General features: G+C 64.3%; 54 protein-coding genes and 3 pseudogenes (2 of these 57 cut by a window edge). 27 read left to right on the forward strand and 30 right to left on the reverse strand.

The genetic code is table 11. From position 1 onward, the window contains the following. From X265_RS00785 to dnaK, 6 genes are all read right to left on the reverse strand, one after another. Window positions 1-304, reverse strand: the 5' portion of a protein-coding gene (locus tag X265_RS00785) for a DUF1330 domain-containing protein (protein WP_128948834.1). Its footprint begins 8 nt before the window's first position; the window shows 304 of its 312 coding nt (coding positions 1-304); the start codon lies at window positions 302-304; its stop codon lies beyond the left edge, outside the window. Between the two features lie 24 nt (window positions 305-328). Further along, on the reverse strand, window positions 329-1,039 hold the full coding sequence (gene pyrF / locus X265_RS00790; protein WP_128963188.1) for an orotidine-5'-phosphate decarboxylase: 711 nt from the start codon (window positions 1,037-1,039) through the stop codon (window positions 329-331). Between the two features lie 6 nt (window positions 1,040-1,045). Further along, complete coding sequence (locus X265_RS00795) at window positions 1,046-1,624, reverse strand: NADPH-dependent FMN reductase (protein ID WP_128963189.1); 579 nt, start codon at window positions 1,622-1,624, stop codon at window positions 1,046-1,048. 165 nt (window positions 1,625-1,789) lie between these two features. Continuing rightward, entirely contained in the window at window positions 1,790-2,389 is a 600-nt protein-coding gene (locus X265_RS00800; RefSeq protein ID WP_128963190.1) for a class I SAM-dependent methyltransferase, read from the reverse strand. Window positions 2,390-2,477: 88 nt separating this feature from the next. Then, a complete protein-coding gene (gene dnaJ / locus X265_RS00805) occupies window positions 2,478-3,605 on the reverse strand; it encodes a molecular chaperone DnaJ (RefSeq protein WP_128963191.1) in 1,128 nt (375 codons plus the stop codon). 245 nt (window positions 3,606-3,850) lie between these two features. Further along, window positions 3,851-5,752 (reverse strand): molecular chaperone DnaK, encoded by a 1,902-nt coding sequence (dnaK, locus tag X265_RS00815; protein ID WP_128963192.1) that lies wholly within the window; start codon window positions 5,750-5,752, stop codon window positions 3,851-3,853. Between the two features lie 404 nt (window positions 5,753-6,156). On the opposite strand from dnaK, the gene X265_RS00820 reads away from it, so the two are divergent. Both X265_RS00820 and pncA read left to right on the forward strand, forming a co-directional pair. Then, window positions 6,157-7,098, forward strand: a complete 942-nt coding sequence (locus tag X265_RS00820) for a hypothetical protein (RefSeq protein WP_164938358.1) — start codon at window positions 6,157-6,159, stop codon at window positions 7,096-7,098. A 134-nt stretch (window positions 7,099-7,232) separates the two neighbouring features. Next, window positions 7,233-7,955 (forward strand): bifunctional nicotinamidase/pyrazinamidase, encoded by a 723-nt coding sequence (gene pncA, locus X265_RS00825; RefSeq protein WP_128963194.1) that lies wholly within the window; start codon window positions 7,233-7,235, stop codon window positions 7,953-7,955. Window positions 7,956-8,034: 79 nt separating this feature from the next. On the opposite strand, the gene grpE is transcribed toward pncA, so the two are convergent. Next, window positions 8,035-8,640, reverse strand: a complete 606-nt coding sequence (grpE, locus tag X265_RS00830; RefSeq protein ID WP_128963195.1) for a nucleotide exchange factor GrpE — start codon at window positions 8,638-8,640, stop codon at window positions 8,035-8,037. Window positions 8,641-8,738: 98 nt separating this feature from the next. Then, window positions 8,739-9,827, reverse strand: coding sequence for a heat-inducible transcriptional repressor HrcA (gene hrcA / locus X265_RS00835; protein ID WP_128963196.1), 1,089 nt, complete (start codon window positions 9,825-9,827; stop codon window positions 8,739-8,741). A gap of 171 nt (window positions 9,828-9,998) precedes the next feature. On the opposite strand from hrcA, the gene rph reads away from it, so the two are divergent. The 3 genes from rph to hemW are packed head-to-tail and all read left to right on the forward strand — an operon-like array spanning window position 9,999 to window position 12,503. Beyond that, a complete protein-coding gene (gene rph, locus X265_RS00840; RefSeq protein ID WP_128963197.1) occupies window positions 9,999-10,712 on the forward strand; it encodes a ribonuclease PH in 714 nt (237 codons plus the stop codon). 11 nt (window positions 10,713-10,723) lie between these two features. Beyond that, window positions 10,724-11,359: an RdgB/HAM1 family non-canonical purine NTP pyrophosphatase gene (rdgB, locus tag X265_RS00845; protein WP_128963198.1), complete on the forward strand. Its 636-nt coding sequence runs from the start codon at window positions 10,724-10,726 to the stop codon at window positions 11,357-11,359. Further along, complete coding sequence (hemW, locus tag X265_RS00850; RefSeq protein ID WP_128963199.1) at window positions 11,346-12,503, forward strand: radical SAM family heme chaperone HemW; 1,158 nt, start codon at window positions 11,346-11,348, stop codon at window positions 12,501-12,503. The genes rdgB and hemW overlap by 14 nt, the downstream gene beginning before the upstream one ends. 116 nt (window positions 12,504-12,619) lie before the next feature. On the opposite strand, the gene X265_RS00855 is transcribed toward hemW, so the two are convergent. Next, a complete protein-coding gene (locus X265_RS00855) occupies window positions 12,620-13,852 on the reverse strand; it encodes a penicillin-binding protein activator (RefSeq protein WP_188637429.1) in 1,233 nt (410 codons plus the stop codon). A 345-nt stretch (window positions 13,853-14,197) separates the two neighbouring features. Between X265_RS00855 and rsmI the strand changes: the two genes are divergently transcribed. From rsmI to X265_RS00890, 7 genes are all read left to right on the forward strand, one after another. After that, complete coding sequence (rsmI, locus tag X265_RS00860; protein WP_128963200.1) at window positions 14,198-15,148, forward strand: 16S rRNA (cytidine(1402)-2'-O)-methyltransferase; 951 nt, start codon at window positions 14,198-14,200, stop codon at window positions 15,146-15,148. Next, window positions 15,135-15,536, forward strand: coding sequence for a YraN family protein (locus X265_RS00865; RefSeq protein WP_128963201.1), 402 nt, complete (start codon window positions 15,135-15,137; stop codon window positions 15,534-15,536). Before rsmI ends, X265_RS00865 begins: the two co-directional genes overlap by 14 nt. Window positions 15,537-15,546: 10 nt before the next feature. Further along, window positions 15,547-16,491, forward strand: a complete 945-nt coding sequence (gene gshB / locus X265_RS00870; protein ID WP_128963202.1) for a glutathione synthase — start codon at window positions 15,547-15,549, stop codon at window positions 16,489-16,491. 317 nt (window positions 16,492-16,808) lie between these two features. Beyond that, window positions 16,809-17,624: a Flp pilus assembly protein CpaB gene (gene cpaB, locus X265_RS00875; RefSeq protein WP_128963203.1), complete on the forward strand. Its 816-nt coding sequence runs from the start codon at window positions 16,809-16,811 to the stop codon at window positions 17,622-17,624. A gap of 10 nt (window positions 17,625-17,634) precedes the next feature. Then, window positions 17,635-19,155, forward strand: a complete 1,521-nt coding sequence (locus X265_RS00880) for a type II and III secretion system protein family protein (RefSeq protein ID WP_128963204.1) — start codon at window positions 17,635-17,637, stop codon at window positions 19,153-19,155. A gap of 48 nt (window positions 19,156-19,203) precedes the next feature. After that, the gene (locus X265_RS00885; protein WP_128963205.1) at window positions 19,204-19,941 is read left to right on the forward strand and encodes a CpaD family pilus assembly protein; all 738 of its coding nucleotides are present in this window, start codon (window positions 19,204-19,206) and stop codon (window positions 19,939-19,941) included. Next, window positions 19,938-21,227, forward strand: coding sequence for a CpaE/TadZ family protein (locus X265_RS00890; protein WP_128963206.1), 1,290 nt, complete (start codon window positions 19,938-19,940; stop codon window positions 21,225-21,227). The genes X265_RS00885 and X265_RS00890 overlap by 4 nt, the downstream gene beginning before the upstream one ends. A gap of 21 nt (window positions 21,228-21,248) precedes the next feature. Here the strand turns inward: X265_RS00890 and X265_RS00895 are convergent, their stop codons facing one another. Then, window positions 21,249-22,025: a tetratricopeptide repeat protein gene (locus X265_RS00895; RefSeq protein WP_128963207.1), complete on the reverse strand. Its 777-nt coding sequence runs from the start codon at window positions 22,023-22,025 to the stop codon at window positions 21,249-21,251. Between the two features lie 82 nt (window positions 22,026-22,107). Then, on the reverse strand, window positions 22,108-22,353 hold the full coding sequence (locus tag X265_RS00900) for a PilZ domain-containing protein (RefSeq protein WP_011083489.1): 246 nt from the start codon (window positions 22,351-22,353) through the stop codon (window positions 22,108-22,110). 217 nt (window positions 22,354-22,570) lie between these two features. Between X265_RS00900 and X265_RS42195 the strand changes: the two are divergent. Next, a pseudogene (locus X265_RS42195) lies at window positions 22,571-22,666 on the forward strand (ATP-binding protein); the annotation flags it as partial. Window positions 22,667-22,750: 84 nt separating this feature from the next. Here X265_RS42195 and X265_RS00905 read toward each other — a convergent pair. Continuing rightward, entirely contained in the window at window positions 22,751-24,097 is a 1,347-nt protein-coding gene (locus tag X265_RS00905) for an IS5 family transposase (RefSeq protein WP_128963208.1), read from the reverse strand. 781 nt (window positions 24,098-24,878) lie between these two features. Between X265_RS00905 and istA the strand changes: the two are divergent. Both istA and istB read left to right on the forward strand, forming a co-directional pair. After that, window positions 24,879-26,369: pseudogene (gene istA / locus X265_RS00910) on the forward strand (IS21 family transposase); the annotation flags it as partial. Window positions 26,370-26,377: 8 nt separating this feature from the next. Continuing rightward, window positions 26,378-27,241, forward strand: coding sequence for an IS21-like element helper ATPase IstB (istB, locus tag X265_RS00915; protein WP_128963210.1), 864 nt, complete (start codon window positions 26,378-26,380; stop codon window positions 27,239-27,241). On the opposite strand, the gene X265_RS00920 is transcribed toward istB, so the two are convergent. Together X265_RS00920 and X265_RS00925 are read right to left on the reverse strand one after the other, a co-directional pair. After that, window positions 27,168-27,698, reverse strand: coding sequence for a recombinase family protein (locus X265_RS00920; protein WP_128963211.1), 531 nt, complete (start codon window positions 27,696-27,698; stop codon window positions 27,168-27,170). The genes istB and X265_RS00920 overlap by 74 nt on opposite strands. Window positions 27,699-27,707: 9 nt before the next feature. After that, on the reverse strand, window positions 27,708-27,902 hold the full coding sequence (locus tag X265_RS00925; RefSeq protein ID WP_128963212.1) for a hypothetical protein: 195 nt from the start codon (window positions 27,900-27,902) through the stop codon (window positions 27,708-27,710). 54 nt (window positions 27,903-27,956) lie between these two features. Here X265_RS00925 and X265_RS00930 point away from each other — a divergent pair. From X265_RS00930 to X265_RS00940, 3 genes and pseudogenes are all read left to right on the forward strand, one after another. Beyond that, window positions 27,957-29,411: pseudogene (locus X265_RS00930) on the forward strand (YifB family Mg chelatase-like AAA ATPase); the annotation flags it as partial. 109 nt (window positions 29,412-29,520) lie between these two features. Beyond that, entirely contained in the window at window positions 29,521-29,988 is a 468-nt protein-coding gene (locus X265_RS00935; protein ID WP_128963213.1) for a hypothetical protein, read from the forward strand. A 124-nt stretch (window positions 29,989-30,112) separates the two neighbouring features. Beyond that, complete coding sequence (locus tag X265_RS00940; protein WP_164938359.1) at window positions 30,113-32,338, forward strand: PAS domain-containing hybrid sensor histidine kinase/response regulator; 2,226 nt, start codon at window positions 30,113-30,115, stop codon at window positions 32,336-32,338. A gap of 20 nt (window positions 32,339-32,358) precedes the next feature. On the opposite strand, the gene X265_RS00945 is transcribed toward X265_RS00940, so the two are convergent. The 9 genes from X265_RS00945 to hisB all read right to left on the reverse strand — a co-directional run bounded on the left by X265_RS00945 (window position 32,359) and on the right by hisB (window position 39,735). After that, window positions 32,359-34,329, reverse strand: coding sequence for a hybrid sensor histidine kinase/response regulator (locus tag X265_RS00945; protein ID WP_128963215.1), 1,971 nt, complete (start codon window positions 34,327-34,329; stop codon window positions 32,359-32,361). Window positions 34,330-34,484: 155 nt separating this feature from the next. Continuing rightward, window positions 34,485-34,724 carry a hypothetical protein gene (locus X265_RS00950; protein ID WP_128963216.1) on the reverse strand — a complete coding sequence of 80 codons (240 nt, stop codon included), beginning with the start codon at window positions 34,722-34,724 and terminating at the stop codon, window positions 34,485-34,487. Between the two features lie 96 nt (window positions 34,725-34,820). Further along, a complete protein-coding gene (gene coaA, locus X265_RS00955) occupies window positions 34,821-35,777 on the reverse strand; it encodes a type I pantothenate kinase (RefSeq protein ID WP_128963217.1) in 957 nt (318 codons plus the stop codon). Window positions 35,778-35,812: 35 nt separating this feature from the next. After that, window positions 35,813-36,136 carry a phosphoribosyl-ATP diphosphatase gene (locus tag X265_RS00960; protein ID WP_128963218.1) on the reverse strand — a complete coding sequence of 108 codons (324 nt, stop codon included), beginning with the start codon at window positions 36,134-36,136 and terminating at the stop codon, window positions 35,813-35,815. Window positions 36,137-36,215: 79 nt separating this feature from the next. Then, window positions 36,216-36,989 carry an imidazole glycerol phosphate synthase subunit HisF gene (hisF, locus tag X265_RS00965; protein ID WP_128963219.1) on the reverse strand — a complete coding sequence of 258 codons (774 nt, stop codon included), beginning with the start codon at window positions 36,987-36,989 and terminating at the stop codon, window positions 36,216-36,218. A gap of 9 nt (window positions 36,990-36,998) precedes the next feature. Next, entirely contained in the window at window positions 36,999-37,736 is a 738-nt protein-coding gene (gene hisA / locus X265_RS00970) for a 1-(5-phosphoribosyl)-5-[(5-phosphoribosylamino)methylideneamino]imidazole-4-carboxamide isomerase (RefSeq protein ID WP_128963220.1), read from the reverse strand. A 160-nt stretch (window positions 37,737-37,896) separates the two neighbouring features. After that, window positions 37,897-38,547 carry an imidazole glycerol phosphate synthase subunit HisH gene (hisH, locus tag X265_RS00975; RefSeq protein WP_128963221.1) on the reverse strand — a complete coding sequence of 217 codons (651 nt, stop codon included), beginning with the start codon at window positions 38,545-38,547 and terminating at the stop codon, window positions 37,897-37,899. Continuing rightward, window positions 38,544-39,074 carry a DUF2628 domain-containing protein gene (locus X265_RS00980; protein WP_128963222.1) on the reverse strand — a complete coding sequence of 177 codons (531 nt, stop codon included), beginning with the start codon at window positions 39,072-39,074 and terminating at the stop codon, window positions 38,544-38,546. The genes hisH and X265_RS00980 overlap by 4 nt, the downstream gene beginning before the upstream one ends. Window positions 39,075-39,141: 67 nt before the next feature. Further along, complete coding sequence (hisB, locus tag X265_RS00985; protein WP_128963223.1) at window positions 39,142-39,735, reverse strand: imidazoleglycerol-phosphate dehydratase HisB; 594 nt, start codon at window positions 39,733-39,735, stop codon at window positions 39,142-39,144. Window positions 39,736-39,977: 242 nt separating this feature from the next. Here hisB and hslV point away from each other — a divergent pair, with 242 nt between their 5' ends. From hslV to X265_RS01005, 4 genes are read left to right on the forward strand one after another with little or no spacing between them, the layout of a single operon-like run. Then, window positions 39,978-40,538, forward strand: a complete 561-nt coding sequence (hslV, locus tag X265_RS00990; RefSeq protein WP_128969091.1) for an ATP-dependent protease subunit HslV — start codon at window positions 39,978-39,980, stop codon at window positions 40,536-40,538. A gap of 2 nt (window positions 40,539-40,540) precedes the next feature. After that, on the forward strand, window positions 40,541-41,149 hold the full coding sequence (locus tag X265_RS00995) for a DUF2585 domain-containing protein (protein ID WP_128963224.1): 609 nt from the start codon (window positions 40,541-40,543) through the stop codon (window positions 41,147-41,149). 52 nt (window positions 41,150-41,201) lie between these two features. Continuing rightward, window positions 41,202-42,506: an ATP-dependent protease ATPase subunit HslU gene (hslU, locus tag X265_RS01000; protein WP_128963225.1), complete on the forward strand. Its 1,305-nt coding sequence runs from the start codon at window positions 41,202-41,204 to the stop codon at window positions 42,504-42,506. Between the two features lie 28 nt (window positions 42,507-42,534). Further along, window positions 42,535-43,659 carry a hypothetical protein gene (locus tag X265_RS01005; protein WP_128963226.1) on the forward strand — a complete coding sequence of 375 codons (1,125 nt, stop codon included), beginning with the start codon at window positions 42,535-42,537 and terminating at the stop codon, window positions 43,657-43,659. 83 nt (window positions 43,660-43,742) lie between these two features. Here the strand turns inward: X265_RS01005 and X265_RS01010 are convergent, their stop codons facing one another. From X265_RS01010 to X265_RS01020, 3 genes are read right to left on the reverse strand one after another with little or no spacing between them, the layout of a single operon-like run. Further along, complete coding sequence (locus X265_RS01010) at window positions 43,743-44,333, reverse strand: Smr/MutS family protein (RefSeq protein WP_128963227.1); 591 nt, start codon at window positions 44,331-44,333, stop codon at window positions 43,743-43,745. Further along, window positions 44,330-45,829, reverse strand: coding sequence for a murein transglycosylase A (gene mltA / locus X265_RS01015; RefSeq protein WP_164938360.1), 1,500 nt, complete (start codon window positions 45,827-45,829; stop codon window positions 44,330-44,332). Before mltA ends, X265_RS01010 begins: the two co-directional genes overlap by 4 nt. After that, window positions 45,807-46,511: a Tim44/TimA family putative adaptor protein gene (locus tag X265_RS01020; RefSeq protein WP_128963228.1), complete on the reverse strand. Its 705-nt coding sequence runs from the start codon at window positions 46,509-46,511 to the stop codon at window positions 45,807-45,809. The genes mltA and X265_RS01020 overlap by 23 nt, the downstream gene beginning before the upstream one ends. 411 nt (window positions 46,512-46,922) lie before the next feature. Here X265_RS01020 and secB point away from each other — a divergent pair, with 411 nt between their 5' ends. After that, a complete protein-coding gene (gene secB, locus X265_RS01025; protein ID WP_128963229.1) occupies window positions 46,923-47,408 on the forward strand; it encodes a protein-export chaperone SecB in 486 nt (161 codons plus the stop codon). An 8-nt stretch (window positions 47,409-47,416) separates the two neighbouring features. Here the strand turns inward: secB and dnaQ are convergent, their stop codons facing one another. The 4 genes from dnaQ to X265_RS01045 are packed head-to-tail and all read right to left on the reverse strand — an operon-like array spanning window position 47,417 to window position 50,255. Beyond that, on the reverse strand, window positions 47,417-48,133 hold the full coding sequence (gene dnaQ, locus X265_RS01030) for a DNA polymerase III subunit epsilon (protein ID WP_128963230.1): 717 nt from the start codon (window positions 48,131-48,133) through the stop codon (window positions 47,417-47,419). A 41-nt stretch (window positions 48,134-48,174) separates the two neighbouring features. Further along, window positions 48,175-48,774, reverse strand: coding sequence for a dephospho-CoA kinase (gene coaE, locus X265_RS01035; protein WP_128963231.1), 600 nt, complete (start codon window positions 48,772-48,774; stop codon window positions 48,175-48,177). A 23-nt stretch (window positions 48,775-48,797) separates the two neighbouring features. Continuing rightward, window positions 48,798-49,406: a Maf family nucleotide pyrophosphatase gene (locus X265_RS01040; RefSeq protein WP_128963232.1), complete on the reverse strand. Its 609-nt coding sequence runs from the start codon at window positions 49,404-49,406 to the stop codon at window positions 48,798-48,800. A 9-nt stretch (window positions 49,407-49,415) separates the two neighbouring features. Then, window positions 49,416-50,255, reverse strand: a complete 840-nt coding sequence (locus X265_RS01045) for a pyruvate, water dikinase regulatory protein (protein WP_128963233.1) — start codon at window positions 50,253-50,255, stop codon at window positions 49,416-49,418. A gap of 459 nt (window positions 50,256-50,714) precedes the next feature. Between X265_RS01045 and hemJ the strand changes: the two genes are divergently transcribed. The 4 genes from hemJ to mnmG form a co-directional block, all read left to right on the forward strand. Next, window positions 50,715-51,149 carry a protoporphyrinogen oxidase HemJ gene (gene hemJ, locus X265_RS01055; RefSeq protein WP_128963235.1) on the forward strand — a complete coding sequence of 145 codons (435 nt, stop codon included), beginning with the start codon at window positions 50,715-50,717 and terminating at the stop codon, window positions 51,147-51,149. 254 nt (window positions 51,150-51,403) lie between these two features. Then, window positions 51,404-52,669 (forward strand): transcription termination factor Rho, encoded by a 1,266-nt coding sequence (rho, locus tag X265_RS01060; RefSeq protein WP_092289654.1) that lies wholly within the window; start codon window positions 51,404-51,406, stop codon window positions 52,667-52,669. 312 nt (window positions 52,670-52,981) lie between these two features. Next, the gene (mnmE, locus tag X265_RS01065; protein ID WP_128963236.1) at window positions 52,982-54,328 is read left to right on the forward strand and encodes a tRNA uridine-5-carboxymethylaminomethyl(34) synthesis GTPase MnmE; all 1,347 of its coding nucleotides are present in this window, start codon (window positions 52,982-52,984) and stop codon (window positions 54,326-54,328) included. 380 nt (window positions 54,329-54,708) lie between these two features. Then, a protein-coding gene (gene mnmG, locus X265_RS01070; RefSeq protein WP_128963237.1) for a tRNA uridine-5-carboxymethylaminomethyl(34) synthesis enzyme MnmG crosses the window boundary here: on the forward strand, window positions 54,709-56,141 show its 5' portion. Its footprint extends 448 nt past the window's final position; only the first 1,433 of its 1,881 coding nucleotides appear in the window; its start codon is at window positions 54,709-54,711; the stop codon falls past the right edge of the window.

A 56,141-nucleotide genomic window follows, 5' to 3' on the forward strand; every position in this document is an offset into this window, starting at 1 on the left:
CCTGCGGCTGCGGGCCGTCATAGCCCTCGATGATGATGAGGTCGGCGATCGAGTGCGGCTGCCGCACCTTGATGTTGGCCTGGTATTCCGGCGAATTGTAACAGGCGATCGCGGTCTGATAGTCAGGGAATTCGATCACGACGTTGCGGGTTCGGCTGGCGCCCTCGACAGTGGTGAACTTGCCGGCGCGGACCACGAAGCGGCCTCCCCATTTCTTGAAAATGGGACCGTTGGCGACGGCATAGGGCTTGTAGCCCTCGTCATTGCTCACGTCGACGCGCCCGATCCAGTAGCCTTTTGCCATTGTTCTTCTCCTTGGTTTTTGCCGTTAGCCGAGTGCTTGCACGATCTCGGCCTGGATGGCGTCAGCCGCGGCCTTGGGGTCCGCAGCTTCCACCACAGGACGCCCGACGACGAGATAATCCGCGCCAGCGCTGATCGCGCGAGCGGGTGTCATGATGCGCTTCTGATCTCCGGTTTCCGAGCCCGCCGGGCGAATGCCGGGCGTGACCAGAGCCATCTGGTGGCCGACGATCTTGCGCAAGGCTCCGGCTTCTTCGGGCGACGACACCAGCCCGTCCATGCCGAGCGCCCGGGCCTGTTGCGCGCGCGCTTCGACCAGTTCGGAAACGTCGAGCCGGAAGCCTGCCGCGCGCAGATCATCGTCATTGTAGGAGGTCAGCACCGTGACGGCGAGGAGCTTCAGCTTTGAAGAACCGCGACCTTCAACGGCGCCCTTCATGGTCTGCGGATAAGCGTGCACGGTCAGGAAGGTCGCACCGAGCTTTGTGATGCTCTCGACGCCCTGAGCCACGGTGTTGCCGATGTCGTGCAGCTTGAGATCGAGAAAGACCTTCTTGCCGCTGTCGGCAAGCTTTGCCACCAGCGGCAATCCACCGGCATAAGCGAGGCGATAGCCGATCTTGTAGAAGGTGACGCTATCGCCGAGCCTTGCGATCATCGCCTCCGCAGCATCGACGCTTGGCAGATCGAGCGCGACGATCAGACGATCCTTCGGGGCGATTTCGGCTGGCGTCATGTCACCTCACATCATGCGTTGGGAAATGTCGATCAATTGCCGCGCCAGCTCCTTCAGGGCCGCGATGTCGCCCTCGTTCTTCAACCTGTCCATATCGTCATAGGCCTGGTCGGCAAAGGCGAGCGTGAGCTGGCTGGCAATCACATTGGCGTGGCAGGAGGTCAGGATCAGCCGCAAGGCCTGGAGCGCGCGGGCGGCACCTAGCCGGCTCTGCGATGCGCCGGCGAGCGCAAAGGTGCGATTGCGGAACACCTCGCCGCGGGCCTCGTGCAGTTCGTGGACGCGGCTGACCCAGTCGATCGCGTTCTTGAGCAGCGGCGGCACCGAGGCGTTGTATTCGGGCGAGACGATCAGCACGCCATGATGCGCACCGATCATGCGCTTCAGATTGATCGCATTCTTGGGTACCCCCGACTTGGCCTGGAGATCGCCGTCATAGATCGGCAGCGGAAAATCGGCGAGCGAGATGCGGGTGACGTCAACGCCGGCCTGGGCGAATTCATACGCGGCGACCGCGGCCAGCTTCACATTGTGAGAGCCGCTGCGGGTCGAACCAGGAATGACCAGGATTTTCGGAGCTGACATCCGGGCGGCGAACTCCGTTCACCTCTCCCGCTTGCGGGGGAGGTCGACGCGCGAAGCGCGGCGGGAGGGGGCTTTCTCGACTGGGGGAATCCACCGTGGAAACACCCCCACCCCAACCCTCCCCCGCAAGCGGGAGAGGGAGCGCACCGCGTTCGTGGCGACAGATTAGTCCTTGCGATACACCCAGACGCGGGCCGGCGGAAGGTTCATCCAGATCCGTTCCGAGGCCTCTGTGGACACACCGGGCAGTGATTTCGGGATCGGCGGCACCACCGCATAGGTGAACTGGACGAAGGGCGCGCCGGGCGCGAGCGCCGTGAAGGCATCGCGGATCAGCCGCAGCCGCGTCAGCATCGGTTTCGTGACCAGCGGCAGGCCGGAGACGACGGCGCTCGCCGGCGCGCTCAGGACATTCCAGAGCGTGTCGCGCAGACGATAGGCATCGCCCTGCACCACCTTGGCCTGCGGATAGCGGTCGCGCAGCAGGGCGCAGAAGCCGGGATTGTATTCGACGAGGACGAGACGCTTCTGGTCGACGCCGCGCTCGACCAGGGCCGAGGTGATGGCCCCCGTGCCGGGCCCGAGCTCGACCACCGGCGCATCCGAATCGGGATCGACATAGTGAGCCATGGTCCGCGCCAGCAGCTTGCCGGACGGCATCACCGCGCCCATGTGCAGCGGCTTTTCGATCCACGACCTGAGAAAACGCACCTCGTCATCGAGACGGGGCTTCTTCAACGCACGCGCGGACGATGGCAAGGGCATGTCAGGACCGGACGGGACCGCGGGACCGCGGCGTGTCAGAAAATGGTCATAAAGACGTATAGGCCGAACACGATACGGTCAAGCCGAGTCAGTTCGCCCGATTACCGAAGAAATCCTTGACCTTGGCGAAGAAGCCCTCGGATTCCGGCTGGGTATTGCCGGAGGAGAGCTTTTCGAACTCGGCCAGCAATTCCTGCTGTTTCTTGGTGAGGTTCTGCGGGGTCTCGACCACGACCTGGACGTACATGTCGCCCATCTGCCGTGAGCGCAACACCGGCATACCCTTTGACGCAATGCGGAATCGGCGGGCGGACTGGGTTCCGGCGGGGACCTTCACCTTGGCCTTGGCCTTGTCGATGGTCGGCACCTCGAATTCGCCGCCGAGCGCGGCGGTCACCATCGAGATCGGCACGCGGCAATGCAGATCGGCGCCGTCGCGCTGGAAGAACTGGTGCTGGGCCAGCGACAGGAAGATGTAGAGGTCGCCGGGCGGGCCGCCACGAACGCCAGCCTCGCCTTCGCCGGCGAGCCGGATCCGGGTGCCGTCCTCGACGCCCTGGGGGATGTTGACCGACAGCGTCCGCTCGCGGGTGACGCGGCCCTGTCCCGAGCAGGACGGGCAGGCATCCTCGATCATCTGGCCACGGCCCTGGCAGCCGGGGCAGGTGCGCTCGAGGGTGAAGAAGCCCTGCGACTGGCGCACGCGGCCGGCGCCGCCGCAGGTCGAGCAGGTCTTCGGCTTGGTGCCGGCCTTGGCGCCGATGCCGGAGCAGGCCTCGCAGGTGACCGAGACCGGGATCTCGATCTGGGCGGTCTTGCCGCTGAAGGCCTCCTCGAGGGTGATTTCCATATTGTAGCGCAGATCGGCGCCGCGCTCGCGACCGCCGCGGCCGCGCTGCCCGGCCATGCCGAACAGGTCTTCGAAGATGTCGGAGAAGGACGAGGCAAAACCGGCGCCGAAGCCGGCACCGCCGCCCCCCTGCTCGAAAGCGGCGTGACCGTAACGGTCATAGGCGGCGCGCTTGTCCTTGTCCTTGAGGACCTCGTAGGCCTCGTTGATTTCCTTGAACTTGACCTCGCTGGTCGCATCGCCGGGATTGCGGTCGGGATGGAATTTCATCGCCAGCTTGCGGAATGACGACTTCAGCCTGCTCTCGTCGGCATCGCGTTCGACTTCGAGGGTCTCGTAGTAGCAGCGCTTTGTGGACGTGGACATGTCTGACTCAGGTCTATCCGATCGCGATTCAAGTCGGGGCGAAACACCGTCGCCATGCGACGATATAGGCAGCCTTCCGCATCTCCGCAGAGGGCTGCATGGCAGTGTTGAGCATAGCGGCTGGGAATTGATCGATCGTAACGGGCCGATCGCCCGCCCGCTCCGACACCAAAGCCTCCCCCCTCAGGGGGGAGGCCAGAGAAGCGTGTCGGGTCCAAGCCGTCCGCATCATACCCTCGCGGGCTTTAGGCGGACTTCTTGCTGTTCTTGTCGTCGTCGACCTCGGTGAATTCCGCGTCGACGACGTCATCCTTCGCAGCGTCCTTGGCCGCGTCGGATTCGGCCTGCTGCTTGTACATGGCCTCGCCGAGCTTCATCGAAGCCTGCGCCAGCGTATTGGTCTTGGCCTTGATCGCCTCGGCATCGGTGCCCTTCAGCGCTTCCTTGAGGTCGCTGACGGCATCCTCGATGGCGCGGCGTTCGGTCTCGGAGACCTTCGAACCGTGCTCAGCCAGCGCCTTCTCGGTCGAATGCACCAGCGCGTCGGCATGGTTCTTGGCATCGACCGCTTCGCGGCGCTGCTTGTCGGCCGCGGCATTGGCCTCGGCGTCCTTCACCATCTTGTCGATGTCGGCTTCCGACAGACCGCCGGAGGCCTGGATGCGGATCTGCTGCTCCTTACCGGTGGCCTTGTCCTTGGCCGAGACGTTGACGATGCCGTTGGCGTCGATGTCGAAGGTCACCTCGATCTGCGGCATGCCGCGGGGGGCCGGCGGAATGCCCATCAGGTCGAACTGGCCGAGCATCTTGTTGTCGGCCGCCATTTCACGCTCGCCCTGGAAGACGCGGATGGTGACGGCATTCTGATTGTCTTCAGCCGTCGAGAACACCTGGCTCTTCTTGGTCGGGATCGTGGTGTTGCGGTCGATGATGCGGGTGAACACGCCGCCCAGCGTCTCGATGCCCAGCGACAGCGGGGTCACGTCGAGCAGCAGCACGTCCTTGACGTCGCCCTGGAGCACGCCGGCCTGGATCGCAGCACCGATCGCCACGACTTCGTCCGGGTTGACGCCCTTGTGCGGCTCCTTGCCGAACAGCTGCTTCACGACTTCCTGGACCTTCGGCATGCGCGACATGCCGCCGACCAGCACGACTTCGCCGATCTCACCGGCGGTGACGCCGGCGTCCTTCAGCGCCTTGCGGCAGGGCTCGACGGTCTTCTGGATGAGGTCGTCGACCAGCGCCTCGAACTTGGCGCGGGTGAGCTTCATCGTCAGATGCTTCGGGCCGGTCTGGTCCGCGGTGATGAAGGGCAGGTTGATCTCGGTCTGCGTGGTCGACGACAGCTCGATCTTGGCCTTCTCTGCGGCTTCCTTCAGGCGCTGCAACGCGAGCTTGTCGTTGCGCAGGTTGATGCCCTGCTCCTTCTGGAATTCGTCGGCGAGGTAGCCAACGAGCCGCATGTCGAAATCTTCGCCGCCGAGGAAGGTGTCGCCGTTGGTCGACTTCACCTCGAACACGCCGTCGCCGATTTCGAGAATGGAGATATCGAAGGTGCCGCCGCCGAGGTCGTACACGGCGATGGTGCCGGCCTTGGTCTTGTCGAGGCCATAGGCGAGCGCGGCCGCGGTCGGCTCGTTGATGATGCGCAGAACTTCAAGGCCCGCGATCTTGCCGGCGTCCTTGGTCGCCTGGCGCTGGGCGTCGTTGAAGTAGGCGGGAACGGTGATGACGGCCTGGTCGACCTTCTGGCCGAGATGGGCTTCCGCGGTCTCCTTCATCTTCTGCAGGATGAAAGCGGAGACCTGCGAGGGCGAGTAGGTCTGGCCGTCGGCCTCGACCCAGGCGTCGCCGTTGGAAGCCTTCACGATCTTGTACGGAACGAGCTTCTTGTCCTTCTCGACCATCGGGTCGTCGTAGCGGCGGCCGATGAGGCGCTTCACTGCGAAGAAGGTGCGCTCGGGATTGGTGACGGCCTGGCGCTTGGCCGGCTGGCCGACGAGGCGCTCGCCGTCATCAGTCACGGCGACGATCGAAGGCGTCGTGCGCATGCCTTCGGAATTCTCGATGACTTTGGCGTTTTTGCCATCCATCACGGCGACGCACGAATTCGTGGTGCCGAGGTCGATCCCAATGACCTTTCCCATGGTCCTGATATCCTTCTTTTTGCGGCAGGTTGGTTGGGCCCAGAAGGCACCCAATCCGAAACCCCCTAAGATCAAACATTCGCGAGATTGCGATGGTTGAGGCTCATATAGGAGGGGGGGAGGGGCCCGCAAGGACCGAACGCAAGTTTGGACCGTGAAAACATTAGGATTTGGCAGATCATATCCGGGCTCGACCGAGCTTGCGGATGAGGAATTATTAACAGGTCGGTGGTCTGCCGGCGCTTCCGCCGGGGAGATGCCCCGCCCTGTTACCGGCACGCCAAACCCGCTAAAAGGCGGACCGGCCGAACGGCTGGAGGCTCGCCCTCGGGGCTGCTTTGCGCGAAAAAGCGGCCCGCCTGCCGACCATCGAACGGCCTCAATGTGAACCAATCAGAGTGCCCATGAAGCTGACCCGCCCCCTCGCCGCGCTCGCCCTCCTCGTCGCCTCCGCATGTCAGGCGCTCGCTGCCGACGCCGTCTATCCGCCTGGGCTGCGCCTCGGCATGGTGCCGCTGGTCGGGCTGAACACGGCAAAGACCTTTCCGGGCTTCGAGAGCGAGGACGGCAGCGTCAAGGTGCTGGTCACCGAGCTGCCGCCTGCGGCCTATGGCGAAGTCGTGGCCGCCTTCAACGCCAATCCGGCCGGCAGCAACGGTGTCAAGCCGGACAAGATCGAGACGCCGGCGGGCCTTGCCTATTTCACCACCGAGAGCGGCAAGTCCGGCGAGACCCCGGTGAAGCGCTATTCGATGATCGTGCCCGGCGCCGGCTTCTCCGGCTACGTCGCGGTGCAGGTCCCCGAAAAGGCGTCGAAGATCTACACCGACGAGGCGGTGAAGCAGATGTTTGCGACCGCCGTGACCCGCAGGGAGGTATCGGCGGAAGAACAGCTCGGACTGATGCCGTTCAAGATCACCGAGCTTGCCGGCTTCAAGGACATCCGTACGCTGGCGCCGGGAGCCAGCATCATCCTGGCCGACGGCAGTGAGAGCGCAGGCTATGAATCCAAGCCGTTCATGATCCTCGGCGTGATCGGCGCGACGCCGCAGGCCGCCGACGACCGCGCCCGTTTCGCCCAGGAGGCCGCGCTTCAGATTCCCGGTCTGCGCGAATCCCGCGTCACCATGTCCGAGCCGATCCGCATCAACGGCCAGCAGGGCTTTGAGACCCGGATCGATGGCGTCAGCGGCAAGGACAAGACGCCCGTCACGGTGGTGCAGTGGATTCGCTTCTCGAGTGGCGGCGCGTCGCTGCGCATCATCGCCAGCGCGCCGCGCGATCAGTGGTCTGACGCCTTCACCCGCTTCCGCGCCGTGCGCGACGGCATCCAGCCGAAGGGATAGGGCGACGGTGACGGGCCTGACAGCCCAACCGCTCACCAGCGCCGGCTGCATTTTCAGGCTTTCGTTCGTACACGAACGGAACTAGGCTTCCCGCATTGGATCAGCTTCAGATCATCCTTCAGGGGAGGCGGACGATGCTTAATCGACGACAGATCTTGGCCGCGCTGGGGACGACCGCGCTTGCGAGCTTCGCCCCCTCAACTCTTTTCGCAGCAGCCGCGATCAAGCCGGACGATAATTCCGCGCTGCTCGTGATCGACGTCCAAAACTGCTTCCTGCCCGGGGGCAGTCTCGCGGTGAAGGAAGGCGAGCAGGTCGTGCCCGTGATCAACAAGATCGCGAAGGGCTTTGCGAACGTGGTGATGACGCAGGACTGGCACACGCCCGGCCACGTCTCGTTCGCCTCTGTGCATTCCGGCAAGAAGCCGTTCGAGACCATCGACCTGCCCTACGGCAAGCAGGTGCTGTGGCCCGACCATTGCGTGCAGGGCACCGAGGGCGCCTCGCTGTCGAAGGACCTCTCGATTCCGCAGGCCGAGCTCATCATCCGCAAGGGCTTTCACAAGGACGTCGACAGCTATTCGGCCTTCCTCGAAGCCGACGGCAAGACAACCACTGGCCTTGCCGCATATCTGAAGTCACGCAAGATCAAGCGCGTCTTCGTCGCGGGTCTCGCCACCGACTTCTGCGTCGCCTGGACCGCGCTCGATGCACGCAAGGCGGGCTTCGAGGTCTATGTCGTGGAAGACGCCTGCCGCGGCATCGACAATCAGGGCTCGCTGGCCAAAGCCTGGGCCGATATGGCCAAGGCCGGCGTGAAGCGCATTCAGTCCGCCGACATCGCGGTCAGCGCGTAAAGCTCTCACGCAGTCATTCCGGGGCGCGTATCAGCGCGAGCCCGGAATGAGGAGAGAGTAGGAAGCGCGCTGACGCCGCTCAGTTCGCGTCGTTGCTGTTGGCCGCGGGCGCGGGCTTTGCGCCGCCCTTGGCGACGCCGACCAGCGCCGGGCGCAGCACGCGCTCGCCGATGGTGTAGCCGGCCTGCATGACCTGCACGACGGTGCCCGCTGGCACCGAGGCGTCAGGGACTTCGTACATCGCCTGCTGGAAGTTCGGATCGAATTTCTGGCCCTGCGGGTCGAACTTCTTCACGCCGTGCTTTTCCAGTGCGTTGAGCAGCGAGCGCTCGGTGAGCTCGACGCCCTCGATCAACCCCTTCAGGCCGGCATCGGCATTGGCGCGCGCTTCCGCCGGAACGGCATCGAGAGCGCGCTGCAGATTGTCGGCGATGTCGAGCACGTCGCGAGCAAAGCCCGTGATGCCGTAGAGGCGGGCGTCAGCCACTTCCTTGGTGGTGCGCTTGCGGAGGTTCTCCATCTCGGCCAGCGTCCGCAGCATGCGATCGCGCGCTTCACTGGCTTCCTTCTGCAACAGCTCGACCGAGCCCGGCTCGGGATCGTCGGGCATGATGTAGGGTTTCGACACTACGGGCTCGCCGGTCGGCGCGGTCGTGTCTTCGGGTTGCCGGTCTTGCTCGCTCATCGGCGGTAATCTCGAACTCGTTTCAAGGGATTTGCTGGCCCGGATATCGTGCTTCGGGCGCCGAAAATCAAGCGCCCGTGATCGCAGGCAAATACCGGTCAGCCCCCCAACAGGCGGCTGACGATGCGGGCGGCATAGTCCACGGTCGGGATCACACGGGCATAATTCAGCCGCGTCGGCCCGATCACGCCCAAAACGCCGACGATATGGCCGGCGGCATCCCGATAGGGCGAGATGATGGTGGAGGAGCCCGACAGCGAAAACAGCTTGTTCTCGCTGCCGATGAAGATGCGCACGCCCTCGGCGGTTTCGGCCCGTCCCAGCAGGTCGATCACGCCGCGCTTGGTCTCGAGATCGTCGAACAGCAGCCTGACACGTTCGAGATCCTCCAGCGCATGCAGGTCTTCCAGCAGGTTGGCGTGGCCGCGGACGATGAGCTGGCGGTCCTCGTTCTCGCCGCCAGACCAGCTGGCGATGCCCGCGGAAATCACCTTTTGCGCGAGCTGATCGAGCTCGGCGCGGGCCTCTGCGAGCGCGGTTTCCAACTCGAGGCGCGCCTCGGCCAAGGTGCGGCCGCGGATCCGCGCGTTGAGGAAATTGCCGGCTTCGGTGATGGCCGAGGAGGGAACTCCGGGCGGCAACGTGAGCACGCGGTTTTCGACCTGACCGTCCTCACCGACCAGAATCACCAGGGCCTTTTCGGGTTCCAGTCGGACGAATTCGATGTGCTTCAGCCGCGCATTGGATTTCGGCGTCAGCACCACGGCGGCCGCACGGGTGAGGCCGGAAAGCCGGGTCAGGGCCTGATCCAGCGCGGCTTCAACCGAGTGGGCTTCGCCGACGGACGTGAGCTGGCTCTGAATCGACTGGCGTTCGGCCTCGTTGAGATCGCCGACCTGCATCAGCGCATCGACGAAGAAGCGCAGGCCGAGTTCCGTCGGCAGCCGGCCGGCCGAGGTATGCGGGGCGTAGATCAGGCCGAGCTGTTCCAGATCGGCCATGACATTGCGGACCGAGGCCGGCGACAGCGGCATGGCGATCAGCCGCGAAATGTTGCGCGAGCCGACCGGCTCGCCGGTCGCAAGGTAACTTTCGACAATTTGACGAAAGATGTCGCGGGAACGCTCGTTGAGCTGGGCGAGGCCTGCGCGCGGCGCGATCAGATGGATCGGATCGTGATGGGCCACAGACGGTAACTCCTCTCAGATCCTCATAATTTGTCCATCCGGGGCGGTTCTGACAAGCGTTGCGTTTGCGGGGTGGATATCCGGGGGTGAAAAAGCCTTGCTGCCCACCCTCACCCCACCTACAAGCACCGCCAACAGCCCTATCCCTTGCGAGTTTTGGAGGATTTTCCCATGCGGCCAAGCCGCCGTGCGCCCGACGAATTGCGCCCCGTGACGCTGGAGCGCGGCGTGGTCAAATATGCGGAAGGCTCCTGCCTCGTGAAATTCGGTGACACCCACGTGCTGGTCACCGCCACGCTCGAAGAACGCCTGCCGCCTTGGCTGAAGGGCCAGGGCCGCGGCTGGGTCACCGCCGAATACGGCATGCTGCCGCGCGCGACCTCGGAACGCACCCGCCGCGAAGCGGCCGCGGGCAAGCAAAGCGGCCGCACCGTCGAGATCCAGCGCCTGATCGGCCGCTCGCTGCGCACCATCGTCGATCTCGAAGCGCTCGGCGAGCGCCAGATCACGGTCGATTGCGACGTGCTGCAGGCCGACGGCGGCACCCGCACCGCCTCGATCACCGGCGCCTGGGTCGCGCTCGCCGATTGCATCGCCTGGATGAAGGCGCGCAACATGATCAAGACCAATGTGATGCGCGACAACGTCGCCGCGATCTCCTGCGGCATCTACAACGGCACCCCGGTGCTGGATCTCGACTATGCCGAGGATTCGGAAGCCGAGACCGACGCCAATTTCGTCATGACCGGCGATGGCCGCATCGTCGAGGTGCAGGGCACCGCGGAACGCGAGCCGTTCACGCAGGACGAGTTCCTGGCGTTGATGGCGCTGGCACGCAAGGGCGTGTCGCGGCTGGTGGATTTGCAGAAACTCGCTGTCGCGTAGTCAATAGGCCCATGCACCGTCGAATCACCGGAAAGCTCGTCATCGCCACCCACAATCCCGGCAAGCTCGCCGAGATGCGGGAGCTGCTGGCGCCTCACGGCGTCGAGGCGGTGTCGGCCGGCGAGCTCGGCTTGGGCGAACCTGAAGAGACCGGCAACGATTTCCGCAGCAATGCCGCGATCAAGGCGATCGCCGCAGCACAGGCGACCCGCCTTCCGTCCTTCGCCGACGATTCCGGCATCGTGGTCGACGCGCTCGACGGCGCGCCCGGCATCTACAGCGCCCGCTGGGCCGGACCGTCGAAGGATTTCGCCGCGGCGATGGCGCAGATCGAACGCCTTTTGCAGGAGCGCGGCGCCACCACGCCTGACAAGCGCAAGGCCCATTTCGTCTCGGCACTCTGCGTCGCCTGGCCCGACGATCACCTCGAAGAGGTCGAGGCGCATGTCCACGGCACGCTGGTCTGGCCGCCTCGCGGCACCGCCGGTTTCGGCTACGACCCGATGTTCCTGCCCGACGGCCACGCGCGCACCTTCGGCGAGATGACTAGCATCGAGAAGCATGGCCTGCCGCCGCTTGGCCTTGGCCTGTCGCACCGCGCCCGCGCCTTCGTGAAACTGGCGGAGATCTGCCTTGAGCCGCGCTAATAAGGATGCGTTTGGCGTCTACGTGCATTGGCCGTTCTGCCTGTCGAAGTGTCCCTATTGCGACTTCAACAGCCATGTCCGCCACGCCGCGATCGACGAGGCGCGGTTTGCGAGCGCCTTCGCCCGCGAGATCGCAACCACGGCCGAGCGCGCGCCCGGCCGCGAAGTGACGTCGATCTTCCTCGGCGGCGGCACGCCGTCTCTGATGCAGCCGTCAACCGTCGGCGCCGTTCTCGATGCGATCGGCAGGCATTGGAGCGTCGCCAAGGACGTCGAAGTGACGCTGGAAGCGAACCCGACCAGCGTCGAAGCCACGCGCTTCGCAGGCTATCGCGCCGCCGGCGTCAATCGCGTTTCGCTCGGCGTGCAGGCGCTCGACGATGCCTCGCTGAAAGCTTTGGGCCGCATGCACAGCGCGCGGGAAGCGCTCGATGCCGTCGCCATCGCGCGCCGCTCGTTCGACCGTTACTCGTTCGACCTGATCTACGCCCGCCCCGACCAGACGCCTGACATGTGGGCCGATGAATTGCGCCTCGCCATCGGCGAAGCCGCCGAGCATCTGTCGCTCTATCAACTCACCATCGAGGAAGGCACGCCGTTCTTCGGCCTGCATCAGGCCGGCAAATTGAAGACGCCGGACGAATCGATCGCGCGCGCTCTCTACGACGTGACGCAGGAGACCTGCGACAAGCTCGGCCTGCCCGCCTACGAGATTTCCAACCACGCGCGGCGCGGTGCAGAGTGCCGGCACAATCTGGTGTACTGGCGCGGCGAGGAATATGCCGGCATCGGCCCCGGCGCGCATGGCCGCCTCGACATCGACGGCGTGCGCCATGCCACCGCGACCGAGAAGCGTCCCGAAGCCTGGCTGATGCGCGTCGAAAGCAGCGGCCACGGCGTCGTCACCGACGATCTCCTCAACAGCGAAGAACGCGCCGACGAATTCTTGCTGATGGGATTGCGCTTGGCCGAAGGGATCGACCCCGAGCGCTACAAGACACTCTCCGGCCGCCCGCTCGACCCCCGCCGTATCGCGCTGCTGCGCGAGGAAGGCGCGATCACCGTCGATGCGACGGGCCGCCTGCGCGTGACCAGCAGCGGATTCCCGGTGCTGGATGCGGTGGTCGCGGACCTCGCCGCTTAGCGAGATCTCGTAGGCTGGGCAAAGGCGCACTTGCGCCGTGCCCGCGATCTCTCTCGATCACGAAAAATGCGTGGGCACGCTTGGCTTTGCCCATCCTACGGCACCGTCGTCCTGGGCTACGCCCCAAAGCTCTTCGGCGAGCCTGCGACCGCCACACCGCCGCCGGTCGTCACCTTCATCACCGCAAGGCCCCGCTCATTGGTGCCGTCGGCGCGGAAGCGGAACAGGCCGTCGATGCCGGCGAAGCCGGAAGGATTGGTGAGCACGTCGGACGAGAAGCGCGTCGTGCCTTGCGTGCGCGCGAGCGCGGCGACGAGCGCGACGGCGTCATAGGCGAGCGTCGCGGTGCGGATCGGCTCGGCGCCGTATTTGGTGCGATAGCGGCCGGAGAAGGCGCGGAAGCCGGCCGGATCCGGCGCAGCGTAGAGGCCGCCTTGCAGCGCGGGGCTGGCATAGACACGTGGATTGTCCCACAGGCCGGTGCCGAGCATCTGGATGTTGCGCAGATTCGCGCCGGCCGCAGTCATCGCATCCGCGACCGCGACGACGGCATCGCCATCATCGGCGATGAACAGCGCATCCGCACTGCCGAGCTGCTGCGCAACGTTGCGCGCCGGCGTGGCGCGATCGGCGCCGTATTTCTCGAATGCGACGATGCGGCCGCCGCGGCGCGGCACCGCGGCCTTCACCGTGGCTTCGACCACGTTGCCATAGGCATTGTCGGGCACCAGCACGGCGACCGAGCGTTTCCCGATGCCGGCGGAATATTCGATGATGCGATTGACGTCGGACTCCGGCAGGAAGCTCAGCAGGTAAACGCCGCGGCCGGCGATGCTCGAATCGGTCGAAAACGCGATCACCGAGATGTTGCGCGTGCGCGCGACCTGCGCCACCGCCGGCACCGATTGGGCGAACAGCGGCCCCAGAATGATCTCGGCGCCTTCGTCGACCGCCTGCTGCGCGCCCGCTTGCGCGCCTTGCGGGCTGCCATTGTCGTCCTTGATCAGGAGCTGGATGTTCGGATTCTGGAACTCGGCCAGCGCCATCTCCGCGGCGTTGCGCATGGATTGCGCGGCGAGGCCGGCATTGCCGGCGGCCGAGAGCGGCAGGATCAGCGCGACCTTGACCCCGCCGGTGCCGGCCGTGGTGGCCTGCTGCGGCGGGCCGGCGGGCTGAGCCGGTGGCGCGGAACTTGAGAACGGACTGGAGAACTGGCTCAAACTCTGCTGCACGCCGGCGCAGGCCGAGAGCAGGGGCGCGCCGAGCAGCAGGCCGAGCGCGCTTCGCCGGGTCGCCCTTGATATCAGGGGCCCCTGAACGGGAGACTTTGGATGACGCGGGCCCTGCATGGCAGCTTCTCTTCTGACCGGCCGTTGCCAGCCCGTCACAACATTCGTCACGTTTGCCGCGACACAAGCCGCGGATTCAGACATATTGTCGGCAAATAGTTAACCAAAACAAAAGGATAATGACCGCTGAAGGCAGCGTTCCTCCCGTCCTGGCCAGCCATTCGCCGCCCCTTGCGCAGCATCAAGGCGGCGTTTCCGCCGCCAATATGGCGTGAGCGCTTCATTCCCTCTCGAATGCAATCCAGTTGGATCACATTCCCGTCTTTCCTCGCCCCTTGCCTCGGCACGATCTTTTTCGGAGGACCAGTTCCCAGCCCTCCAGATCGTACCTAAGTTGACCTTATTATGCGCGCAAAGCCGGCCCCGATAAATACGCCTGAAGCCCTAGACCCCGCCGCGCGCGGCTTCTCGATCGATGCCCATCGCATCACGGTACCAAAGGCCGTGCCCGGCCTTCATCTGGTCGCAACCCCGATCGGCAACCTCGGCGACATCACGCTGCGGGCGCTGCAGACTCTGGCCGGCGTCGACGTCATTGCCTGCGAGGACACGCGCATCACGCGCCGGCTGACCGAGCGCTACGCCATCGCGGCGCCGCTGAAGCAATACCACGAGCACAATGCGGAAGCCGCACGGCCAAAAATCCTGGAAGCGCTTGCGGCAGGCGGTTCGATCGCGCTGGTCTCGGATGCCGGGACACCGCTGATCTCCGACCCCGGCTTCAAGCTGGTGCGAGAGGTCTGTGCGGCCGGCCATGCGGTCCATGCGCTGCCCGGTCCGTCCTCGGTGCTGGCGGCGCTGTCTGTCGCGGCGCTGCCGACCGATCGCTTCTTCTTCGAGGGCTTTCTGCCGGCGAAGTCGGCGGCGCGGAGGTCACGCCTTGCGGAACTCGCGCGCATCGATGCCACGCTGGTGATGTTCGAATCGGGAAATCGGATGCAGGACACCTTGACCGATCTCGCCGAGATCATGGGTGATCGCGATGCCGCGGTCTGCCGCGAGCTGACAAAGCTGCATGAAGAAGTCAGGCGTGCGCCCCTCGCCGAACTGGCGCGACAAGCAGATGCGCCCGAGACGCGCGGCGAGTTCGTGTTGGTGATCGGGCCGCCCGCCGCGGATGCCGACGTGCTGACATCCAATGCGCTGGACGATCTCCTGCGCGAACAGCTTGCCGCGCACAGCGTCAAGGATGCCGTGGCGCATGCGGTTGCTCTCTCGGGGCGACCGCGCCGCGAGGTCTATGCCCGCGCGCTCGAGCTCGCCAAGGACCTGCGGGGCGGCGATGGCGAAGAGTGAGGTCCCGGCGGAACCGAAAATGGCCTCGCCCGCGCGTGTCGCCGCGTTCCGGACCGGCATTTCCGCCGAGAGCCGAGCCGCCGCCTACCTCATGGCGAAGGGCTACCGCATTCTCGCCAAACGCTACCGCACGCCGCATGGCGAGATCGATCTGGTGGCGCGGCGCCGCAACCTGATCGCCTTCGTCGAGGTCAAGGCGCGCGCCAGCCTCGACGAGGCCGCCTATGCCGTGACACCGCGCCAGCAGCAGCGCATCATCGACGCCGCGCAGGGCTGGCTTGCCGCGCATCCCGAGCATGCGGAATTCGAATTGCGATTCGACGCCATGCTGATTGCGCCACGCTCGCTTCCACGCCATGTGTTGGCGGCATTCGACGCCTCGACCTGAAAGGCAGACCATGAAACTGAACGTTGCCGTCCAGATGGACCCCATCGCCCGCATCAACATCAAGGGCGATTCGACCTTTGCGTTGCTCCTGGAGGCGCAGAAGCGCGGCCACGGCCTGTCTTATTACACGCCCGACAAGCTCTCGATGGTCGGCGAGGAGATCGTTGCGCCCGTGCAGCTGCTCACCGTGCGCGACGACGCCGGCGATCATTTCACCCTGGGCGAGCCCAAGCGCGAGGCGCTGAACGGCTTCGACGTGGTGCTGCTTCGCCAGGATCCGCCGTTCGACCTCGCCTACATCACCTCGACGCACCTGCTCGAACGCATCCATCCGAAGACGCTCGTGGTCAACGATCCGGCCTCGGTGCGCAATGCGCCGGAAAAGCTGTTCGTGATGAACTTTCCGCAGCTGATGCCGCCGACGCTGATCTCGCGCGACATGGATGAGATCAACGCGTTCCGCGACAAATACGGCGCCGTGGTGATGAAGCCGCTGCACGGTCATGGCGGCGCCGCGGTGTTCCGCGTGATGCCGCAGGACATGAATTTCGGCTCGCTGTTCGACATGTTCTCGGTCACCTTCAAGGAAGCCTGGGTGATCCAGCAATTCATCCCCGAGGTGAAGCACGGCGACAAGCGCATCATCCTGGTGAACGGCGAGTTCGCCGGCGCCGTGAATCGCGTGCCTGCCGCCGACGACCTCCGCTCCAACATGGTGCGCGGCGGCGCCGCGCAGGAGACCGAGCTGACACCACGCGAGCGCGAGATCTGCGCCACCGTTGGTCCTGCGCTGCGCGAGCGCGGCCTCTTGTTCGTCGGCATCGACGTCATCAACGGCAATCTCACCGAGATCAACGTGACCTCGCCCACCGGCATCCGCGCCATCGCACGGCTCGGCGGCCCCGACGTGGCCGCGAAGATCTGGGACGTCATCGAGCAGAAGCGAAAGAAGTAGGTACCCGCGTAACTCGGACGGAGCGCATTTCGCCAAGGGATCGATTCCCGGATTTCGCTGCGCTCCATCCGGGCTACGGGCATCGATACAAGTGCCCCCGGCCTTTCACTAACCACACGTTCACCATAGCGCCCTGCGTGAAACTACGGGGCCACTGGCCGAGCGAATAACGCGCCGTTCACCATCTGCCTAAAACGCGGGCCGTCACGCGACATCACACTCGGTCTCGCAACATCCCTTATACTTTTACTCCCTACTCATCGATGCGGGGGAACCCGCCACGTGCGGTCCGAGTGCCCCGCGTATGAGTAGAGCGTATGAACACCGCACGCATTGTCGTTCTCGTCATCGCACTGGGCGCCGGCGGCGTCGCTGCGTATCTGGCGAGCAGCTACGACAAACAGCTCGCGCCCGTTGCTCCGGTGGCCGAGAAGCTGCCGACGGTCGAGGTGCTCGTCGCCAAATCCGACATCCAGCTCGGCCAGGCCGTGAAGGCGGAGGATCTGCAATGGCAGACCTGGCCGCAAGCGACCGCCAGCAGCGCCTTCATCCGCCGCGACTCCAGGCCCGACGCGCAGACCCAGATCGCCGGCTCGATCGCGCGCGTGCCCTTGATGCAGGGCGAGCCGATCCGCGACCAGAAGCTGGTGAAGGCCGACGGGTCCGGCTTCATGGCCGCGATCCTGCCGTCAGGCATGCGGGCCGTATCCACCGAGATTTCAGCCGAGACCGGAGCCGGCGGCTTCATCCTGCCGAATGACCGCGTCGACATCGTGCTGACACGGCGCCTGAAGAATCCCGATACCAACGGCCCGACCGCCGGCAACGACCTGGTCGTCTCGGAGGTCGTCCTGACCAACGTCCGGGTGCTCGCGATCGACCAGGCGCCGAAGGAAAAGGATGGCCAGAACGCCGTGATCGGCAAGACCGTCACGCTCGAGCTCCGGCCCGACCAGGTCGCGACGCTCTCGGCCTCGCGTCAGGGCGGCACGCTGACGCTCGCGCTTCGCAGCATCGCCGACGCCAACGCAGCCGACAATTCGGCCGAGGACCTCGCGCTCAAGCAGCATCAGACCGGCGTGAACGTGATCCGCTACGGCGTATCGGCAAGACAACTGACGTCACAGAAGTGATGGGGACAGCATGAAGGACGGGGGATATCGGACGGGCCTGCGCATTCGGGGGAAGCGCGCCGGCTCGTTCTGGGCGGGGGTGATGCTGATGCTGGGGCTGATCGCAGCCCCCGATCTCGTTCGCGCCGCGGATGCGCCGGTCGGAGACCAGGCGCCGATGCAGGCGCCGGATCTCGGCGTGTCGACGGTCGCGACCATCGCACCCGCCAGGACACGCTTCCTGTCGCTCGGCGTCGGCAAGTCGGTCGTCATCGACCTGCCGCGCGAGGTCAAGGATGTGCTGGTGGCCGATCCCAAGATCGCGAACGCGGTGATCCGTTCGTCGCAGCGCGCCTATATCATCGGCGCCCAGGTCGGCCAGACCAACGTGGTGTTCTTCACCGCCGACGGCCAGCAGGTCGCCGCCTACGACATCGCCGTGAAGCGCGATCTCAACGGCATGCGCGCGGCGCTGCGGCAGTCGATGCCCGGCGTGCAGATCGAGGGCGTGGGCGACAGTGTCATGCTGACCGGATCGGTGTCGAGCCCGGTCGAGGCCCAGCAGGCGGGCGACGTCGCCGCAAAGCTGGTCGGCGGCGCGGACAAGGTCGTCAACAACATCGTCGTGCGCGGCCGCGACCAAGTGATGCTCAAGGTCGTCGTCGGTGAAGTCCGTCGCGACATCGTCAAGCAGCTCGGCGTCGATCTCAGTGCCAGCCTCAACGCCGGCACCGCGGTCGTGAATTTCAACAACTCCAATCCGTTCTCGGTCTCGGGCGGCCCGATCGTCAGCAACAACGGCCTCGGCGTCACCGGCCTCGCCAAGGGCGTCGCCACCGTCAACGCCACGATGCGCGCGATGGAAAGCGCGGGCGTGATGCGGACGCTGGCCGAGCCGAGCCTGACGGCGATCTCGGGTGAATCCGCGACGTTCGTCGCCGGCGGCGAATTCCCGATTCCCGGCGGCTACGCCTGCGATCCGGTCACGCACGTTTGTACCACCCAGGTCACCTACAAGAAGTTCGGCATTTCCCTGAACTTCACCCCGGTCGTGCTTAGCGAGGGCCGCATCAGCCTGCGCGTGATGACCGAGGTCTCGGAGCTGTCGAATACGAATTCGATCACCTTGACGCAGGCGGTGTCCGCGAACTCGAACAACTCGATCACGATCCCCTCGCTCCAGACCCGCCGCGCCGAGACCACGCTGGAAATCCCGTCGGGCGGCTCGATGGCGATGGCCGGCCTGATCCAGCAGCAGACCAAGCAGGCGATCAACGGCCTGCCCGGCCTCGACCAGGTGCCGATCCTCGGTGCGCTGTTCCGCAGCCAGGACTTCGTCAACAACGAGACCGAGCTGATGGTGATCGTGACGCCCTACGTAGTGCGCGCGGTCGCCCAGAAGGAATTGTCGCGGCCCGACGACGGCTTCGCGCCGTCCTCGGATGCGCAATCGGCGCTGCTCGGCCGCATGAACCGCCTCTATGGCATCGCAGCGCGCCGCATTGATCCGATCGACGGCGCCAGCGGGGATTTCGGCTTCATCATCGACTGACACGAACGTTTGGGGACCGGGCAGGACACGGGAAGAGGGGACCAGGCGATGACGAAGACATCCGCCGATCGACGCCGCAATTTGCGCATCGCGCTCGCGCTGACGGGGCTCTCCGTCATGCTGGGAGCCTGCAACACCACCGGTGACGTCGTCACCACCCAGACGGTGCCGACCGACTACCGCATGCGCCACCCGATCGCGGTGCAGGAAGGCAAGCGTTCGATCGTGATCTTCGTCGGCAAGGCGCGCGGCGGGCTCTCGGACGCACAGCACGCCGACGTGATGGGCATTGCCCGGGACTGGGTGCGGGAAGGCACCGGCTCCGTCGTCGTCGACGTGCCCATCGACACCGCGAATGCGCGCGCCGCGGCAGCGACCTATCACGAGATCCGCGCCGTGCTCGGCGGCGGCGGCGTGCCGTCGCGCGCCATCGTCCAGCATCCCTATCGCCCGGAAGATCCCGGCCTGCTGCCGACCATCCGCCTCAGCTATTCCAAGATCACCGCGGTCGCCGGCCCCTGCGGGCTGTGGCCCGAAGACGTGGGGCCGTCGATCCTCGACCCTGGCTACAACGAGAACCGGCCCTACTTCAATCTCGGCTGTGCCAGCCAGCGCAACCTTGCGGCCATGATCGACAACCCCGCCGATCTCGAGCAGCCGCGCGCCGAGACGCCGGCCTATACCGCACGGCGCGACATTGCCTTCGACCGCTACCGCAAGGGCATGACGACCACGACCACTTATTCCGAGGCTGACAAGGCCAAACTCAGCGAAATAGGCAGATGACTGAGATCCACGACGACGAAGCGGACGATCCGCAGCACCCCGAGGAACACATTGCGCCGGTTCCCCGCATCTCGGTGCAGGCCTTTTGCGAGACCGAGCAAACGCTCAAAGCGGTGACTGCGGCCGGCGAGGATCGCCGTCTCGCCAAGGCACATCTCACCGCGAAGAGCGGCGGCCTCGCCGCTGCAATCGAAGTCTATGAAACGATGCCGACGCCGAACGTCATCGTGATCGAATCCGACGGCACCCGGGATATTCTCGAAGGCCTCGACGATCTCGCCGGCGTCTGCGATCCCGGCACGCGCGTGGTGGTGATCGGCAATCCGAACGACACGGCGCCCTATCGCGAGCTGGTGCGCCGCGGCGTCAACGACTACGTGGTCGGGCCGGTCGAAACCATCGACGTGGTACGCTCGATCTGCAGCCTGTTCTCGGCGTCGGAAGCCATCATCACCGGCCGCATCATCGCGGTGGTCGGCGCCAAGGGCGGCGTCGGCGCGTCCACCGTCGCGCACAACGTCGCCTGGACCATTGCGCGCGACCTCGCGCTCGATTCCGTCGTGATCGATCTCGACCTCGCCTTCGGCACCGCCGGTCTCGACTACAACCAGGATCCGGCGCAGGGTATCGCCAATGCGGTGCTGTCGCCGGATCGGCCGGACACGGCCCTGATGGAGCGCCTGCTCGCCAAATGCAGCGAGCATCTCAGCCTGCTGGCCGCGCCCGCCACGCTCGATCGCGTCTATGATTTCGGTGCGGAAGCATTCGATGCGATCTTCGATACGCTGCGCATGACCACGCCCTGCATCGTGCTCGACGTGCCGCATCAATGGTCGGCCTGGACCAAGCGCGCGCTGGTCAATGCCGACGACATCGTCATCGTGGCCGAGCCGGACCTCGCCAATCTGCGCAACACCAAGAACATGCTGTCAGTGCTCAAGACGGCACGGCCGAACGACCGGCCGCCGCTCTACTGCATCAACCAGATCGGCATGCCCAAGCGGGCCGAGATCGACGTCAAGTCCTTCGCCAAGACGATGGAAGTCCAGCCGCTTGCAGTGATTCCGTTCGATTCGAAGCTGTTCTCGACCGCAGCCAATAACGGCCAGATGATCGCGGAGGTCTCCAAGAGCCATCGCACCACCGAGCTGTTCCAGACCATGGCCAATCGCCTCGCCGGCCGCGGCGAGGTGCGCAAGCCGAAGCGCTCGCTGCTGGGGCCGCTGCTTAAGAAGCTGAAGGCAAGAACCGGACGCGGATCGGCGCCGCATCGCAAGGCGTCATAGACGCACTTAAAAAAGAGCGGATTACTTGTCCGCCCGCTGCTGCTGCTTCTTGGCCAGCAGCTGGCGCAGCGCCGTGATCTTGGCTGCGGCCTGGTCCGGCGGCAGATCGGCCTTCACGAGGATTTCGGCCTCGCTCTCGCGGCCCTCCAATCCCAGCACCAGCGCGAGATTGGCGCGGATCCGCGCATTGTTCTGATTGCGCTGATAGGCGCGGCCGAGCACCTGTTCGGCCTTCGGCAGATTGTTTTGCAGCACATAGGACAGGCCCAGATTCGACAGCACGCTGGGCTCGTCCGGCACGATCTTCAGCGCGGCCGCATAATATTGCTGCGCTTCCTCGTTGCGACCGAGCTGATCGAGCACCGCACCCTGTGCCGACAGAATGCGCCAGTCGGGATCTTCGGGCGTATGGGCCCGGCTCAGCACGTCGAAAGCCTGCTGGAAATTGCCGTTGTCGGCGAGCGCGCGGCCGTAGCCGGCGAGCAGCGCCTTGTTGCTGGGATGGCCGAGCACGGCCTGCTCCATCACCGCGACGGCCTGGGCGCGCTGGCCGCTCTCGCGCAGCGCCTTGCCGTAATCGAGAGCGATTTTGGGATCGTTTGGCTTGGCGCGGTAGCGCTCGCGCAAGCCGTCGATTTCGCGCCCGCCGTCGGCCGTCGCCGCCGGTTCCGACTTGCCGCCGAGCGCGCCGGTGACGTCCTCCAGGCTCGTGGTCTGGCAGCCACCGAGGGCAAGCACCGCGAGCGCGGGGAGCAGGAATCTCGCCGGGGAAGAGGCAAGGAACGAACGCTTGGACATACTCTGATCACCGCCGGCGGACTGATCAGAGATGCTTTGCCGATTAACGCTAAAGTCCCGTTAAGAAACCGGCCGGTTCGGCTCAGTCGGTGAATTCCGCACCGAATTCGCAACCGATGCGCCAGCGCAGGCGGCACTGACGCGAATAGTCCGGCGCGAAGATGATGGTGAATTGCGGCGGCACCTCCAGGAATTCCGCCACGACCTTGACGCCCCCGTCCGAGATATCCGTGATGGTGCAGTCTCGCGGCAGCGAGCCCGCGCCGAAATGAATCTTGGCCAGCCGGCTGCACACCCGTCGTTCGCTTCTGCGGCGATTTGCAAGCATTTTGACTTCTTCACCCGTTAGATCACGGCCCATCCCGCAGCCTTAGGAGTAGCGGACATTCGTTGGAATGTGCTGAGCGTTGCCGCTCGCATTCGAGGCGTAATGTCCGGAGCGCGTTTACGATCGCTTAGGGCTCGCGGCGGCTGCGATTTCGTTCCCGTATTGTTCTTGCCAGACCCGCCGCTTCCTGCTACCCTTGATTGTGCAAGAGGGCAGCATGGTTCAGCGGGTTTCGACAGTCGCCTTTGAGGGGATCGAGGCCCGTGCGGTCGATGTGCAGGTGCAGGTCGCGCCCGGCCTGCCGGCCTTCGCAAATGCCAGTTGTCAATGACAACTCAATTCAGTCTGCCCCGCAGTTTTCGTATGAGTTCCTGCAGTTCCTCTATGTCGTCGTCCGTTAAGAAGCCGATTTGAGCGGTGAGCCGTCGCTGCTGGCGGCGATGAGGGTGGCCAGGAAGAGGCACCAGAGAGCTCTCAGCCATGCGAGGATGCGCCGGAAGTTATGGCCGACGGCGGAGAGGATGACGTTGGCCGCATCGCCGGCGCGGCCTTTGAGGTAGCAGCGGCCGAGGTGACCATCGGCCTTCAGGTGTCCGATGATGGGTTCGATGGCGGAGCGGCGGCGCAGCTCGCGCTTGATGACCCCGAAGACGCCGCGCTTCTGGCCGGAGATGAAGACACGGCGCGGGTTCTGCGCGTCATGGCCGCGGTATCCCTTGTCGACATAGGCCCGCTCGATCGCACAGCCGGTGAGTGTCTCGGTGCGGTCGATGACATCCCGCAAGGTGTGACCGTCGTACGGGTTATCCGGTAGCGCCCTGGCGTGCAGCACGAACAGGCCGCCGGGAGCCCGGCGGTTGTTGGTGACGATGGAGGCTTTGACCCCGAACTCGTAAGGGGCGGCTGCTTTGCCCTTGCCGATGCACTCGACCTCCGGAGCGTGGAAGGAATAAAGCTTCCAGCCGCGCTGGCGCTGCTGCTGCGAGCGGATCTGGGAGGCCCGGCTGAGCGGGAGGACGAAGGCGTTCTCGAGCACGGTCTGACCTTCGATCTTGCGGCGGATATCGCGGATGATCCGGCCCAGCCGGCTGCGCAGGATGCGCAACTGCCGCTGATGCCGCTTGAATTGCTTGGCATGGGCGTAGCGCCCCGCCATCATGGCCGCGGTCTTGGCAATGCGAAGATAGGACTGCCGCAGCCTGACCCCGTGCTTCCTCGCCAGACGGTTGAGCCCCTTGATCGCGGCGTGCAAGAGCTTGGCATCGGTCGGGAAGGTGATGGCCTTCGGCTGCACGGTGGTATCGACCGTGACCCGCTTGAGGTCCTGACTGCGCAACGCGCCGGCCTCGTGCGCCACCCGCAGGCTCTCGGCCAAGAGCAGCTCCAGCTTGTCGCCGAGCCGCTTGCGCCAGTGGCTCAGGTCCGAGCGCTCGTGCGGGAAGGCGTGCTGAAAGAACTCTTCGCCGGTGAAGTACTGGAAATACGGGTCGTGGACCCAGCGCTCGCACACCCCCTCATCGGACAGGCCGTAAATGTGCTTGAGCAGCAGCAGCCCGATCATGAAGCGGGTCGCGATCCCCGGCCGGCCGTTCTCGCTGTAGAGCGGCGCGATCTCGCCGTCGACCCAGTCCCAATCGACCTTGCCGGCGAGCTGAACCAGCTCGTGCTTCATGTTGATGATCTGGTCCAGTCTGGCCCGGAACAGATCGCCAGATCCCGTCGTCCTTTGCTTCTTCGGTCGCATCGCCACCTCCGATGCGACGACGGAATCATGACTGGCGATTCGACGGAATCCTGAAAATGAAATCGCAAGGTTCCGAGGCCCGAAGCATCAAATCCCTGCAATCCCAAAACAGCCCACAACGATAAATGCGATTCTACCTCAATCGCTTAGCCGCTCCTCACGGACGACTATGTCCTCCTCAATGATCCGCCGTGCCTCCTCGACGCGCGAAGGCTTGGGTTTGGGCTTGGACTGAGGCACTTCAGGGGGCCGGTTCATAGTCGGATGCTGCAACCCGTTCGGCACGGAGCCTTGATCCAAATCAACGGGTCCCCTTTCTTCTACCGGGCCCCTTACCTGATTGCCCGGGCCTTCCGGTTTCAAACTGCTCGGCTTAAAGGGGGCGGCCGCCGCCGAGCTTCCCGCAACGCTCCCAGCCCTGTGCGATCCGGCGTCGCGGAAGGGCGTCGTGCGGATTTGTAAATCGTTAGGTGATAGGGTCTGATCACGTACCGATGTTTTCTTCCGACTTAGGTTAGCAATGGCTCTCGACGGTCAAACGACGCTCACCGTGCACGGTCTGGACGGAGACAACAAAGCCGTCCGCGCCGACGTTTTTACCCGCAAGCTCCGGGCTCTCCTCGCGGGCCTCGGGGTGGCTGATAAGGTCGCCAACGGGAAGTCCCTCTGTCGTTCGGCCTGCAATATTGACCCCCTAAGCCGGGGGATCGGCGTCCAAAATTGACCCCCTACAGATTGGTCTGTTGCGTTGCCTGCTTTGGAACGAAGCAGGTGGTGGGGGATGCTGATCGTGGAGACGATTGCCCGGATCCGGCGCGAGCACTTCATCAAGGGCAAGACGATCAAGGAGATCGCCCGTGACCTGAAGGTATCGCGGAACACGGTTCGGAAGGTGCTGAGGTCGGGAGAGACCTCCTTCGAGTACGAGCGGCAGGTGCAGCCGCGGCCAAAGCTGGGACGATGGGCAGCAGAGCTTGATGGATTGCTGGCGGCGAACGCGGCTAAATCGGCTCGCGAACAGCTGACGTTGATCCGGATCTTCGAAGAGCTGCGCGGCCGCGGCTATGACGGCGGTTACGATGCGGTGCGGCGTTACGCCAGGCGGTGGAGCAAAGAACGCGGGCAATCGACCGCGGCCGCTTATGTCCCGCTGAGCTTTGCCCCAGGCGAAGCCTACCAGTTCGACTGGAGCCACGAGGTGGTCTTGCTGAGCGGCACCACGGTGATGGTGAAGGCCGCCCATGTCCGGCTCTGTCACAGCCGCATGCTGTTCGTGCGGGCCTATCCGCGGGAGACGCAGGAGATGGTGTTCGACGCCCACGACCGGGCGTTCGCCCTGTTCAAAGGCACCTGCACCCGCGGCATCTATGACAACATGAAGACCGCCGTGGAGACGATCTTCGTCGGTAAAGGGCGTCTCTACAATCGCCGCTTCCTGCAGATGTGCAGTCACTATCTGGTCGATCCGGTCGCCTGCACGCCAGCGTCGGGCTGGGAGAAGGGGCAGGTCGAGAACCAGGTCGGGCTGGTGCGAGAACGCTTCTTCACGCCGCGGCTGCGGTTCAAAAACCTCGACGAGTTAAACGCCTGGCTGCTCGACAAATGCATCGCCTACGCCAAGGCTCATCGCCATCCGGAGCTGGTCGATCAGACGATCTGGGACGTGTTCGAAGCCGAACGCCCCAATCTCGTTCCCTATGCCGGCCGCTTCGACGGCTTCCATGCGGTGACGGCATCGGTCTCGAAGACCTGCCTGGTGCGCTTCGACAACAACAAGTACTCGGTCGCAGCCAGCGCAGTCGGACGCCCCGTCGAGGTTCAAGCCTATGCCGATCGCATCGTGATCCGTCAGGATGGACGCATCGTTGCCGAGCACCCGCGATCCTTTGGCCGCGGCGATACCGTCTACGACCCCTGGCATTATGTGCCGGTGCTCGCCCGCAAACCCGGCGCCTTGCGTAATGGTGCTCCCTTCAAAGACTGGGTGCTGCCGGCCGCGATCGAGCGGATCCGGCGCAAGCTTGCCAGCACCGACGATGGCAATCGGCAGATGGTCGACATCCTCAACGCGGTGCTGACTGACGGTCTGCCCGCGGTGGAAGCGGCCTGTGCCGAAGCGCTCAGTCACAGCGTCCATTCCGCCGATGTCGTGCTCAATATCCTGGCCCGTCAACGCGAACCCGCCCCACCGGCCAACATCATGACGCCGGCCGCACTGACGCTCCGTCATGCACCGATCGCCGATTGTGCTCGCTACGACAACCTCCGGAGGACCATCTGATGGAACGAACCCAAATCTTCGACCTCATGGGCGAACTCAAGCTCTACGGCATGAAGGCTGCCTTCGACGAGATCATGGCGACTGCCGTCAAGCGCCAGCACGAACCTCAGCGCATTGTCGGCGACCTGCTCAACGCCGAGATCAACGAGAAGCAAGCCAGGTCGATCAAATACCAGCTCACCATTGCCAAGCTGCCGCTCGCCAAGGACATCGCCGACTTCCAGTTCGACGGCACGCCGATCAATCAGACTCTCGTCAATGATGTCGCTGGCGGCGGCTTCATCGCCCAACAACGCAACGTCGTGCTGGTTGGCGGCACTGGCACAGGCAAAACCCACCTGGCCATCGCCATCGCCAGAAGCTGCATCCGATCCGGTGCCCGCGGCCGCTTCTTCAACGTAGTCGACCTCGTCAATCGCCTCGAGACCGAGACCCGCAACGGACGGCAAGGACGGCTCGCCGAGCATCTGACCCGGATGGACTTCATCGTGCTGGATGAACTCGGCTATTTGCCCTTCGCGCAGTCCGGTGGCCAGCTTCTCTTCCACCTCGTCAGCCGGCTCTATGAGCGCGCCTCCGTCATCGTGACCACCAATCTCGCCTTCGGCGAATGGCCGAGCGTGTTCGGCGACGCCAAAATGACCACCGCGCTGCTCGACCGATTGACCCATCACTGCGACATCGTCGAGACCGGCAACGATAGCTGGCGGTTCAAGAGTCGAGACGACGATCACGCCACCCGCGCTCGTCTCGCCTCCGCTATCCCGGCCAGCTCCGACGAGACGAGCGCTACCAGCAAAACCCGCCGCACGAAGGGGTCAAAATTGGACGCCGATGAGGGGTCAAATTTGCAGGCCGATTGACATTCGCCCTGATCAGCTCCAGCACGACCAACAGGATAGCCTCGGGCTCCCGCTGGAGGCGCTCGGCCGAGTAAGCTTCACCGTTAGTGAGCGTCACAAGGTTGATGCCACTGCCGACCAACTGGAGGAACAGCCCTTGCGCCGTGAGGATGTCGGCGCGTGAGAGCCGATCCATGTTCTCAATCAGCAGGTAGCTCCCACGCTGGACGTATCCCGCATCGACGGCCTTTAGGAACCCACCGAGTGCCCCTGTGTGCGCGTTCTTTCCCCGGTAGGCAGAGACACCGAGGTCCGTCATGTTCAGCTCAGTGTCGAGCGTAAGCCCGTGCTCAAGTGCATACTTGGCGGCCTTCTCGGTCTGTCGCTGGAGGCTGGCGCCAGCGGCTTGTGATGGTGTCGAGAAGCGAACGTAGGAGTAGGCCTTGATCAGGGCCTCGGTGCGCACAGGGGCATCCATGGGCCTGCCTCAGCCTCTGGCCGCCGCAATCAGCGGCTCCAGCACGTCGGCAATGTCTACGCCGCTCCGGTAGGCCTGAGCGTCCACAGCCGCCTCCAGACGCTCCCCAAGGCCTCCCAAGGCCCGTGCTGTGCGTGCTATGCCCCAAGCGAGTTTGACGGTGGCCCGCAGCGCCCAGATGGTGGCCAAGTTCCCGAAATCCATTGCAGTCTCCGTGTGATGCTGTGCGCCGCCGCCCTATAGCGTTGGCATTCACACCCTGCAATGGCCATCGTCGGGCTTCCCGACAAGGCGGTGTCGGAGGCGCGTGAGCGGGTCCGTTCGGCGCTGATTGCTTCAGGACTGGCGCTGCCGGCGCGGCGGATCACCGTCAACCTGGCGCCCGCCGATGTCCCGAAGGAAGGCAGCCATTACGACCTGCCGATCGCGCTCGGACTGATGGCGGCGATCGGCGCGATCCCGCCGGATGCGCTGACCGGTTTCACCGTGCTCGGCGAGCTTGGTCTCGACGGATCGATCGCGCCCGTCGCGGGTGTGCTTCCTGCTGCGATCGGCGCCAATGTGCGCGAGGAGGGCTTGATCTGTCCTGCCGCCTGCGGCTCTGAAGCGGCGTGGGCGAGCCCTGATATCCAGATCATCGCGGCGCATTCGCTGATTCAGATCGCCAATCATTTCAAGGGCACGCAGGTGCTGTCGCGGCCCGTGCCGAAGGTGCATGAAGCCGCGAGCTCGCCGCTCGACCTGCGCGACATCAAGGGCCAGGAGAGCGCCAAGCGCGCGCTGGAGATCGCGGCCGCCGGCGGCCATCATCTCTTGATGATCGGCGCACCGGGCGCCGGCAAATCGATGCTGGCAGCCCCCCTTCCGTCCATCCTGCCGCCGCTGTCGCCGAGCGAATTGCTCGAGGTCTCGATGATCGCCTCCGTGGCCGGCGAGATCGAGGGTGGCGCGCTGACGTCGCGGCGGCCGTTCCGCTCGCCGCATCATTCCGCCAGCATGGCTGCGCTCACCGGCGGCGGCGCGCGCGCCAAGCCCGGCGAGATCTCGCTGGCGCATCAGGGCGTGCTGTTCCTCGACGAGTTGCCCGAGTTCGATCCGCGCGTGCTGGATTCGCTGCGCCAGCCGCTGGAGAACGGCGAGGTCTCGGTTTCCCGCGCCAATCACCGCGTCACCTACCCTGCGCGCTTCATGCTGATCGCGGCGATGAATCCCTGCCGTTGCGGCAACGCGTTCGAGCCCGGCTATGCCTGCAAGCGCGGCCGCGTCGACCGCTGCACCGGCGACTACCAGGCACGCATCTCCGGACCGCTGATGGACCGCATCGATCTGCGCATCGAGGTCCCCGCCGTCACCGCAGCCGATCTGATCCTGCCGCCGCCCGCGGAAGGCTCCGCCGAGGTTGCTGCACGCGTCGCGGCCGCGCGCGATATCCAGCTCGCGCGCTACAGAGATGCCGGCATGCCGCAGGTCCGCACCAATGCCGAAGCGCCGGCCGCGGTGCTCGAGGACGTCGCCAAGCCTGATACGCAAGGACAAAAGCTGCTGCGCGATGCCGCCGAGACCATGCGGTTGTCCGCGCGTGGTTATCATCGCGTGCTGCGGGTGGCACGCACGCTCGCCGATCTCGACCGCGCCGAGAAGATCGGCCGGCTGCGTCTGGCCGAGGCGCTGTCCTACCGCGCACTCGCAGAGGATGTACGGCAGATGGCGTGATCATCCCGCGCGTCAACCCGGCGGTAACGAGTTTCCTTTACGCTCTGCAAACCATAAGGCCTGCGAGTTTTGGGAACAGTTCCCGAGGGGCCTTGGCGAGTGGCGTGTCATGTTGCGTTTCAAGATCCTGGCCTCAGTGCTCCCCCTGTTGGCGGCCGCAGTGTTCGCCCGGGGCGAGATCGGATCGGTCTCGCATCCCTGTGTCGCCATCGGCGACACCTCGGTCGAACTCACCTCCCTGTTCTGGACGGCCCCCATTCAGATCGCCTTCACCGACGATCCCGCGCAGGCGACGGTCCGGGTGCAGATCACGGACGACGCGGACGCTGCCGACTTTGCCGTGGTCGACGACGGCGCCAGCGACGAGCCGAGCGCCTGCCAGGACAATCCCTCCACGCATCTGGTCGCGATTTCCAGCCAGGGCGGCCGTGACCGTCCGACGGTCTATCTCACCGGCGAAGGCCCGGCCGATTACCGCATCTATGTCCGCTCGAAGACATTTTCGCAGAAGGAAGCCGCGGCCCTGATCGTCGGCGCCCATGGCGGCCACCGCCATCTCCAGGCGGCCTCGCTTTAAGGCATTAACGCCTCGTCAACCCTGTTTCGAGGCCGGGCCAAAGCCTCAAGCTGTTCGCAAGGTCGGCAAGACATCGTCGCGCATGGCGGCGGCAGGTTTCGGGTAAGAGTCGGGGTCGGTGGCGATGGGTCGGACGTTCCGGATCAAGGTGCGCATGCGCCGCTTCAGGCGATTGCACCCCAGAATTGCCTTCGCGATCCGCTCCTTCATGATCTTCTCGGCGACGTTCGGCGGCGCCTATGGCTTCGTCACCGGCAGCCGCTCGGAAAATTCCGGCTACGATCCCAACACATTCGCGATCGGCGCGAGCTTTCTGTTCGCGCTCGCCTGCCTCGGCCTTGCGACGTTGAGCATGCGGCTGCGCTTCGTCAACAAGCGGATGCGCAAGCTCGCGGCCCACAACGAGGCGCTGATCGACCGCAATTGGGAGCTGAAGGAAGCCGAAGAGCGCGCCCGCAGCTTGTTCGAGCAGCAGGGCGATCTCATCGTGCTGCGCGACCATCAGGGCCGCATCACCTTCGCCAACGATGCCTATTGCGGTCTGGCCGGACAGACGCGCGGCGCGCTGATCGGCACACGCTTTGATTTTGACGTGCTGGAGCAGGGCGACAGCGCGCGCGAGAGCAATGGCACGCGCATTCACGACCAGAGGATCTCGACGCCTTCAGGCCCGCGCTGGATCGCCTGGCGCGAAGGCCTTGTGCGGCTCGATGCCGGCCAGCCCGCCGAACTGCAAAGCGTCGGTCGCGACGTCACCGACCGCACCGAGACCGAACGCGCGCTGTCGGATGCCCGCGACCAGGCCGACGCGGCCAATCGGGCCAAGTCGCGCTTTCTCGCCATGGCCTCCCACGAGATCCGCACACCGCTCAACGGCATCATCGGCATGGGCGGGCTTCTGCTCGACACCAATCTGACGCCGGAGCAGACGACTTACGCCAGAGCGGTGAAAACATCAGGCGAAGCGCTGATGGCGCTGATCGAGGAGCTGCTCGACTATTCCAAGATCGAGGCCGGCAAGCTCGATCTCGACCAGCGCCCCTTCGCCCTCTCGACCCTGATCGAAGAGGTGACCGAACTGCTGGCGCCGCGCGCCCAGGCCAAGAAGCTCGAGATCGCCGCTTACGTCGACGAGCGATTGCCGCTGGAGGTCACCGGTGACGCCGCGCGGCTGCGCCAGGTGCTGCTGAACCTCGCCGGCAACGCCATCAAGTTCACCGCATCGGGCGGCGTGGCGCTGATCGTCGAGCCCGGCATCTGGCCGAACGAAATCAGCTTTCTTGTGCGCGACACTGGCATCGGGATCGCGCCCGAAGCACAGTCGCGCATCTTCCGTGAATTCGAGCAGGCCGACGACCGCGTGGCCCGCACCTATGGCGGCACCGGCCTTGGCCTCGCCATCAGCGAACGCATCGTCAAGCGCATGGGCGGCCGTATCACGCTGGAGAGCGAGCCCGGCAAAGGTTCGACCTTCGAGGTCGCAATTCCGCTCGCGGCCTCGCAAGGCAGCGCCGGGCAGACGACCTTCCCGAGTCCTGATCTCACCGGCAAGTCGATCCTGTTGGTGGCCGACGGCATCGAAGCGTCCCTGATCGCGCGCCGGCTGGAGCGCTGGGGCGGCCAGACCTGCCTGGTCGCCGATGCGACCGTCGCCGAAGCGCTGCTGCCTGAGCGCGCCTGGCATGCTGTGCTGCTCGATCGTGCGTTCGGTCCCGATATCAGCGATCGCCTCGGCGAAGTCGCCCGCGCCCATGCGACGCAACGGCTGGTGCTGCTGACGCCGAGCTCGCGTCATGAAAAGCTCTCGACCGCCTTCACCGGCTTCCTGGTGAAGCCGCTCCGCGCAGCCTCCCTGGCCGCGCGCCTTACGCTGGCGCCGGAAGTCCCCTCGCCCGATCTCGCTCCGGACCCTGTCGAACCGACGCCGGTCAGAACGCGCGCGAGCGGCCTCTCGATCCTGGTCGCCGAAGACAATGAGATCAACGCGCTCTTGATGCGGTCTCTGCTGACGAAGCTCGGTCACCGCGTCGTCATCGCGGTTCATGGCGAGGCCGCGCTGGAATCCTGGCTCGCGGCCGCATCGGCCGGCACGCCCTATGATCTGGTCCTGATGGACATCCAGATGCCGCAGCTCGACGGCATCGAGGCGACCAAACGCGTCCGCGCCCACGAGGCCGCGAGCGGCCTCCCCGGCACGCCCATTCTGGCACTCACCGCGAACACGCTGGTGGAGGATCGCTACGCCTGTTTCGAGGCAGGCATGAACGGATTTTTGATCAAGCCGCTCGATCGCGAGAAGCTGGAGGAAGCCCTGGCTGGGCTGGCGCCCTCGCGGCAGCTTGCCGTTTGACCAGCAACGAAATCCGCCGCTTATTCGGGTGCGGGGCGGTCCAGGATATCTCGCACACGCAGGGCCAGTTTCGCCTGCGAGACCGGCTTTTCGAGAACCTCCACACCTTCATCCAGCCGCCCCTGATGAACGACGGCGTTCCTTGAATATCCGGTCATGTAGAGGATCTTCAGTCCCGGCCGGATTTGCTGCGCCCTTCGCCCAAGCTCACGCCCGTTGATTCCGGGCATGACGACATCGGTCAGGAGCAAATCCACCTTCGGCTCTTCCTGCAGCAGGATGGTCAGCGCTCCCTGGGCGCTGGGCGCGGACAGGATGCGGTAATTCAGGTCCCGCAGAACCTCGCAGACATAGGTCCTAAGGTCGGCATCATCCTCGACAACGAGGATCGTCTCCACCTTCTCGCCTTCGGGCAACACTTCGTCCGGCTCCGCGGCGGGTGCCAGGCCAGCACCGAGGTGGCGCGGGAAGTACAGCTTGATGCTCGTGCCGTGACCGACCTCGCTGTAGATCTTCACGTGCCCGCCGGATTGCTTGACGAAGCCATAGACCTGGCTGAGGCCGAGCCCGGTCCCTTGGCCCGGCTCCTTGGTCGTGAAGAAGGGTTCGAAGGCGTGATCGAGCACTTCGGCCGTCATTCCGCTGCCGGTGTCGGTTACGCAGATGACGACGTACTGGCCCGGCGGCAGCTCCGGATTGGCGCGACTGTAATCATCGTCCGCTGAGACGTTGACGGCTTCGACCGTCAGCTTGCCGCCATCGGGCATGGCGTCGCGGGCGTTGATCGCGAGATTGATGATGGCTGATTCCAGATGATTGGTGTCAGCTTCGATCTGCCACAAACCCGCGCTGCCAACGGTTTGGACCTCGACACGCTCGCCGAGCGTTCGCTGCAGGAAGTCCTGCACGCCGTTCAGGAAGTTGTTGACGTTGATCGGCCTCGGATCGAGCGCCTGCCGACGCGAAAAGGCGAGCAGGCGGCTGGTGAGCGCTGCAGCTCTTTGGGCGCCGCGCTTGGCATGGCCAAGAGCGCGCTGCAGGTTGGCGCTGCCGGCCAGTTGGCGGGCATTGCGCTCCGCGGTCTCGATATTGCCGAGCACGATCATGAGCAGGTTATTGAAGTCGTGAGCGATGCCGCCGCTGAGCTGTCCGATGGCCTCGAGCTTCTGTGACGCGAGCAATTGCTCCTGCACCAGCTTGAGCTCGTCCTGCGCGCGCTTGCGCTCGGTCAGATCGCGCGTGACCTTGGCAAAGCCGATGATGTCGCCAGCCTCGTCGACGATGCGGTCGATGATCACCGACGCCCAAAACCGTGTCCCGTCCTTTCGCACGCGCCAACCTTCGGCTTCGAAGCGGCCGTGCTCGCGGGCCTCGGCCAGGGCGCGTTCCGGAACCCCGATCGCGAGGTCTTCCGGCGTATAGAACTGGCTGAAATGGCGCCCGATGATCTCGTTCGGAGCATAGCCCTTGATGCGCTGGGCACCGGGATTCCAGGTTGCGACGTTGCCCTCCGGGTCGAGCTGGAAAATGGCATAGTCGATCACCGCCTCGATCAAGCGGCGGTAGCGGCGTTCGCTTTCGAGCAGCTCGACATGGGCCTGCTGTCGTTCGGTGATGTCCCGGGTCACCTTGGCAAAGCCGATCAGCTCGCCGTGCTCGTCCCTGATGGCATCGAGTACGACGAGGGCCCAGAACCGGCTGCCGTCCTTGCGGACGCGCCATCCTTCGGAGTTGAAGCGCCCGGTCTCGCGCGCGGTCGCCAGCGCCCGTTGGGGCAGACCCGCAGCCCGGTCTTCCGGGGTATAGAAGGCCGAGAATGGCTTGCCGATGATTTCACTCGCGGCATACCCCTTGAGGCGTTCGGCGCCTGAGTTCCAGCTCCGTACGAAGCCGTTGGTGTCGAGCATGAAGATCGCATAGTCGACGATGGCATTGACCAGCAGCTCGAGACGGCGCGCATCTCCGAGTTGGTCGAGCGTCGTCTGGCTCATGAAATCCTCGGGCTGCGCGCGGATGGAGTGCGCTCAACGGCCTCCAGGGACCGAAAGTTCCTGCCGAGGTTACGATTGTACCTCTCCTGGCCTCAAGGAGAGAACGATTGCTCTCAGCCGGGATGTTGCGAGCGACAGCGCAGCGAGGGGTGCCGTCAAGCGGCGTAAGCGGAAAAGCGCGGCGCGGAGAGCTTGTCAGGCGGCCCCTGAGTTCCCCTAAAAACGGTGTCGGTCTGCGCGGCGCGCTTGCAATGCGGACACACGAAGAGATGCGCGATGATCGGAACCGGCTCGTCCGCAAGCAATTCCGAACGGTACCACCTCATCTCGATATGGCAGTCTGGGCAGATCGGTGCTTCCAGCTGTTCCGCAGCGCTTTTGAGACGATCAACCATTGGCCCCTCGCGTTTTCGAAGGCCATAACGCAATACCCTCAACCGGTCTGCAACAAATGACACCCAACCTGAAAATTCAGCTAAGGCTCACCAAACTCAGAGCCGCCTGAGCGCCACGCTCTCCACCGCGTGATCGGCGCCCTTCTTCAGGATCAGCGTCGCGCGCGGCCGCGTCGGCAAAATGTTGTCCTCGAGGTTGGCGAGGTTGGTGCGCTCCCAGATCGCGGTGGCGGTGGCGATGGCTTCCTCGTCCGACAGCAGGGCGTAACGGTTGAAGTAGGATTTTGGATTGGTGAACGCGGTGTCCCGCAGCGCCAGGAAGCGCTTGATGTACCAGCGCCGCAGCGCCTCCTCGTCGGCGTCGATATAGACCGAGAAGTCGAAGAAGTCGGAGACCACGGGCACTGCCTTGCCGTCGCGCGGCAGCTTGCCGGTCTGCAGGACGTTGACGCCCTCGACGATCAGGATGTCGGGCTGGTCGATCTCGGCCCACTCGTTCGGCACGATATCGTAGGTCAGATGCGAATAGACCGGCGAGCGCACATGGCGGCGGCCCGACTTGATGTCGGACAGAAAATTGAGCAGCAGCGGCAGGTCGTAGCTCTCCGGAAAGCCCTTCTTCTGCAAAATGCCCTGCTGCTCGAGCAGGGCCTTCGGGTAGAGGAACCCGTCGGTGGTGATCAGGTCGACCTTCGGACGCGGCGACCAGCGCGCGAGCAGCGCCTGCAGCACGCGGGCGGTGGTGGATTTTCCGACCGCGACCGAACCGGCGACGCCGATGATGTAGGGCACCTTGCGGTCGCGGATGTTGAGGAACTGGCGCTCGGCGTAGTACAGGCGCTGCATCGCATCGACATAGATCGAGAGCAGGCGCGACAGCGGCAGATAAATGTCCTCGACTTCCTTGAGATCGAGGCGGTCGTGCAGCGAGCGCAGGCGGTCGAACTCACCGGGCTCCAACGTCATCGGCGTGTCGTCGCGCAGACGCGCCCACTCTTCGCGCGAATAGACGCGGTATGGATTATACTGCTGCTCGGGTGCGCGGATATCCATGACCGACCTTTCCGTTGCGATCTGTTCGCCCTTGCCTACGTGCCTTTGCGCGAGGCCTTCTCTTCCAATCCCGACATATTGGTCCGCTTGTCCAGCGCCAGCTCGACCTCCTCCAGCTTTACGCCGCGCGCCTTGAGCAGCACAAGGAAATGGTAGAGCAGGTCGGCGCTTTCAGCGATCAGATGCGCGCGATCGTTTTCGACTGCTGCGATTACGGTTTCGACTGCTTCTTCACCGAACTTCTTGGCGCAATGCTCGGCGCCCTTGTCGAGAAGCTTGCGGGTATAGGAGGCCTCGCCACCGGAGGCCGCGCGGGCATCGATGGTGTCGGCGAGATCGTGGATGGTGAAACGCGGCATAGGAATGACTCGACAAACACTCAGAGGCCAGGAGGCACAGTCCCACCGGCCTGTGTAGCATTTTTATGGACAGGAGTCGTCAGGCATCCAGGCGCATGGGCAGGCCGCGCCGGGCCATGTGCTCCTTGGCCTCACGGATGGTGAATTCCCCGAAATGGAAGATCGAAGCCGCCAGCACGGCGGTGGCATGGCCGTCGCGGATGCCGTCGACGAGATGGTCGAGATTGCCGACGCCGCCCGAGGCGATCACGGGCACCGGAACGGTGTCGGCGATCGCGCGGGTTAGCGGAATGTCAAAACCCTGCCGCGTGCCGTCGCGGTCCATCGAGGTGAGCAGGATCTCGCCCGCGCCGAGCGAGACCACTTCCTGGGCATATTCGATCGCGTCGATCCCGGTCGAGTTGCGACCGCCATGGGTGAAGATCTCCCAGCGGTCGCCGCCGGGGCGCTTGACCCGCTTGGCGTCGATCGCGACCACGACGCACTGCTCGCCGAACTTCTCGGCGGCTTCCTTGACGAACTCGCGCCGCGACACCGCCGCGCTGTTGATCGAGACTTTGTCGGCGCCGGCGCGCAACAGCGTCTTGATGTCGTCGACTTCACGCACGCCGCCACCGACAGTCACGGGCATGAAGCAGGCTTCCGCCGTGCGCCGGACCACGTCCAGCATGATGCCGCGGTTCTCATGGGTCGCGGTGATGTCGAGGAAGGTCAGCTCGTCGGCGCCGGCGGCGTCATAGGCGATCGCGGCCTCGACGGGATCGCCAGCATCCCTGAGGTCGACGAAGTTGACGCCCTTGACGACGCGGCCGTCCTTGACGTCGAGGCAGGGGATCACGCGCACCTTGAACATTTTTCTCTCCTAGGCGGTGCGTGCGTTGCGGATCAAGGTGAGGGCGGCAGCGGGATCGAGCCGGCCGTCATAGAGCGCGCGGCCGGCGATCGCGCCGGCGAGCTTTTTCGCGCGTGGCGTCAGCATGGCTTTCACATCCTCGATCGAAGCGAGACCGCCGGAGGCGATCACGGGGATCGAAATGGCGTCGGCGAGCGCAATGGTCGCATCCAGGTTGAGGCCCTTAAGCAGGCCATCGCGGGCGATGTCGGTGAAGATGATGGCGGCGACGCCGGCATCTTCGAACCGCTGTGCGATCTCCAGCACCGTGACCTGCGAGGTCTCGGCCCAGCCTTCGACCGCGACCTTGCCGTCGCGCGCGTCGAGCCCAACAGCCACACGGCCGGGAAATTTCTTCGCGGCAGCCTTCACCAACTCCGGATCGCGCACCGCGGCGGTGCCGATGATGACGCGGGTGATGCCCTTGTCGAGCCAGGCCTCGACGGTCTTGAGATCGCGAATACCGCCGCCGAGCTGCACCGGGATCTTGATCGTCTTCAACATCCCTTCGACTGCCTGCGCATTCACTGGCTTGCCGGCAAACGCACCGTCGAGGTCGACGACGTGGAGATACTCAAAGCCTTGCTCGGCAAAGCTCTGCGCCTGGGCAGCGGGATCAAGATTGAACACGGTCGCGCGCGCCATGTCGCCTTGCTCGAGGCGCACGCACTGGCCGTTCTTGAGATCGATGGCAGGAAAGAGAATCATGTCAGACCTTCTGCCGTCCCGCGCTTGGAGACGGAACTATCACGTATGCACTCCGTCATTGCGAGAAGCGAAGCGACGAAGCAATCCAGGCTGCCACCGCGGAAAGATTCTGGATTGCTTCGCTGCGCTCGCAATGACGAGCTGGAAATCGAAACGACCTTCACGGTTTCCATCGCAAAAAGTTCGAGATCAGGGCGAGGCCGAAGCGCTGGCTCTTCTCGGGGTGAAACTGAGTGCCGATGGCGGTGTCCTTCGCGACGATCGCGGTGACCGGCCCGCCGTAATCGGCGCGCGCGAGCACGTCCGCTTCATTGGCGGCGTTGAGGTGGTAGGAGTGCACGAAATAAGCGTGCTGGCCCTTGGGACCCAGCGGCAGCTTGTTCAGGACCGGATGCTCCTGCAGCAGATCGAGTGTGTTCCAGCCCATGTGCGGGATCTTGAGGCTCTCGTCGCGCGGCGTGATCTTCTCGACATCGCCGCCGATCCAGTTCAGGCCTTCGGTGATGACGTGCTCCTTGCCGCGGCTCGCCATCAGCTGCATGCCGACGCAGATGCCGAAGAACGGCCGCGCCTTGACGCGCACGGCTTCGGTGATCGCCTCGACCATGCCGTTGACCGCATCGAGCCCGCGCCGGCAATCGGCGAAGGCGCCGACGCCAGGCAGCACCAGACGATCGGCCTCATAGGCCTGGTCGGGATCGCTGGTGACGAACACCTTTTGCCGATTCTCCAGGCTGCGCGCGGCGCGCTCGAACGCCTTGGCGGCGGAATGCAGATTCCCGGAACCGTAATCGATGATGGCGACGCTCATCTTGACCCTCCCGGTTCTGGAAACAATCCAATGATGCCGCCGGCCGGAATCGGCGGCGGGCTCGAAAATGGCTGGCCCGGTACACCCCGGGTCGGCGGCGGCCCGCCGCGATCGACGGCCCATTGATCGTTGACGATGCCGCGCTGTTTTTCGCTCCATCGCTCGAAGAAACGGCGCTCGGCGGTGTCGTGGTCGTCGGCGACGACGATGTCGAGCTGCCGCCATTTGCCCCGCGACAGTGTCCAGCGGCGCAGGGTCGAGGCCTCAAAACCCATCAGGAGCGCGACGATGATATTGGCGAGGACAATCGAGCGGCGACCGACGCCGAGGCTGGACAGCCCGGCATCGAACGCGGCGAGAAAGACGATCCAGCCGATCAGCGCCAGCCAGAGCCTGTTCCAGAGCAGCCAGAGCGGGCCGAAGACCATCGCCCAGAAATGGAAGCCGTCGCGCACGAACACGAACTTGTCGGTCGCGCGCAGATCGGCCCCGCCTGGGGTGGGAGCATGAACTGTGTAGACAGGCATTGTCGATGCCCCGTGCTCGAGAATTCAAGTCAAGGCCGCCGGCGGCGTTCGTTGACCGGCGGAGATGTCAGCCGCCGAGCGAGCCCTTGGTGGAGGGGATTTCACCCGCCGCCTTGGGGTCGATCGCAACGGCGGTGCGCAGCGCCCGCGCCAGGCCCTTGAAGCAGGACTCGGCGATATGGTGGCTGTTATCGCCATATAGGGTCTCGACGTGGAGAGTCACGCCGGCATTGATGGCGAAGGCCTGGAACCACTCGCGCACCAGCTCGGTGTCGAACTCACCGATCTTGTCGCGGGGGAAGTCGGCCTTGAACACCAGGAACGGGCGGCCTGAGATGTCGATGACCACGCGCGTCAGCGTCTCGTCCATGGGCATGTGCACGCCGGCATAGCGGGTGATGCCCGCCATGTTGCCGAGCGCCTGCTTGACCGCCTGGCCGAGCGCGATGCCGGTGTCTTCGGTGGTATGGTGATAGTCAATGTGCAGATCGCCCACCGCCTTGACCGTGAGGTCGATGCGGGAATGGCGGGCGAGGAGATCGAGCATATGGTCGAAAAAGCCGATGCCGGTCGCGATATTGGCCACGCCCGTGCCATCGAGGTTCACGGAGACCTCGATGTCGGTTTCCTTGGTCTTGCGCTTGATCGTCGCGGTGCGCATGGAAAATCGGTTTCCACTTTAGTTTTGAGCATGATCTTGTCGGAAAACCGGTACCCACTTTTCCGGATCATGCTCTTTGAGCCGAAAACGCCAGTCTCTTAACAGCCAAATGACGCCTTCGCTACTGCGGGAACGCTGGCCGGGCCTCTACTTCTGCCTATGGTGAGCGAAATTCGGCCCGGAACGGCCCGTTGTGCCCTTAGCTCCGACCGCCTAAATCAGGCGGGACAACGAGGGTCATGATGCAAGATTCCCAGAACAGCTCGCCGGTTTGGCACGGCACCACGATTCTAACGGTCCGCAAGGGCGGCAGGGTGGTGGTCGGCGGCGACGGCCAGGTCTCGATCGGCCAGACCGTGATCAAGTCCAACGCCAAGAAGGTCCGCAGGCTCGGCAAGGGCGACGTGATCGGCGGCTTTGCCGGCGCCACCGCCGACGCCTTCACGCTGTTCGAGCGGCTGGAGAGCAAGCTCGAGCAATATCCGGGGCAACTGACCCGGGCCGCCGTGGAGCTCGCCAAGGACTGGCGCACCGACCGCTATCTCCGCCGGCTGGAGGCCATGATGATCGTTGCCGACAAGGACGTCTCGCTGGTTCTCACAGGCACCGGCGACGTGCTCGAGCCCGAGGCCGGCGTCATGGCGATCGGCTCCGGCGGCAATTACGCCCTGGCCGCGGCCCGGGCCCTGCTCGACACCGACAAGGACGCCGAGACCATCGTCCGCCGCTCGCTCGACATCGCCGCGGACATCTGCGTCTACACCAACCGCAACGTCACCGTCGAAGCACTGACGGCCGGCTAGGGATGGCCGTGGCCCAAAGCGCCAGCCCGACCCGGCCCGCGATCCCGCCGCCCGTGTGGGTCGGCATCGCGCTGCTCTTGCTGGCGCTGCAGGCCTCGATCCTGTTCGCGATGGGGCGGGTGCCGATCTGCACCTGCGGTTACGTCAAGCTGTGGCATGGCGTGGTGAACAGCTCGGAGAATTCCCAGCACATCGCCGACTGGTACAGCTTTTCGCACGTGCTGCACGGCTTCCTGTTCTATGGGCTGACCTGGCTCTTGTTCTCGCGGCGTCTTGGCTGGCCGGCACGGCTGATCATCGCCATGCTGATCGAGGGCGCCTGGGAGATCGTCGAGAACTCGCCATTGATCATCGAACGCTATCGCGCCGGCACGATCTCGCTGGATTATTACGGTGACAGCATCGTCAACTCGGTCTCAGACACAATGTTCATGGTGCTGGGGTTCCTCACCGCCCGCGTGTTGCCTGTCGCGGCGACCGTCGCACTCGGGCTCGCCTTCGAGATCATGCTGGCGCTGCACATCCGGGACAATCTGACGCTCAACATCCTGATGCTGATTCATCCGATCGAGGCCGTGAAGCAATGGCAATCCGGTCCGCCGATCATCTGACGGCCAAAAAAGCGGCTTGCCGCCGCCGGCTTCCAATCCTAGCTAAGGTCCCATGACAGACTTTTCCCCCCGCGAAATCGTTTCCGAACTCGACCGTTTCATCGTCGGCCAGGGCGACGCCAAGCGCGCCGTCTCGATCGCACTGCGCAACCGCTGGCGCCGGCAGCAGCTCTCCGGCTCCCTGCGCGAAGAGGTTCTGCCGAAGAACATCCTGATGATCGGCCCGACCGGCGTCGGCAAAACCGAGATCGCGCGCCGGCTCGCCAAGCTGGCAAACGCGCCGTTCCTGAAGGTCGAGGCGACAAAATTTACCGAGGTCGGCTATGTCGGCCGCGACGTCGAGCAGATCGTGCGCGATCTCGTCGAGGTGGCGATCGCCCAGGTGCGCGAGCGCAAGCGCAAGGACGTGCAGGCCCGCGCCCAGCTCGCCGCCGAGGAGCGCGTGCTCGATGCGCTCGTCGGTGCCAATGCCTCTTCGGCGACACGCGAATCCTTCCGCAAGAAGCTGCGCGCCGGCGAGCTCAACGACAAGGAAATCGAGATCGAGACGCAGTACTCCGGCGGCGGCATGCCGATGTTCGAGATCCCGGGCATGCCGGGCGCGCAGATGGGCGCGATCTCGATCGGCGACATCTTCGGCAAGCTGGGCGGCCGCAGCAAGACGCGGCGGCTGACGGTGGAAGGCTCGCACGAGATCCTCGTCAACGAGGAATCCGACAAGCTGCTGGATACCGACCAGCTGACGCTGGAGGCGATCAGCGCGGTCGAGAACAACGGCATCGTGTTTCTCGACGAGATCGACAAGATCTGCGCCCGCGACGGCCGCGTCGGCGGCGACGTCTCGCGCGAGGGCGTGCAGCGCGATCTCCTGCCGCTGATCGAGGGCACCACGGTCTCGACCAAGCACGGCGCGGTCAAGACCGACCACATCCTGTTCATTGCGTCAGGCGCCTTCCACGTCGCAAAGCCGTCCGACCTCTTGCCGGAATTGCAGGGCCGGCTGCCGATCCGCGTCGAGCTGCAGGCCCTGACCCGTGACGACATGCGGCGCATCCTGACCGAGCCCGAGGCCTCGCTGATCAAGCAATATGTCGCGTTGATGCAGACCGAGGGCGTCACCCTCGACATCACCGACAGCGCCATCGACGCGCTGGCCGACGTCGCGGTCGCCGTCAATTCCACCGTCGAGAACATCGGCGCGCGGCGGCTGCAGACCGTGATGGAGCGGGTGCTGGACGAAATCTCCTTCACCGCCCCGGACCGCAGCGGGGAAACCGTGAAGGTCGATGCCGATTTCGTCCAGAAGCACGTCGGCGACCTCGCCAAGAACGCCGATCTGAGCCGCTTCATTTTGTAATTCTGGCCTGCCGCGCTATGGATGCGGCGTGACCGCGCGCATCCTGCAAAACCCCTGGCGACTCCTGCTCGCGATCAACGCGGCGGTGATCGCCGGCGTGCTCGTGCACAAGATCCAGCTGCCGCCTTACGTCCCCTATATCCATCTCCTCGTCGACTACCATTTCGGCTTCATCAAACGCGCGCTGATCGGGGCGATCGTTGCGCTGTTCACGGACAAGGTGCCGGTGTGGCTGGTGTTCGCGCTCGGCGGGGCGACATGGCTCGTCACGCTCGGGCTCTACGCAAGACTGTTTCAGAAGACGTTCGGATTCACGGCGAAGACGCTGCCGCTGTTCGTCTTCATCGCGGGCTCGCCGTTCTTCTTCAAGAACTTCATGCACACGCTCGGCCATTTCGACATCTATGGCTGCGCGCTTGCGATCATCCTGCTGTTGATGCCCGCGGGATCGATGCTGTTCGTCGCGACGGCGGCGCTGTTCTCGATCGTGCTCGTCCTGATCCACCACATCCATCTCCTGATGTATGTGCCGACAATCATCACCATCGTCGTGACCAGGCACTATCTTGTTTACGGCCTCACTCGCGGCAATGTCGCGTTCGGCGTCATCGCATTCGTGCTGGTGTCCGCGCTGTTCTTCGCCGCGCAATTCCTGGGAACGATGCCAATCCCGGAAGCGGATTTCGTCGCCTATCTGAAGACCCGGATGGCCGATCCCTCGCGTAACGATCTGCTGCAATTCGCCTATATCTGGTATCAACCGCTGGCAAAGGAAATTACCGACACCTGGGCCTGGCTGCCGCACAACAGCCTCGGCATTCCCGTGTTCGCCCTGCTGATCTGGCTGCATACGCCGCTATGGCGCTATTTTGCGAAGCTGATCGCGGCCCTCGCGAGCGAGACCCACCGCAGGCTCGTCATCGCCGCGCTGGTCGGCGTCAACCTCGCCTATCTCGTGATGTTTGCGATGGTGTTCGACTATTCGCGCTGGATCTCGAACTGGGCGGTCTGCATGGTCCTGATCCTGCATGCGGTGAAGATGCTGCCGGCGAAGCAGGAGACAGCGCCGATTCCGGAAGAGGATCGGAAGACGAATGTCTTCGGCCTGATCGTCACGCTGATCCCGCGGGTCGGAATCGTCCGGCCGTTTTAGGGATCATAAGTAGCCACACAGGCAGTGCGCCCCCTCTCCCGCAAGCGGGAGAGGCAAGAGGAGCCTGAGGCTCGCTTGATCCCCTAATATCTCGCCCGCCGGATCCGCACGTACAGCGCGCCTTCGCCGCCATGGCCGATGCCTGCTTCCTCGAATCCGACCACAAAGGCGCGAAACTCCGGCAGGCTCAGCCATTCCGGTACCTGGCGGCGAAGCACGCCGCTTTCGCCGCCGCTGCGGCCCTTGCCGGTGATGACGAGCACAAAGGTCAGGCCGTCGTGATGGGCGCGGTGCAGGAAGCCGGTGAGGGCGCGGTGCGCGCGCATCTGGGTCATGCCGTGCAGATCAAGCCGCGCCTCGATCTCGCTGCGGCCTCGCGACAGTTTTGTCCGCTCGCGCTTGCCGAGCGGGGCGAGCGGCGGCATCGCCGGTTTGGACGGACGCGGGGCTGGAGCCGCAGCCAATGGCCGCTGCGATGGCGCAGGCTTGGCAGCAGCCATTGCGGGCGCAGGCTCGGCGCGCGGCGTGGCATGAACCTTCGTCGCACGGTGCTTTCGCAGCGGCTTGACTTGTTTTGCGACGAGGTCCCACAGCTCGCGATCTTCCTCGCTTAAGCCACGGCGGCGCGGCGGGGGACGCGAATCCAGCACGGGCGGACGGGACGATCGCATCATTGCTGGCGGGAACGGGTTTTCATGTGCCTGCGTGGTTCGCGCACAGGCTCTATCACAGGACGCGGCGCCGGCAACGGCACCGGGCCGGCAATGGCCACGGTCTCGGCCTTGGGGTCCTTGGCCGGATCGCCCTGCGGAAACAGTTTTGCGATCTTTTCCGACGGTCGCGGATCCGGCACCGGCAGCCGCGCCGCGCGCAAATTCGGATCGAGGCTCTTCGGCACCAGCATCACGAAATGCATGGGATGGCGCAGCCGCCCCGAGAGGCGGCCGGCCTCCGCACCCGCGCCAAAATAGAGATCGGCGCGCGCGGGACCGATGATGGCCGAGCCGGTGTCCTGCGCGATCATCAGCCGATGGAACGGCGTCTTGGCTCGGTCGGACTCGATCGGCAGCTCGCCCTCGATGAAGAAGGGCGTGCCGTAGACGTGGAGCGACTTGTCGACCGCGATCGAGCGGCCGGCCGTCAGCGGGATGCCTTGCGCACCGACCGCCTCGTCCTTGTCGGACAGATTGACCTCGTGGAAGAAGATATAGGACCGGTTCTGGCGCCGCAGCTCCTTGGCACCGTCGGGGTTTTGCGCCATCCACTCCCTGATCTTCTGCATCGACATCTCTTCCTTCGGAATGATGCCGCGCTCGATCAGGACGCGCCCGACGGCGGTGTAGGGATAGCCGTTATAGGAATCGTAGTTGAGCCGGATCGTCGTCCCGTCGTCGAACTTGATCCGCGCCGAGCCCTGGATCTGCGCGAACAGGAGATCGGTCGGGTCCTTCAGCCAGGCGATCTCGAGGCCGCGGCCGGCGATCTTGCCGTCCTCGATCTCGCCGCGATCGTAATAGGGCACCAGCTTGCGGCGGCCGATCTTGCGATAGACCGGGCCCTTGTTGGGCAGGCTGACCGAGGCCTGATTGAAGCCGCGCACGAACAGGTTCGAGGGGCGGCGGTAGACCGGCACGTTGTAGACCTCGGTCTGGGTGCGCGATCCCTCCAGCACCGGCTCGTAATAGCCGGTGACGAAGCCGTCGGGCTCGCCAAGGCGCGAAATGCGCAGCGGCGAAAAGTTTTCTTCGAAGAAGGCCTTTGCCTTGGAATCGTCGGTCACGTCGAGCGTCTTGGCGACGCGGCAAGGCTCGCTCAACGAGCCGCCCAGTGCCTTCGGCTCGGGCGCACCCGTCTGCGCGTTGATCGGTCGGCAGCTGGCGCGAAAGGTCTTGTAGGCCGCGAGATGATCGTCGTCGCTCCAGCCTTTCACGTCGGCCCAGGTCAACGGCAGATATTGCGCGCCGGGAATCTCGAACGGGAGAGGCAGCTGCGGATAGGGTAGCGGGCGCGGCGGGATCGCGGCGGCTTCAGGGAGGCGATGATGATGGCTGCGGTAGTGGCGCCGCGCCGCCTCGGCGCCGAGCGAAAACGACGACAGCACGACGAGGCCTGCGCAAAGCGTCGTCGCGCCGTTCTTCAGAAAGCTCTTAATTCGCGCTTCCGGTGCCAACCAGCTTCCAGTTCGGATCGCGAGAGGTGGTGTCGCGGGCGAAAGTCCAGATGTCGGTGATATCGGCGACCTTGTCGGCATTGCCGTCGACGATGTTGCCGGCCTTGTCGCGGGTGACCGAGATCATCTGCGAGACGAAGCGCACGGTCAGCTGTGCGGTACGGTCGCGCAGCTCGGCACCGACGAGCTCGGCCTTGTCGATCGAGACGAAGCGGGTCTCGGTCTTCTGCTCGTTCTTCTCGCGTTCCCTGATCGCGGCGTCAAAACTCTCATAGACCTCCGAGGACAAGAGGTCGCGCAGGGCACGGCGGTCGCCATTGGCAAAGGCCAGCACGATCATCTCATAGGCGCCGCGTGCGCCCGAGAGGAAATGACGCGGGTCGAAGGTGGAATCCTTGTCGACGATGGCATCGAGGCCCTGGGCCAGTGCGGTGCCAGGCTCGGCCAGGCCCTTCCAGCGGTCGGAAGGCGGGGTCGGCTCGGCTGTCGGGGCGAGCGGCGGCTGGTCGATCACCTTGCCCGGCATAGTCACGACGTTCTTGTCCGGGGCACCCCCGAGCGCATTGCGGGCCGTGCGGTCGAACGGCGGCCGCTCATTGCCGGTCCGCTGCCCCAGCACGCTGCGCAGCCGCAGAAAGATAAAGACCGCCAGCGCTAGAAAGATGATGGTGTAGATGTCCACGTCGTGTCGCTTTCTGGTCTTGAACTCAGGTCTGCTTTGGGGTCGCTGCCGGGAAAAATCGATCCGGCCAGTAGACCGTTCCATACCCGAACGGCAAGACTACATCACCATTTTGGCCCGCGCGTCATGTCCGCTGGATGTAGGCACGAAATTTGGCCCGGCCAATGGCGCCTTTTGGCACAGCGGGAAGTGTAGCGCGTTTTATCCTTAAGGGGAAACCCGATCATGGGTGGAAATCGCGCATCTTCAAGCATTTAACGTGGTATTTGGTGTTCGGGGCGGGGCAAACGTCACAGTTGTAGGCGCGGCCGGGATCGTCCCTCTGAACCCGTTCGTCCTTGTGGAATGAGGCAGCCCTATGTTAGCCAACCGCCGCGAAATTCAGCCCCAATCGGGTAAGGAGACACTCTGATGACCAACGGTAACGGCACCCCTCCCGAGGCGGCCCAGGCTCCCCAGCTCAATGTGCTGGCGCAATACACCAAGGATCTCTCGTTCGAAAACCCGAACGCCCCGAGCTCGCTCCAGCCGCAGAGCCAGCCGCCCCAGATCAACATCCAGATCAATGTCGGCGCCAATAATCTCAGCGAAACCGAGTTCGAGGTGACGCTGACGGTCGAGGGCAAGGCCGAGACTGCTGGCAAGGTGATGTTCTCGTTCGAGCTGGCCTATGCCGGCGTGTTCCGCATCGCGAACGTGCCGAAGGAGAACCTGCATCCGCTGGTCATGATCGAGTGCCCGCGGCTGTTGTTCCCGTTCGCCCGCGAGATCATTGCGACCGCTGTGCGCGACGGCGGCTTCCCGCCCCTGATGCTCGATCCGGTCGATTTCGTCGGTCTCTATCGCCAGAACATGGAGCGGCAAATGGCCGCCCAGCAGCCGGCCGGCCAGGCCTAGACTGCGAGCTACTCGGCTGGCGAGGCGGCTGGAGCGGGCAGATACTCGTTCCAGATTGCCTTGTCGCCCATGGTCGCGATGAAAGCCCGATGGGCCTCGCGCTCGGCGTCGGATACCCGCGGCGCAAGCGGCACCTGCCGCTGCCGCCGCGGCGCATCGCCACCCGCATTGACGCGAATCTCCTGGGCTTCCGACGCCAGCAGCAGCTGCGACTGCCGCGCCCCGACCAGATCGACATAGACTTCCGCAAGCAGTTCGGAATCGAGCAGCGCGCCGTGCTTGGTGCGGTGTGAATTGTCGATCGAATAGCGTGAACAGAGATCGTCGAGCCGGTTCGACACCCCGGGATGCTTGCGCCGTGCCAGCAGCAGCGTGTCGACGAGCCGCTCGCGCGGGATCGGAGGGCGCTTGATCCGGTCGAGCTCGGCATTGATGAAGCTGATGTCGAACGAGGCGTTGTGGATCACCAGCGGCGCATCGCCGATGAACGCCAGGAATTCGTCGACCACTTCGTGGAACAGCGGCTTGGTCGAGAGGAACTCGGCGGACAACCCGTGCACCGCGAACGCTTCCGCCGGCATGTCCCGCTCGGGGTTGATATAGACGTGATAGGTCTGCCCCGTCGGCATGCGGTTGAGGATCTCGACACAGCCGATCTCGACCAGCCGATCGCCGCGAAGCGGATCGAGGCCGGTGGTTTCGGTATCGAGAACGATTTCACGCATGATTTTGAGATGCCGTGCAGGAAGCCGTAGAGGTCGGCGAATCAGGCCCGCCGCTGCGGCATCTTAACGACCTCGGCCAGGATGTGCGTGATTTGCGCACGCACCGGCTCAAGTCCGTGGGACGTATCCACCACGAAATCGGCGCGCTTGCGTTTTTCGGCGTCGGGCATCTGCTTGGCGATGATGGCCTCCAACTTGGCCTCGTCCATGGTTCCCCGTGCCAGCACACGCTCGCGCTGCAATTCCGGCGAGGTCGAGACCACGACGACGGCATCGACGCGCTTCTCGCCGCCTGTTTCGAACAGCAGGGGAATGTCGAGGACCACGACCGGTGCCTTGGCCGCTTCCGCATCGGCAAAGAATTTCTGCCTGGAAGCGCCGAGCATCGGATGGACGATCTGCTCGAGCTGCTTGATCGCGGCCGGGTCGTGCACCACGCGCGCCGACAATTTCTGCCGGTCGACCCTGCCGTGTGCGGTGGTGCCGGGAAAGGCGGCCTCGATCGCGGGCGCGGCCTCGCCTTCATAGAGCTGATGAACGGCCGCATCGGCGTCATAGACGGGCACGCCGGCCTCCGCGAACAATTTCGCGGTGGTGGATTTGCCCATCCCGATCGAGCCGGTCAGTCCGAGGATCCGCATCGGCGCAAAATCATCCCTGTCAGTCACACCGCAACTAACCGTTCACGCCGCAGGAACGCAAGCAACGGCAACAGCGGCAGGCCGAGGATGGTGAAATGATCGCCCTCGATGCGCTCGAACAGATGAATGCCGAGGCCTTCGAGCTGATAGGCGCCGACGCTGGTGGTGACGGCATCGCCGACGGCGTCGAGATAGGCGGACAGCTCGGCTTCCGACATTTGCCGCATCGTCATGCGGGCGATCGATACATCCTCAAAAACAATCTTGCCGTCATGCGCCAGCGCGACGGCGGAATTCAGCTCGTGAGTCCGACCGGCAAGATCGCGCAACTGTGCCAACGCCACGGCGCGGCCGGCGGGCTTGTTGAACAGGCGATCGCCAAGGGCCAGCGTCTGGTCGGCGCCGATCACATAGCTTCCGGGACGATTGGCGGAGACCGCCTTCGCTTTCTCGCGCGCCAGCAGCAGACCTATCTCGCGCGGATTCGAAAGTCCGGACGCGGCCTGAATGCCGCGCTCGTCGATATCGGCGGTGACAGCCTCGAATTCCAGCCCCGCATTCCGCAGCAGCATTTTTCGCGCGCTGCTCTGCGAGGCCAGGATCAACGGAGATTTGCCGCGCCACAGACCCATCGTCGCCACTTATTCGGAAGGACGGTTGCGCTGACGATCGCTGTAGAGCTTCATGATCGCCGCCGCGGTTTCCTCAATCGAGCGTCGCGTGACGTCCAGCAGCGGCCAATCGTGCTTGGCGCTGAGCTTGCGCGCAAACGCCACCTCCTCGGTCACCGACTGCTTGTCGGTATAGGTGTCGCTGCCGGATTCGGCGCCCATCGAGAGCAGGCGATTCTGACGGATCTGGATCAGGCGTTCCGGGGTCGCATGCAGGCTCACCACCAGTGGCCGGGTCAGCGTCTCCAACTGGGCCGGCACGGGAATGCCTGGAACCAGTGGGACGTTGGCGGTCCGGATGCCGCGATTGGCGAGATAGATCGACGTCGGCGTCTTCGAGGTGCGGGACACGCCGACCAGGACGACGTCGGCATCCTCGAGGCCTTCGACATGCTGCCCGTCGTCATGGATCATCGTGTAGTTCAGCGCGTCGATACGCTTGAAATATTCGGCGTTGAGCACGTGCTGCGCACCGACGCGGCCCGTGGTCGCAGCGCCAAGATAGGCTTCGAACAATTGCATGACCGGGCCGATGATCGAGAGGCTCGGAACATTGATCGTCTTGCACTTGTCCTCGAGCCTCGAAACCAGGTCCTTCTCCAGCAGCGTGAACAGCACGATGCCGGGTGCTTCCTCGATCTCGTCGAGCACGCGGTCGAGCTGCTTCTGGCTGCGTACCAGCGGATAGACATGCTCGACCGGCGTGACGTTGGCGTATTGCGCGGCGACGGCGCGCGCGACCGTGATCAGGGTCTCGCCGGTGGAGTCGGAGACGAGGTGCAGATGGAAATAATTGCTCGAGGTCGGCACAAAAACTCTTTGAATGTCGTTGTGTGGTTTGTGGATTTCTGTGGAGCTTAACCCCTCGGAAAGGGATGCGCGACACCACGGGCGGGATAAGTGCCGATTTTCTTCACATCGCTGCCCGTCAGAACAAGTCCGGCACCGTGTCACGAGAGAAGCGGGATTGCGCGGACAACCCCCTTGATAAGCTGCCGACAAAAAGGCGCAAGCCTTTGAAGCCCGGCGGCTTATCTGAACGGGCCTGGTCTGCCCGGAACATGTTGACGGATGTGAACAAGCGCGTGCGCACGCGCGGATGGCGTTGCGTGAGTCCAATCCACGGTCACTCAGACTCAAACCTTTAAGAATCTAAGATTCTAGATTTGAGGAAGGCGCTACGGACGGATATGTGTGCAGGTGAGACCTTAACGAGTTCTTACTATCCCCAGCCCGCCTGATGGCTGGACGCAAAGTCGGACGCCGGACATGTTTGAAGACGTCTATCTCTGGATCAAGGCGCTGCACGTGATCGCGGTCATCTCCTGGATGGCCGGCATGCTCTATCTGCCGCGGCTGTTCGTCTATCATTGCGAGGCCGAGATCGGCTCGAAACAGTCCGAAACCTTCAAGGTGATGGAACGCCGCCTGCTCAAGGCGATCATCAACCCCGCCATGATCGTCACCTGGCTTGCTGGGCTTTATCTCGCCTGGGCCGGCCATTGGTTCACCTTCGGCTGGCTGCACGTCAAACTGGCAATGGTGCTTGCGATGTCCGCGGTCCACGGCTTTTTTTCCCGCTGGCTGAAGGATTTCGCCGCCGACCGCCGCCCCCACAATCAGAAATTCTTCCGGATTATCAACGAGGTGCCGACCGTCCTGATGATCATCATCGTCATCATGGTGATCGTGAAGCCGTTCTAGGCAGCAATCGTGAACGATCGCTCAGCGCTTCGGCTTGCGGAGTGGGAAGCGATTTTCTATATTAGCGATATCCCACCCAACGCAGGCGGATGTGGTTGTGTCTGAGCTTTCCAGAGGCCGGACACCGCATCAGGTTTGAAGCCCCACCGGCACTCACCTTGCCAGACCTGCGGACCTTACCTGCACCTGCTCGCGTCCGCATTTCAGAGCCACCTCGCACCCCCCTTCCAAGGTTACCCCACAGGACCACCCCAATGCGGGAAATCAAACTCGAAGACCTCAAGTCCAAAACGCCCGCCGAGCTCGTCTCGTTTGCGGAGGAAAATGGGGTCGAGAACGCCAGCACCATGCGCAAGCAGGAGCTGCTGTTCGCCATCCTCAAGCAGCTCGCGCTGGCCGAAACCGACATTGTCGGCCAGGGCGTCGTCGAGGTGCTTTCCGACGGCTTCGGCTTCCTCCGCTCGCCCGATGCCAATTATCTGCCGGGCCCGGATGACATCTACGTCTCGCCCTCGCAGATCCGCCGTTTCGGTCTGCGCACCGGCGACACCATCGAAGGCCACATTCGCAGTCCGAAGGAGGGCGAACGCTATTTCGCGCTGCTGAAGGTCAACACGCTTAATTTCGAGGACCCGGAAAAGGCCAAGCACAAGGTCAATTTCGACAACCTCACGCCGCTGTTTCCGAATCAGCGTTTCCGCATGGAAATCGACGATCCGACGCGGAAAGACCTGTCTGCACGCGTGATCGACATCGTCGCGCCGATCGGCAAGGGCCAGCGCGCATTGATCGTGGCGCCGCCGCGCACCGGCAAGACCGTGCTGATGCAGAACATCGCGCATTCGATCACGGCCAACCATCCCGACTGCTATCTGATCGTGCTCTTGATCGACGAGCGTCCGGAAGAAGTCACGGACATGCAGCGCTCGGTGAAGGGCGAAGTGGTGTCGTCGACCTTCGACGAGCCGGCTGTGCGTCACGTCCAGGTCGCCGAGATGGTGATCGAAAAGGCCAAGCGTCTCGTCGAGCACGGCCGCGACGTCGTAATTCTGCTCGATTCGATCACGCGCCTCGGGCGTGCCTACAACACCGTGGTGCCGTCATCGGGCAAGGTGCTGACCGGCGGTGTCGACGCCAACGCGCTGCAGCGGCCGAAGCGCTTCTTCGGCGCCGCCCGCAACATCGAGGAGGGCGGCTCGCTGACCATCATCGCGACCGCGCTGGTCGATACCGGCAGCCGCATGGACGAAGTCATTTTCGAAGAGTTCAAGGGCACCGGTAACTCGGAGCTTATCTTGGACCGCAAGGTCTCGGACAAGCGCACCTTCCCCGCGATCGACATTTCGCGCTCCGGCACCCGCAAGGAGGAGCTCATCACCGACCCGCAGGTGCTCAAGAAGATGTATGTGCTCCGCCGCATCCTGAACCCGATGGGCACCATGGATGCGATCGACTTCCTGCTCGACAAGCTCCGCTCGACCAAGAGCAACGCGGAGTTCTTCGACTCCATGAACACCTGAGTGCGGTGCAGCATTGGATTAAAGGGCGCCTTCGGGCGCTCTTTTCGTTTGTGCGGCTATGCTGCAGCGGTCGTGCAGCATAGTCGATGGTCTGACCGCACCGTCTAGTTCTCTCCGATCCCGTTGATAAATCTGTATAATACCTCCACCCGCAAGCGTTGGCCTCGACTGATGAACGGGAATTTCGCAGCAAACGCGGCGCTTTATATTGCGGTGCAATATTCCCTTTGCTGCGGTTCGAAGCGCAGCAAAAGTGGGCTTCGGCCTCAAACGGGCTGTTTGCCTTTTCCTCACCAGCCGGACAAATAGGCCATGCACCCGCGAGATCAGACCATCTTTGCATTGTCGTCCGGGCGTCCGCCGAGCGCGATCGCGATGGTGCGTGTGTCGGGCTCGCAAGCGGGACACGTGCTGGCGACGCTCGCAGGTGAGTTGCCGGCCCCGCGGCAAGCCAGCCGCGGGCTGCTGCATGACGCCACGGGCCAGCCGATCGACGATTCGGTCGTGCTCTGGTTTCCGGCGCCGGGCAGTGCGACCGGCGAGGACGTCGCCGAATTTCACGTGCATGGCGGCCGCGCGGTGCTGGCCGCGCTCCTCGCCGCGATTTCCGTTATTCCGAATACGCGCGCGGCGGAGCCGGGCGAGTTCACCCGGCGGGCTTTCGAGAACGGCAAGCTCGATCTCACGGAAGCCGAGGGGCTCGACGATCTCATCCATGCCGACACCGACCGCCAGCGTCGCCAGGCGCTGCGGCAGTTGCAGGGTTTGCTCGGCGATCACGCGCGCGACTGGCGCGAGCGCATCATCGAGGCGTCGGCGCTGATCGAGGCCGGTATCGATTTTTCCGATGAAGGCGACGTGCCCACAGAATTGAGGGCGCCGGCAGTCAGGGCGATCAAGGCGCTGCATGATGAAATTACGAAAGTCCTTGCGGCACAGGCACATTCCGAACGCCTGCGCGACGGCTTGGTGGTCGCGATAACAGGCGAGCCGAATGTCGGCAAGTCGACCCTGATGAATCAGCTTGCCCGCCGCGAGGTCGCGATCGTCTCACCGTATGCCGGCACCACGCGCGACGTGATCGAAGTGCAGCTCGATCTCGATGGCTATCCCGTCACTGTCATCGACACGGCCGGGATTCGCGAGACCAATGATCCGGTCGAGCAGGAAGGTGTCCGCCGGGCGCGGGCGCGGGCCGAAGAGGCCGACCTGGTCCTGTGGCTGGTGGAAGGCGGGCAGGCCATCGATCCGGACGCGCTGCGGTCGCTTCGGAAATCCGGAGATGGCGATCGGCCGGACGGGCCGGTCTGGATCGTGCGCAACAAGATCGACCTCGGGGCAGCCGGACTAACGGGTGAGTTCGGAATCTCGGCGAGCCGTGGTGATGGCATTCCGGAACTGGTGGAGGCCCTCGTGAAATTCGCCGCCGAGTTCTTCGGAACCAGCGAGGGCGCATTGGTTACCCGAGCCCGCCAACGCGATCTGTTGACCCGTGCGGCGGACAGCTTGCGCCGGAGTCTGGAGCTTGTAGAAGAGGGCGAAGAACTCGCCGCCGAAGAGCTGCGCACCGCCGCTTATGCGCTCGGCCGTTTGCTCGGTCGGGTGGATGTCGAGGACGTCCTTGGGGCCATCTTCCAGAAGTTCTGCATCGGAAAGTAAGAGCTAGTTCTATATTGTAAACTAGTGCTTGTTCCGCTGCTCGTGTTTCACGTGAAACATGGTTGCCGCCCTTTCAACGCGTTTCACGTGAAACGCTACCCCCTTCATCGCGAGCAGCAGCGATGAAGCAATCCAGCTTCCTCCAATAGTGATTCTGGATTGCTTCGCTGCGCTCAATGACGGCGTTGCGGCGGAGTAGTTCAACGAACTAGCATACCCCTGCGGAACTGCTGGTTTCACGTGAAACAGAAGCTATGCAACACGCCTCGTACTGTGCATGGGGTTGTTTTGCGAGGCGGCCAAGTGCCGGTTTCACGTGAAACGTCGGTTTCCCGAGTTTCCACTTCCGGCTTTCCCACCTCTGAGCTAGAAGTCCGCCCATGCGATCAGAGCGAGAAAGTTTCGACGTCATCGTCATCGGGGGCGGTCATGCCGGCTGTGAGGCCGCGGCTGCTTCTGCCCGGATGGGGGCAACGACGGCTCTGGTGACGCACCGCTTCTCCACGGTCGGCGCGATGTCCTGCAATCCCGCCATCGGCGGTCTCGGCAAGGGCCATCTGGTCCGCGAAGTCGATGCTCTCGATGGCCTGATGGGACGGGTCGGTGACGCCGGCGGCATCCAGTTTCGCGTTCTCAATCGTCGAAAGGGTCCCGCGGTGCGTGGCCCCCGAGCCCAGGCCGATCGCAAGCTCTATGCCGCCGCGATGCAGGCCGCGATCCGGGAGACTGAGGGTCTTTCCGTGATTGAAGGTGAGGCCGACGAGTTGATCGTGGTTGATGACCGGGTGACTGGACTGCGCCTGGCGGACGGCCGGGAGCTCCGGGCAGGGGCTGTTGTCATCACCACCGGCACCTTCCTCCGTGGCCTGATCCATCTTGGTGAGAAGAATTGGCCCGCCGGCCGGGTCGGCGAGGCCCCCGCAATGGGTCTCTCAGTTTCCTTCGAGCGCGTCGGCTTCACCCTCGGACGGCTGAAGACCGGCACGCCGCCGCGTCTCGACGGCACCACGATTGACTGGACAGCGGTCGAAATGCAGCCGGGAGACGAGCCGCCCGAGCCGTTTTCGGTGATGACCGAGCGGATCACCACGCCACAGATCCAGTGCGGCATCACCCGGACCACCTCCGCAACCCATGAGGTGATCCGCGCCAACGTCCATCGCTCTCCGATGTACTCTGGCCAGATCAAGAGCTCCGGACCGCGCTATTGCCCCTCGATCGAGGACAAGATCGTCCGCTTCGGGGACCGCGACGGTCATCAGATCTTCCTTGAGCCGGAAGGGCTGGACGATCCGACCGTTTATCCCAACGGCATCTCGACTTCGCTGCCGGAGGAGGTCCAACTCGCGATCCTCGCCAGCATCCCGGGCCTCGAGCGGGTGAAGATGGTTCGTCCGGGCTATGCCATCGAATACGACCACATCGATCCCCGAGAGCTCGATCCGACCCTGCAGACCAAGCGTTTGCGCGGCCTCTTCCTGGCGGGACAGATCAACGGCACTACCGGGTATGAAGAAGCCGCGGGGCAGGGCATCGTGGCGGGTCTGAACGCAGCACTCTGCGCCAGCGGCGCGGCGCTGGCGGTGTTCGACCGCGCCGACGGCTACCTCGGCGTGATGATCGACGACCTCGTCACCCGCGGGATCAGCGAGCCCTATCGGATGTTCACCTCGCGGGCCGAGTATCGGCTCACCTTGCGGGCCGACAATGCCGATCAGCGCCTGACCGAGAAGGGCATTGCGCTGGGCTGCGTCGGCAGCGCCCGGACCCGATATCATCGCGCCAAGATGGATGCTCTGAACGCGGCGCGGAC

The organism is Bradyrhizobium guangdongense (assembly GCF_004114975.1).
Taxonomy (GTDB): Bacteria; Pseudomonadota; Alphaproteobacteria; order Rhizobiales; family Xanthobacteraceae; genus Bradyrhizobium; species Bradyrhizobium guangdongense.

Excerpts from the sequence above, each read along its gene's own strand:
- pyrF (WP_128963188.1), bottom strand. The coding sequence starts at position 1,039 with ATGACGCCAGCCGAAATCGCCCCGAAGGATCGTCTGATCGTCGCGCTC.
- X265_RS00795 (WP_128963189.1), bottom strand. The coding sequence starts at position 1,624 with ATGTCAGCTCCGAAAATCCTGGTCATTCCTGGTTCGACCCGCAGCGGC.
- X265_RS00800 (WP_128963190.1), bottom strand. The coding sequence starts at position 2,389 with ATGCCCTTGCCATCGTCCGCGCGTGCGTTGAAGAAGCCCCGTCTCGAT.
- dnaJ (WP_128963191.1), bottom strand. The coding sequence starts at position 3,605 with ATGTCCACGTCCACAAAGCGCTGCTACTACGAGACCCTCGAAGTCGAA.
- dnaK (WP_128963192.1), bottom strand. The coding sequence starts at position 5,752 with ATGGGAAAGGTCATTGGGATCGACCTCGGCACCACGAATTCGTGCGTC.
- X265_RS00820 (WP_164938358.1), top strand. The coding sequence starts at position 6,157 with ATGAAGCTGACCCGCCCCCTCGCCGCGCTCGCCCTCCTCGTCGCCTCC.
- pncA (WP_128963194.1), top strand. The coding sequence starts at position 7,233 with ATGCTTAATCGACGACAGATCTTGGCCGCGCTGGGGACGACCGCGCTT.
- grpE (WP_128963195.1), bottom strand. The coding sequence starts at position 8,640 with ATGAGCGAGCAAGACCGGCAACCCGAAGACACGACCGCGCCGACCGGC.
- rph (WP_128963197.1), top strand. The coding sequence starts at position 9,999 with ATGCGGCCAAGCCGCCGTGCGCCCGACGAATTGCGCCCCGTGACGCTG.
- rdgB (WP_128963198.1), top strand. The coding sequence starts at position 10,724 with ATGCACCGTCGAATCACCGGAAAGCTCGTCATCGCCACCCACAATCCC.
- X265_RS00855 (WP_188637429.1), bottom strand. The coding sequence starts at position 13,852 with ATGCAGGGCCCGCGTCATCCAAAGTCTCCCGTTCAGGGGCCCCTGATA.
- rsmI (WP_128963200.1), top strand. The coding sequence starts at position 14,198 with ATGCGCGCAAAGCCGGCCCCGATAAATACGCCTGAAGCCCTAGACCCC.
- X265_RS00865 (WP_128963201.1), top strand. The coding sequence starts at position 15,135 with ATGGCGAAGAGTGAGGTCCCGGCGGAACCGAAAATGGCCTCGCCCGCG.
- gshB (WP_128963202.1), top strand. The coding sequence starts at position 15,547 with ATGAAACTGAACGTTGCCGTCCAGATGGACCCCATCGCCCGCATCAAC.
- cpaB (WP_128963203.1), top strand. The coding sequence starts at position 16,809 with ATGAACACCGCACGCATTGTCGTTCTCGTCATCGCACTGGGCGCCGGC.
- X265_RS00880 (WP_128963204.1), top strand. The coding sequence starts at position 17,635 with ATGAAGGACGGGGGATATCGGACGGGCCTGCGCATTCGGGGGAAGCGC.
- X265_RS00885 (WP_128963205.1), top strand. The coding sequence starts at position 19,204 with ATGACGAAGACATCCGCCGATCGACGCCGCAATTTGCGCATCGCGCTC.
- X265_RS00890 (WP_128963206.1), top strand. The coding sequence starts at position 19,938 with ATGACTGAGATCCACGACGACGAAGCGGACGATCCGCAGCACCCCGAG.
- X265_RS00895 (WP_128963207.1), bottom strand. The coding sequence starts at position 22,025 with ATGTCCAAGCGTTCGTTCCTTGCCTCTTCCCCGGCGAGATTCCTGCTC.
- X265_RS00900 (WP_011083489.1), bottom strand. The coding sequence starts at position 22,353 with ATGCTTGCAAATCGCCGCAGAAGCGAACGACGGGTGTGCAGCCGGCTG.
- X265_RS00905 (WP_128963208.1), bottom strand. The coding sequence starts at position 24,097 with ATGCGACCGAAGAAGCAAAGGACGACGGGATCTGGCGATCTGTTCCGG.
- istB (WP_128963210.1), top strand. The coding sequence starts at position 26,378 with ATGGAACGAACCCAAATCTTCGACCTCATGGGCGAACTCAAGCTCTAC.
- X265_RS00920 (WP_128963211.1), bottom strand. The coding sequence starts at position 27,698 with ATGGATGCCCCTGTGCGCACCGAGGCCCTGATCAAGGCCTACTCCTAC.
- X265_RS00925 (WP_128963212.1), bottom strand. The coding sequence starts at position 27,902 with ATGGATTTCGGGAACTTGGCCACCATCTGGGCGCTGCGGGCCACCGTC.
- X265_RS00935 (WP_128963213.1), top strand. The coding sequence starts at position 29,521 with ATGTTGCGTTTCAAGATCCTGGCCTCAGTGCTCCCCCTGTTGGCGGCC.
- X265_RS00940 (WP_164938359.1), top strand. The coding sequence starts at position 30,113 with ATGGGTCGGACGTTCCGGATCAAGGTGCGCATGCGCCGCTTCAGGCGA.
- X265_RS00945 (WP_128963215.1), bottom strand. The coding sequence starts at position 34,329 with ATGAGCCAGACGACGCTCGACCAACTCGGAGATGCGCGCCGTCTCGAG.
- X265_RS00950 (WP_128963216.1), bottom strand. The coding sequence starts at position 34,724 with ATGGTTGATCGTCTCAAAAGCGCTGCGGAACAGCTGGAAGCACCGATC.
- coaA (WP_128963217.1), bottom strand. The coding sequence starts at position 35,777 with ATGGATATCCGCGCACCCGAGCAGCAGTATAATCCATACCGCGTCTAT.
- X265_RS00960 (WP_128963218.1), bottom strand. The coding sequence starts at position 36,136 with ATGCCGCGTTTCACCATCCACGATCTCGCCGACACCATCGATGCCCGC.
- hisF (WP_128963219.1), bottom strand. The coding sequence starts at position 36,989 with ATGTTCAAGGTGCGCGTGATCCCCTGCCTCGACGTCAAGGACGGCCGC.
- hisA (WP_128963220.1), bottom strand. The coding sequence starts at position 37,736 with ATGATTCTCTTTCCTGCCATCGATCTCAAGAACGGCCAGTGCGTGCGC.
- hisH (WP_128963221.1), bottom strand. The coding sequence starts at position 38,547 with ATGAGCGTCGCCATCATCGATTACGGTTCCGGGAATCTGCATTCCGCC.
- X265_RS00980 (WP_128963222.1), bottom strand. The coding sequence starts at position 39,074 with ATGCCTGTCTACACAGTTCATGCTCCCACCCCAGGCGGGGCCGATCTG.
- hisB (WP_128963223.1), bottom strand. The coding sequence starts at position 39,735 with ATGCGCACCGCGACGATCAAGCGCAAGACCAAGGAAACCGACATCGAG.
- hslV (WP_128969091.1), top strand. The coding sequence starts at position 39,978 with ATGCAAGATTCCCAGAACAGCTCGCCGGTTTGGCACGGCACCACGATT.
- X265_RS00995 (WP_128963224.1), top strand. The coding sequence starts at position 40,541 with ATGGCCGTGGCCCAAAGCGCCAGCCCGACCCGGCCCGCGATCCCGCCG.
- hslU (WP_128963225.1), top strand. The coding sequence starts at position 41,202 with ATGACAGACTTTTCCCCCCGCGAAATCGTTTCCGAACTCGACCGTTTC.
- X265_RS01010 (WP_128963227.1), bottom strand. The coding sequence starts at position 44,333 with ATGATGCGATCGTCCCGTCCGCCCGTGCTGGATTCGCGTCCCCCGCCG.
- secB (WP_128963229.1), top strand. The coding sequence starts at position 46,923 with ATGACCAACGGTAACGGCACCCCTCCCGAGGCGGCCCAGGCTCCCCAG.
- dnaQ (WP_128963230.1), bottom strand. The coding sequence starts at position 48,133 with ATGCGTGAAATCGTTCTCGATACCGAAACCACCGGCCTCGATCCGCTT.
- coaE (WP_128963231.1), bottom strand. The coding sequence starts at position 48,774 with ATGCGGATCCTCGGACTGACCGGCTCGATCGGGATGGGCAAATCCACC.
- X265_RS01040 (WP_128963232.1), bottom strand. The coding sequence starts at position 49,406 with ATGGGTCTGTGGCGCGGCAAATCTCCGTTGATCCTGGCCTCGCAGAGC.
- hemJ (WP_128963235.1), top strand. The coding sequence starts at position 50,715 with ATGTTTGAAGACGTCTATCTCTGGATCAAGGCGCTGCACGTGATCGCG.
- rho (WP_092289654.1), top strand. The coding sequence starts at position 51,404 with ATGCGGGAAATCAAACTCGAAGACCTCAAGTCCAAAACGCCCGCCGAG.
- mnmE (WP_128963236.1), top strand. The coding sequence starts at position 52,982 with ATGCACCCGCGAGATCAGACCATCTTTGCATTGTCGTCCGGGCGTCCG.